Origin of the sequence: Flavobacterium adhaerens (assembly GCF_040045115.1) — a bacterium.
GTDB classification, from domain to species: Bacteria; Bacteroidota; Bacteroidia; order Flavobacteriales; family Flavobacteriaceae; genus Flavobacterium; species Flavobacterium adhaerens.
Genome location: NZ_JBDLZX010000010.1, coordinates 57672 through 115342 on the forward strand (window position 1 = coordinate 57672; position 57671 = coordinate 115342).

Annotated in this window: 39 protein-coding genes (2 of these 39 cut by a window edge); 11 read left to right on the top strand and 28 right to left on the bottom strand. The window is 32.2% G+C overall.

Going from position 1 to position 57671, the window contains the following annotated elements:
* From ABEB18_RS13925 to ABEB18_RS13945, 5 genes are all read right to left on the bottom strand, one after another.
* Positions 1-29, bottom strand: the beginning of a protein-coding gene (locus tag ABEB18_RS13925) for an acyltransferase family protein (RefSeq protein ID WP_348799919.1). Its footprint begins 973 nt before the window's first position; only the first 29 of its 1002 coding nucleotides appear in the window; the start codon lies at positions 27-29; its stop codon lies beyond the left edge, outside the window.
* A gap of 51 nt (positions 30-80) precedes the next feature.
* Positions 81-1205 carry a GDP-mannose 4,6-dehydratase gene (gmd, locus tag ABEB18_RS13930; protein ID WP_348799920.1) on the bottom strand — a complete coding sequence of 375 codons (1125 nt, stop codon included), beginning with the start codon at positions 1203-1205 and terminating at the stop codon, positions 81-83.
* A 94-nt stretch (positions 1206-1299) separates the two neighbouring features.
* Positions 1300-2268, bottom strand: coding sequence for a GDP-L-fucose synthase family protein (locus ABEB18_RS13935; RefSeq protein WP_438861449.1), 969 nt, complete (start codon positions 2266-2268; stop codon positions 1300-1302).
* 59 nt (positions 2269-2327) lie between these two features.
* A complete protein-coding gene (locus ABEB18_RS13940) occupies positions 2328-3329 on the bottom strand; it encodes a mannose-1-phosphate guanylyltransferase (RefSeq protein ID WP_348799921.1) in 1002 nt (333 codons plus the stop codon).
* Complete coding sequence (locus ABEB18_RS13945; RefSeq protein WP_348799922.1) at positions 3329-3754, bottom strand: adenylyltransferase/cytidyltransferase family protein; 426 nt, start codon at positions 3752-3754, stop codon at positions 3329-3331. The genes ABEB18_RS13940 and ABEB18_RS13945 overlap by 1 nt, the downstream gene beginning before the upstream one ends.
* Positions 3755-4303: 549 nt before the next feature.
* Here ABEB18_RS13945 and ABEB18_RS13950 point away from each other — a divergent pair.
* Complete coding sequence (locus ABEB18_RS13950; RefSeq protein ID WP_348799923.1) at positions 4304-4771, top strand: UpxY family transcription antiterminator; 468 nt, start codon at positions 4304-4306, stop codon at positions 4769-4771.
* 70 nt (positions 4772-4841) lie between these two features.
* Here ABEB18_RS13950 and ABEB18_RS13955 read toward each other — a convergent pair whose 3' ends face one another.
* The 5 genes from ABEB18_RS13955 to ABEB18_RS13975 form a co-directional block, all read right to left on the bottom strand.
* Positions 4842-5042, bottom strand: a complete 201-nt coding sequence (locus ABEB18_RS13955) for a helix-turn-helix transcriptional regulator (protein WP_348799924.1) — start codon at positions 5040-5042, stop codon at positions 4842-4844.
* Positions 5043-5097: 55 nt separating this feature from the next.
* Positions 5098-5328: a helix-turn-helix domain-containing protein gene (locus ABEB18_RS13960; protein ID WP_348799973.1), complete on the bottom strand. Its 231-nt coding sequence runs from the start codon at positions 5326-5328 to the stop codon at positions 5098-5100.
* Between the two features lie 483 nt (positions 5329-5811).
* A complete protein-coding gene (locus tag ABEB18_RS13965) occupies positions 5812-7986 on the bottom strand; it encodes a hypothetical protein (RefSeq protein ID WP_348799925.1) in 2175 nt (724 codons plus the stop codon).
* Positions 7983-8717, bottom strand: a complete 735-nt coding sequence (locus ABEB18_RS13970; RefSeq protein WP_348799926.1) for a DUF8740 domain-containing protein — start codon at positions 8715-8717, stop codon at positions 7983-7985. Before ABEB18_RS13970 ends, ABEB18_RS13965 begins: the two co-directional genes overlap by 4 nt.
* A gap of 7 nt (positions 8718-8724) precedes the next feature.
* The gene (locus ABEB18_RS13975) at positions 8725-9195 is read right to left on the bottom strand and encodes a T9SS type A sorting domain-containing protein (protein ID WP_348799927.1); all 471 of its coding nucleotides are present in this window, start codon (positions 9193-9195) and stop codon (positions 8725-8727) included.
* An 826-nt stretch (positions 9196-10021) separates the two neighbouring features.
* Here ABEB18_RS13975 and ABEB18_RS13980 point away from each other — a divergent pair.
* The 4 genes from ABEB18_RS13980 (at position 10022) to ABEB18_RS13995 (ending at position 22609) form a co-directional block, all read left to right on the top strand.
* Positions 10022-15331: an amino acid adenylation domain-containing protein gene (locus tag ABEB18_RS13980; RefSeq protein ID WP_348799928.1), complete on the top strand. Its 5310-nt coding sequence runs from the start codon at positions 10022-10024 to the stop codon at positions 15329-15331.
* A gap of 79 nt (positions 15332-15410) precedes the next feature.
* Entirely contained in the window at positions 15411-19376 is a 3966-nt protein-coding gene (locus ABEB18_RS13985; protein ID WP_348799929.1) for a non-ribosomal peptide synthetase, read from the top strand.
* Positions 19363-20148, top strand: coding sequence for a 4'-phosphopantetheinyl transferase family protein (locus ABEB18_RS13990; RefSeq protein WP_348799930.1), 786 nt, complete (start codon positions 19363-19365; stop codon positions 20146-20148). The genes ABEB18_RS13985 and ABEB18_RS13990 overlap by 14 nt, the downstream gene beginning before the upstream one ends.
* Before the next feature lie 91 nt (positions 20149-20239).
* Positions 20240-22609, top strand: a complete 2370-nt coding sequence (locus ABEB18_RS13995) for a GAF domain-containing protein (RefSeq protein ID WP_348799931.1) — start codon at positions 20240-20242, stop codon at positions 22607-22609.
* On the opposite strand, the gene ABEB18_RS14000 is transcribed toward ABEB18_RS13995, so the two are convergent.
* Positions 22606-23790, bottom strand: a complete 1185-nt coding sequence (locus ABEB18_RS14000) for a Pycsar system effector family protein (protein WP_348799932.1) — start codon at positions 23788-23790, stop codon at positions 22606-22608. The genes ABEB18_RS13995 and ABEB18_RS14000 overlap by 4 nt on opposite strands.
* Before the next feature lie 27 nt (positions 23791-23817).
* Between ABEB18_RS14000 and ABEB18_RS14005 the strand changes: the two genes are divergently transcribed.
* Positions 23818-27552 (top strand): metallophosphoesterase, encoded by a 3735-nt coding sequence (locus ABEB18_RS14005; RefSeq protein ID WP_348799933.1) that lies wholly within the window; start codon positions 23818-23820, stop codon positions 27550-27552.
* A gap of 2 nt (positions 27553-27554) precedes the next feature.
* Here ABEB18_RS14005 and ABEB18_RS14010 read toward each other — a convergent pair whose 3' ends face one another.
* The 6 genes from ABEB18_RS14010 to ABEB18_RS14035 all read right to left on the bottom strand — a co-directional run bounded on the left by ABEB18_RS14010 (position 27555) and on the right by ABEB18_RS14035 (position 33205).
* A complete protein-coding gene (locus ABEB18_RS14010; RefSeq protein WP_348799934.1) occupies positions 27555-28424 on the bottom strand; it encodes an SdiA-regulated domain-containing protein in 870 nt (289 codons plus the stop codon).
* 61 nt (positions 28425-28485) lie between these two features.
* Positions 28486-29064, bottom strand: a complete 579-nt coding sequence (locus ABEB18_RS14015; RefSeq protein WP_348799935.1) for an NAD(P)H-dependent oxidoreductase — start codon at positions 29062-29064, stop codon at positions 28486-28488.
* A 59-nt stretch (positions 29065-29123) separates the two neighbouring features.
* Positions 29124-29702 carry a Crp/Fnr family transcriptional regulator gene (locus ABEB18_RS14020; RefSeq protein WP_348799936.1) on the bottom strand — a complete coding sequence of 193 codons (579 nt, stop codon included), beginning with the start codon at positions 29700-29702 and terminating at the stop codon, positions 29124-29126.
* Positions 29703-29714: 12 nt separating this feature from the next.
* Complete coding sequence (locus ABEB18_RS14025) at positions 29715-30605, bottom strand: Ppx/GppA phosphatase family protein (RefSeq protein WP_348799937.1); 891 nt, start codon at positions 30603-30605, stop codon at positions 29715-29717.
* 32 nt (positions 30606-30637) lie between these two features.
* Complete coding sequence (ppk1, locus tag ABEB18_RS14030; RefSeq protein ID WP_348799938.1) at positions 30638-32713, bottom strand: polyphosphate kinase 1; 2076 nt, start codon at positions 32711-32713, stop codon at positions 30638-30640.
* Between the two features lie 6 nt (positions 32714-32719).
* Complete coding sequence (locus ABEB18_RS14035) at positions 32720-33205, bottom strand: SixA phosphatase family protein (RefSeq protein WP_348799939.1); 486 nt, start codon at positions 33203-33205, stop codon at positions 32720-32722.
* Positions 33206-33931: 726 nt separating this feature from the next.
* Here ABEB18_RS14035 and ABEB18_RS14040 point away from each other — a divergent pair.
* The 5 genes from ABEB18_RS14040 (at position 33932) to ABEB18_RS14060 (ending at position 44598) form a co-directional block, all read left to right on the top strand.
* Positions 33932-34474 carry a hypothetical protein gene (locus tag ABEB18_RS14040; protein WP_348799940.1) on the top strand — a complete coding sequence of 181 codons (543 nt, stop codon included), beginning with the start codon at positions 33932-33934 and terminating at the stop codon, positions 34472-34474.
* Positions 34475-34514: 40 nt separating this feature from the next.
* Positions 34515-40505 carry a CLIPPER-2 domain-containing protein gene (locus ABEB18_RS14045; protein ID WP_348799941.1) on the top strand — a complete coding sequence of 1997 codons (5991 nt, stop codon included), beginning with the start codon at positions 34515-34517 and terminating at the stop codon, positions 40503-40505.
* 128 nt (positions 40506-40633) lie between these two features.
* The gene (locus ABEB18_RS14050) at positions 40634-41545 is read left to right on the top strand and encodes a PorP/SprF family type IX secretion system membrane protein (RefSeq protein WP_348799942.1); all 912 of its coding nucleotides are present in this window, start codon (positions 40634-40636) and stop codon (positions 41543-41545) included.
* 65 nt (positions 41546-41610) lie between these two features.
* A complete protein-coding gene (locus ABEB18_RS14055; protein ID WP_348799943.1) occupies positions 41611-42594 on the top strand; it encodes a tetratricopeptide repeat protein in 984 nt (327 codons plus the stop codon).
* 57 nt (positions 42595-42651) lie between these two features.
* On the top strand, positions 42652-44598 hold the full coding sequence (locus ABEB18_RS14060; protein ID WP_348799944.1) for an OmpA family protein: 1947 nt from the start codon (positions 42652-42654) through the stop codon (positions 44596-44598).
* A 65-nt stretch (positions 44599-44663) separates the two neighbouring features.
* Here ABEB18_RS14060 and ABEB18_RS14065 read toward each other — a convergent pair whose 3' ends face one another.
* The 11 genes from ABEB18_RS14065 to nagB all read right to left on the bottom strand — a co-directional run.
* Positions 44664-45164: a CAP domain-containing protein gene (locus ABEB18_RS14065; RefSeq protein ID WP_348799945.1), complete on the bottom strand. Its 501-nt coding sequence runs from the start codon at positions 45162-45164 to the stop codon at positions 44664-44666.
* Positions 45165-45315: 151 nt separating this feature from the next.
* Complete coding sequence (pdxH, locus tag ABEB18_RS14070) at positions 45316-45960, bottom strand: pyridoxamine 5'-phosphate oxidase (protein ID WP_348799946.1); 645 nt, start codon at positions 45958-45960, stop codon at positions 45316-45318.
* Positions 45961-45982: 22 nt separating this feature from the next.
* Positions 45983-46888: a ribonuclease Z gene (locus ABEB18_RS14075; RefSeq protein WP_348799947.1), complete on the bottom strand. Its 906-nt coding sequence runs from the start codon at positions 46886-46888 to the stop codon at positions 45983-45985.
* Positions 46889-46993: 105 nt separating this feature from the next.
* Positions 46994-47326 (bottom strand): ribonuclease Z, encoded by a 333-nt coding sequence (locus ABEB18_RS14080; protein ID WP_348799948.1) that lies wholly within the window; start codon positions 47324-47326, stop codon positions 46994-46996.
* Between the two features lie 8 nt (positions 47327-47334).
* Positions 47335-48261, bottom strand: a complete 927-nt coding sequence (locus ABEB18_RS14085; RefSeq protein WP_348799949.1) for an aspartate carbamoyltransferase catalytic subunit — start codon at positions 48259-48261, stop codon at positions 47335-47337.
* A gap of 130 nt (positions 48262-48391) precedes the next feature.
* Entirely contained in the window at positions 48392-48931 is a 540-nt protein-coding gene (gene pyrR, locus ABEB18_RS14090; protein ID WP_348799950.1) for a bifunctional pyr operon transcriptional regulator/uracil phosphoribosyltransferase PyrR, read from the bottom strand.
* Between the two features lie 137 nt (positions 48932-49068).
* Entirely contained in the window at positions 49069-50256 is a 1188-nt protein-coding gene (locus ABEB18_RS14095; RefSeq protein WP_348799951.1) for a DUF418 domain-containing protein, read from the bottom strand.
* Between the two features lie 188 nt (positions 50257-50444).
* Positions 50445-52064 carry an ABC-F family ATP-binding cassette domain-containing protein gene (locus ABEB18_RS14100; protein WP_348799952.1) on the bottom strand — a complete coding sequence of 540 codons (1620 nt, stop codon included), beginning with the start codon at positions 52062-52064 and terminating at the stop codon, positions 50445-50447.
* Between the two features lie 190 nt (positions 52065-52254).
* Positions 52255-53343: a glycoside hydrolase family 18 protein gene (locus tag ABEB18_RS14105; RefSeq protein WP_348799953.1), complete on the bottom strand. Its 1089-nt coding sequence runs from the start codon at positions 53341-53343 to the stop codon at positions 52255-52257.
* Between the two features lie 301 nt (positions 53344-53644).
* Positions 53645-55717, bottom strand: a complete 2073-nt coding sequence (locus ABEB18_RS14110) for a beta-N-acetylhexosaminidase (RefSeq protein WP_348799954.1) — start codon at positions 55715-55717, stop codon at positions 53645-53647.
* Between the two features lie 114 nt (positions 55718-55831).
* On the bottom strand, positions 55832-57671 hold the 3' portion of the coding sequence (gene nagB, locus ABEB18_RS14115; RefSeq protein WP_348799955.1) for a glucosamine-6-phosphate deaminase. Its footprint extends 98 nt past the window's final position; 1840 of the gene's 1938 nt are visible here — the last part of the coding sequence; the start codon falls outside the window, past its right edge; its stop codon occupies positions 55832-55834.

Here is a 57671-nt window from a genome sequence, read left to right on the forward strand (position 1 = left end):
ATAAAACGAACAAAACCGGGTTTAATCATAAGTTAGTTTTTTTTCTTTAGATATATTCTGTACTAAATTTACTGGATCACTTATTCAAAATAATTTAGAATCGTGAATCCGCATTCTTTTAAAAGTTGTTCTTTGCGCATCAGCTTTAAATCTGATTCCATCATTTCCTGAACTAGTTCTGATAATTCATATTTACATTCCCAACCTAATTTAGTTTTTGCTTTTGTAGGATCTCCAATTAATAAATCAACTTCTGTTGGCCTAAAATAATTTGGATCTACTGCCAATACTTCTTTTCCAATTGGTATTTGATAATCTGGATTACTGCATGATGCGACGAAGCCTTTTTCTTCAATACCAATACCTTTAAACTCTAATTCTATACCTACTTCAGCAAAACTCATTCGAACAAATTCGCGAACTGGAGTTGTTTTTCCAGTAGCAATAACCCAATCTTCTGGTTCCTCGGCTTGCAAAATCATCCACATCATTCGTACATAATCTTTTGCATGTCCCCAATCACGTTGCGCATCAAGGTTTCCTAAAAATAATTTTTCCTGTAATCCCAAAGCTATCCTTGAAGTTGCTCTAGTGATTTTACGAGTGACAAAAGTTTCACCCCGAATAGGTGACTCATGATTAAACAAAATTCCGTTACAAGCATACATTCCATAAGCCTCTCTGTAATTTACGGTAATCCAATAAGCATACATCTTGGCAACAGCATAAGGTGATCTTGGATAGAAAGGCGTTTTTTCGGACTGTGGTACTTCTTGAACTTTACCGTACAACTCAGAAGTTGAAGCTTGATAAATTCGTGTCTTTTTTTCTAACCCCAACAAACGAACTGCATCCAAAAGTCTTAAAGTTCCCAATGCATCAACATTTCCAGTATATTCTGGTGTTTCAAACGAAACAGCCACATGACTCATAGCAGCCAAATTATAAATTTCGTCAGGCTGAATTTCCTGTATTAAACGGGTTAAGTTTGTACTATCGGACATATCCCCATAGTGCAGTATAAAATTTCTATCTTCTATATAAGGATCTTGATACAAATGATCAATTCTATCAGTATTAAATAAGGATGTACGCCTTTTTAATCCGTGTACTATATAGCCCTTTTCTAATAAAAATTCACTCAAATAGGCTCCGTCTTGTCCAGTTACTCCAGTAATGAACGCTACTTTTTTTGATGGATTCATAATCTAACTTTTTAAGCACAAAGGCATTGTATTGCAATGTTGCAAAGTTTATAAAACGTTAACTGTAAAGTTTTTTCTTGTTGAGATTTCTAGTTTAAAAGATTGATTTTTGGTAATCTTTCTCTTTTAAATTTTCGACATTTTGTAGAAACCAATTGTATGTTTGTTGTATCCCTTGTTCTAAAGATACTTTATGTTTCCAACCTATATTATGCATTTTAGAAACATCCATTAATTTTCGTGGTGTCCCATCTGGCTTACTTTTATCCCAAATAATTTCACCCAAATGACCAACCCTTTTTTGAATCGCTAGTGCTAAGTCTTTTATTGTCAAATCTTCGCCTGTACCAACATTATATAAATGTTCCGGCAATTTATTTTCGAGTGCAAAAACAACTGCTTCGGCTAAATCATCTACAAATAAAAATTCTCGCATTGGGTTTCCTGATCCCCATAATACAACTGGAGCGTGATTGTTATTTTTGGCTTCATGAAATTTACGAATCATTGCTGGCAAAACATGTGAACTATGCAAATCAAAATTATCATTAAAACCATATAAATTTGTTGGCATTAGACTCACAAAATCTTTTTGATATTGTTTGCGGATTGCTTCACATAATTTTACCCCAGTAATTTTGGCCAAAGCATACCATTCATTTGTTGGCTCCAATGCTGCTGTCAATAAATATTCTTCTTTTAATGGTTGAGGAGCAAATTTTGGATATATACAAGAGCTACCCAAAAATATAAACTTCTTTACTCCATGATTATGAGCTTCATTGATAAGGTTATTTTGAATTTGCATATTTTCCATCAAAAATTGAAAAGGAAAATCATTGTTTGCCAAAATTCCACCGACTTTTGCAGCAGCGTCTATAATAACATCTGGTTTTACATTTTGAATAAAATCTCGAACCGCATTTTGGTCTCTTAAATCTAATTCCTTACTAGAAACACCAATAAGATTATTGTAGTCTTTTTGCAACAAAGCTCTCCAAACAGCACTCCCAACCATACCTTGGTGTCCAGCAATATATATTTTAGATTTATTATCAATCATTGTTGGTGAAATTTATTAATAGACAATCATATTCATTTCTAAGTTTGCCTCAATTTATATTATAATAATGGAGAAGCTATAGATTCTAAATCTTGATAAACTTTTTTTACTTCTTGAGAATTTTCTTTTTGCAAAACCATCAAAGCGTCTGAAGTGTAAATTAAAATGCAATTTTTAACTCCAATAAAAGTGGTATGCAATAATGTTCCGATAACGATATTATTATTAGAATCTATTGGGTGTCCTTTTTGAACCAAGTAATCGTAAACCGACTCAAAAGAACCCAAATCTGACCATTCAAAATCACTAGCTACAACCTTGATCGCATTGCTCCTTTCCATTACAGCATAATCTATACTTATAGAAGGAATTTTAAGCGATAGTTCGTAATCCAAAAAACCATTAGAATTGTTTTCCCAGGCTGTTCTAGAAGCCCAATACACTTCTGGTTCAAAACTTTCTAGCTCTGATAGAAACTTTCCTGCTCTAAAACAAAAAAGGCCACTATTCCAAAAATTATTACCGCTTTCGAGATACATAGTTGCTGTTTTCAAATCTGGCTTTTCATGAAACGCAATAACATTTTCATGTTCAAATTCAATATAACCATAACCTGTTTCAGGTTTTGTTGGTTTTATTCCAAAAGTCACTAAAAAATCATTTTTTGCTAATTCTATAGCCTTTCTTAAAGCGATGTCATAGGACATTTCGCCTTCTATGATATGATCCGAAGGAGTAATCAATAAAATATCATCTGGCTTTGAAGCAAAAGCTGCAAATGCAATTGCCGCAGCAGTATTTCTTGGAACGGCTTCTACGATATGAGTAAAAGACATATTGAATTTAGACATAATGCTATTACTCATTTCATAATTATCAATATTTCCAACGACTATGGTTTTATCTGAAATGTTTTTATTTCTCGCAACAGTCTTTTCAAAAAGGGTTTGTCCTTCAAAAAGCTCAAGGTATTGTTTTGGCTGACTTTTCCTAGAAAGTGGCCATAATCTGCTACCAATTCCGCCAGACAATATTATATGAGTAATAGCACTAGTATTCATTATATAACTTTTAAAAGTTCTTTTTGATACACTTCTTGACGTAAACCTGTACTTGAAAAGCGATGGTCTCTTGTATTAAAATACAACTCTATTCCTTTTTTTTCGCAATAAGATCTTCCCGTAAAATCTTTTTCTTTATACTCTTCGCCTACTATACGAATATCGATAGTAAATGATTGCAAAATATCTTCCAAATCTTGTTCGGTTGCATAAGGTACTATTTCATCAACAAACTTGCACGCTTTTAACTGTATATAACGTTCTACAACAGTCTGAGTTGGTTTATTTTTTGTAGGACGATCCAAAGTTGGATCAGTTTGTAAACCAACAATTAAATAATCACAATGTAATTTTGCTTCTTCCAGCATTTTTACGTGACCTGCATGCAACAAATCGAAAGCACTAAATGTAATTCCAGTTTTCATCTTCTTAATGTTTTAAAATTAAAAAATTAGGTTTTTGAATACAAAATGATTTGAGAGAATATTTCAACCATTTTACTGGGGTTTTAAGATGCTTTTTTCAAATTTAAAAAAGGGTTCCCCGTGAATAGTTACAGATTAACTACTCAAAAAACAAAATAAAAATGGTTAAAAAACTTAAATAAATTACCGTTTTTGAAGACCATTTGAAGACTAAATTCTTGTCATTCATATATGACAAAATATTCAAATCAAATATTAGTTTTTCTCTAACAATAATTTAGGATAAAATTACCATATAACTCCTCAAAACAACCTCATTTTCGTCGCTAAATGTCCTAAATCAGGAAAACTTGTTATTAAAAATGTTAATATTATCAGAATATGAGAATTAAATTTACATCCTACAATAAAGATGAAGGTTTAAACCTTCAACCTATTTATTAATCTCTAAACACTATTATATAGATATTGATTTGAGGTTATTATATAAAAGAGCTTACCTATTATTTAAATGAACTTATTAAGGGACAATTAATAAATCTAAGAATTATGAAATGGTATGTAGTGTACACCAAACCTAAATGGGAAAAAAGAGCAGCTGAACAACTAACACGATTTAATATTAACTGTTACTGTCCAGTAATAACGAAAATCCAACAACGATCAGATAGAAAGATAAAGGTTGAAGTCCCATTATTTAATCACTATATATTTGTACGAATAGCCGAAAAAGATAGAAGTAAAGTATTCAATTCTCCTGGAGTTGTAAGATATTTATTTTGGCTAGGAAAACACGCTGTTGTAAAAGATCACGAAATTGAAACTATAAAAGAATGGCTTGAAAGTGGAGATACTGCTTCTGAAATATCAGTTATGCAATATCAAATTGGAGATAAAATACATTTAAATTCTGGTCCATTTTGCGAACAAAATGCTGTAATCAAAGATATCACAAAAACACATTATGTTTTAATTTTAGAATCTTTGGGGTATGTCTTAAAAGTAAAACATAAATAAAAAAACAATAAGAGCTTACAAAAAGTTAAATACTTTTTTGAGCTCTTTTATTCGATAGAAAAGTAAAATCTTAACTCAACTGGAAGATTTGACTTTCTTTTACGCCTAAAATCCTAACTAATTGATCTAACTTTGACAATTTAAGATCAACTTTTCCTTTTTCAATATTTTCATATTTTTTTACGCTAATCTCCATTTGGATAGCAACATACTCTGGTGTATGATTATTTCGCAATCGATACTCTTTTATCCGTAGATGATAATTTTCCATAATCTAATTTCTTTAATTATTAAACTATACTATTTTTAAAAAACGATTCTAAATTTTATTTGGTTTCATTAAAAAATATTGAAACATCAAATTTAAATATGAACTCAATTGAGACTTCTAATACTTTTGAAATTTCAATTAACTTTGAAACTGTTAAATCAACATCTCCTCTTTCTATTTTGCCATAACCACTGGCACTCATTTTCAATTCTGCTGCAACATATTCCCTTGTCATATTCTTTAATTCCCTAATTTTCCTAATATTTTTATACACTACATACTTCATCACTAAAGAAAATATATAAATTTTTAATTTTTTAACATATAAGACTCTATTATTGTTACCATATATTTTGAAGCACAATCTACTTTTGTAAAATTTTGAAAAAAAAACAGATTTTATATAAAAAACATAAACTATTAACAAGTATTTATGTTAAATACACACTTATCACTAAGCCCTTATTTTAATTTTAAGCTAAAGTATATAATGTTTCTACTTTAAAATAATAAATCTGTTCAACGTATTTTAAAATCCGATAAAATACAATAAATTAGATTTTAGGGGGTAAAATTACTTTTTTCATGTGGTAAATCTGCAACTTATAAAGAGTTTAATCCTACAATCACTCAATAGATACTCTTTAAATTAATTCTTTTGAGGATCTTTAAAAAGAAAAAAAACACTTAGAATTAAAATATTATAAAATAAAAAGACTCAGATTACAATTTATAATCTGAGTCTTTTTTGAGATCTATTTATTTTATATTATTGAGTTACCAATAACTGAGGATATGGATCTGATGGAGCATCAATGATTACGGTTGGTACATTTTCTTTAACGCTTACCATTATTTTATTAATAGATGAGTCTCCTAACAATGCATTATTGACAAATATTCCGTAAGTAGCGCCAAAATTCCTTACAATACTTCCTTTAATTGTTGAATTCAATACATAATTATACATTCCATGATGAACCGTTGGAGAATACAATCTAATATCATCAGAAAAAGTACATCCCTCTATTATACTACCTACCCCTCTTATTATTGCATCTGTCGATTTATTGTTGTAAAATCTACAACTATAAATTCCTAAAGCAGCATCTCGCATAATATTAGGTCCTTTATGGTTGGTAAAATCACTATTGGCAATGATGGGGTAATTTTGACCGGATATATCAAAAGCCAGATCGTTACCATCAAATTTACAATCTACCCATGCATCTAAATTATCAGCTCGTGTGGCTCTCATAGATACTGCCGTACCACAATTAATAAATTGATTTTTATAAAACATAGTTTTATCAACAAAACTTGAAGTATCGCTATCATTTGCCCACGGGTAAAGAGGGTCTTGAAAAAAGCCAATTGTGCAATCTACAAAACCTAAATTTTCAAGAAAGTTATTATCAAAACCCACCATTTGCTTTAGATGCATTCCATACTTTTGGTTTCTAAACACCACAAACTTAATGTTTTGAAACGCCATATGATGTTTCCCGTAATCTTGAGAAGAATATATACCTGTATTTCCTCCCTGAAGCGTCATATTTGCAAATATAAAATTTGAATCTTGTCCACCTACAAGTGATATCAATGGAAAATCATCTGTCATACCAACGATAACGGTTTTACCAGTACCTTGTCCGACAATTCCATGTTTAGAATCTACAGGTAGTTTTAAGGTTGATTTTATATAAAAAATACCCTCAGGTAATTCGGCTATACTATTTTTATCAATTAAACCTTGAATATAAGCCGTTTGATCTTCAATTTGATTTAATCTTATTTTTTCTTCTCTAACAGTTTTCCAGTTTGCCCCTAACGGATCTGGCAATGTCTCCCAATTTGGTTTTTCCCACGGAGTATATTTTGTCCCCTTTACACTTTTTACGATAGTATTAATATCGTTTGTATTGGTCATTTTTCCATTTTGTTCAACACCATTAAACGAAATAGCATTCGATTGATCTAGATTTCCTAAAAGATCGAATCCAGTAACGGTTCCGGACTTTCTGGTGTACTTTCCTAAACCGTTCATTAAAAACATATTTGTATTTACTGACACTACGTCTTTGGATGTTCTAAGAAACTTATTTAAAAAGAAAACATCATTGGCTTCTATATCATAAGATGGTGTTGGATCAGAATCATAACTTCCTCCACCAAAATCAGTAATCTTTACATTTCCCATATTGGTTGCCGAAAACATGGCTTTAGTTCCTTCGCCCATAAGATTCCATCCTTCAGCATCCAACCCTACAAATGTTGCAGATTGTAAACCCGAAAGTTCGGTTGTGTCGCCATGAGGTGTCAAAAAATTGGTATGCAAATGGACATTTCCATAACTTGGTGTTGTACTATTCCCCTTCATAACCAGAAGATTAGACCAAGTACCAGATTGATTTTTTATAATTTTATTGTTTCTAAAATAGCCAGACTGACTACAATCAAACTGGATACGCCCACTAAAGTTAATAAAAGTACAGTTTTCAAGCATTATGTTGGTACCTTGCATAATCGCCCATTTAATTGATTTAAAAGTACAATTTGATATAACTCCCCCCGATTCAAATTTTATAACTTGATCTTGAGGAAATAAATCTTGCAAGTAAACACCACTACTCCCAGCCGCAATTGTTATGCCTGAAACTTTAGTTAATGATGGATGTCCGTATAGTTTTTGACCTGTTTTCATTACTATACTAACTCCTGAATAATCTCCTTTTTCTAGTCTAACAATCTTATGTTCATCTAATGCCTTCTGCAAAGTCCCCTTTTGAGTAATTGGCAATAGATAAGCTTTATCAAAATAATCAATTTCTTCTAGCTGATTGCTTACACCTGAAGATTTTACAGGTGCTTCATCTAGTGCATATTGATAATTTTGAGAAAAAATTGTGGTTGAAAAAAGTAAAAAACAAACTAAATATTTCATTGTCCTGATATAATGTACGAATTCGTACCAGTTTTTCTAAGAAATCCAAATCTGACATTTCCGGTAGCACTAGTAAACTTTGCAGTAGCGCCTGCAACATAATTAATGCTAACCCCAGAACCAGCTTGAATTGTTAATACTGCACCATTATGAGCTTCAAGGTTGATTGTTTCTCCTACTGACATACTTCCGAAGTCAGACGTTAAGGTCAAAGTTGCTGTTCCTGTACATTCAATAGTATTATTTACATCTGTAGAGGCAATATTTCTAGAGGCAGTAAATGAAATTACGGAAGCTATCGTTGCAGTTGTTCCTCCTAATACTTTTTCGGCTGTTTTGGCGAATAATGCGTATGGAACACTCAAAAGCTGTGTTGTTCCCATAATATTATAACTAGCTCCACCATTTACATCGACTTGTGTTTCTATAAAATATGGCCCCTTGTCCCAAGAAATTTTACTAAAATCACCAACAATAACGGATCCTGTACCAATTTCTAGTGTAACCAAACCATTACTATTTGTTGTAACCGAATGAGTTTCTTGATAAACATTACTTCCCGTTGTGGTACTCTGATGAATAATAATGTTAAGACTTATCCCCTTATTTACTACCAAACTATTATCACTGGCACGAATAATTGCCTGATAGCTCATTTTTTCAGGTGATTGTGCAAATAGTTTAACTGTAACTGTAGCAAATAACAATAAAAGAGTAGATGCAAATTTCATTATCTTTTTATTTTTTAATGATTTTAAATGATTTTAATACTTTATTATCAGTATAAACTAATAGCACATAAATTGAAGGAGAAAGGCTGCTTAAATTTACTTGAGTATCAACCTGACTAATTTTATTTTGTTTCAAAAGCCTACCTTGGATATCATAAAGCTTATACGAACGTTGATCACTCCCAAATTCTTGATCTTTCATACTTATATGCACTAAATCAACTGTTGGATTTGGAAAAATTAACACATCAGCAATAGACTCCTCTACATCTGGAGTCCCTAAATTTTCCTCAGCAAATAGTTGCTGTATCCCTTGAGCTACAGTATAATCTGATTCTTGTTCAATATAAGTGTAAATAACTTGTCCTATTGAATAAGCAACTGTTCCTGAACTTCCGACTGCATTGTTCCCTGATGTAATTATAGTTTCCATTAAATTATTCTCAACTGTTCCACCATTTTGACTAATCCCCTTCATAGAGAACAATAACATCGTAATAATAAGTAGGTTAATTTTTTTTAGATTCCGGTATTTCACAATTTCTTTTTATTATTCTTCCCTATTTTTTTTTGTGGTGCAAAACTATTTATTTTAATAGAAGAAACAATCAAATTTAAGATAAGATTCACATTTTCAGTATTTTAACAATTATTTACTTATTATAAAAAGGCTGTTTTATGATTTTAAGGCTTAAAAATTATTATTGATAAAATAGCACACCCAACATCAATTTACAAAGAAGATGATTTTTCTTTTTTTTTTACACTCCAAACTGCTCACTAACTCAATGAATAACGGATGTTTAGACTAAAAATTATAACAATATATTCTTTTTATCTAATCCTTAATTAACCCATAAAAAATACTTTATTTTTATAATTATTATAGCTTCAAAACACACATCTTTCACATAATTAACATTTACTAGACTGATTTAAAGATACTTAAAGCCAAAAACAACTCCCTAAGTCTTAATTTTTCTAAAATAAAATGCATTTTATCGACAATTTGAGCCGTTAAATTTAAAAAATGTTATTCATCGAGAATAATAGCCTTACACGGGAAATATGCCAATTTGTTAATTATTTTTCTTTGTTTTGATTAAATTATTAAATAATCAGCAGTAAAAACTGTTTTATTAAAATAAAAAAAATAATTAATAACAGAACAGTTATAAGCTTTGGAATTACAAATCATTTCTTGAAGTTATTGTGCTCAAATGATTCTACAAAAACCAACAAATCAATAAAATAATCCAAAAGAATAATCTGTCTTATTCAACTCTAATTTTATAACTATTAAAATGAAAAGAGAAAACTACAATAATAATGATAATGATGATAGTTGGAAAAAAATGGTGTATCCTCAAAACACTATACCTGAACTTTTTATAAAAAAAGCATTAGAATCCCCTTCAGCAACAGCTCTTGAATTTGGAAACAATTCAATCACATACGATGAGTTATCCAAAAAGACCAATCAATTGGCTAATTATTTTTCTTCTATCGGTATAAGTTCTGGGCAAATTATCGCTGTTTCGCTAGATCGAAATCCAGATTTGATTGCCTCACTTTTTGCAATTTTACAATGTGGAGCAGCTTATTTACCACTAGATCCAAAATTTCCGAATGAACGTTTACAGTTTATGCTCGAAGATTCGGAAGCCAGTTTTTTATTGACCACAAGATCGCTATCGGAATCATTACCAAATAACGCTAACAAAATTCTAATAGAAGACACATTAGAAGAGCTAACAAAATTCTCAGAATTAGCACTTCAAAACAGCATAAATCATACAGCAACTGCCTATATGATGTACACATCTGGTTCTACCGGAAAACCAAAAGGAGTTACCGTTACCCACAAAAACTTGGTGAATTTTCTTTTTAGTATGGCGATCGAGCCTGGTATAAAAAAGGAAGATAAATTATTATCTATTACCACAATTTCTTTTGATATCGCTGTTTTAGAATTGTTTTTACCTCTTCTAAATGGAGCCACAGTAGTTTTTGCAGATTATGAAACTACCCGAGACGGTCAACTCTTACATACTCTTTTACAAGAGAAAGAAATTACGATATTACAAGCTACTCCAACGACATGGCAATTATTATTAGATTCTGGTTGGAAAACACCACTACCCATAAAAGCATTATGTGGTGGAGAAGCAATGCCACTAAACCTTGCCCGACAATTAACCGCAAGATGTGAATCTTTATGGAATATGTATGGTCCTACCGAAACCACAGTATGGTCGTCTGTCAAAAAAATTCATTCAGATGATGAATTAATAACAATAGGAAAAGCTATTGCCAATACACAAATTTATTTATTAGGCGAAAAAGGACAAGTTGTTGAAGAAGGCTCAATTGGAGAAATTGTAATTGGAGGAGATGGAGTTGCAGAAGGTTACTGGAAAAGACCCGAACTAACGGCCGAAAAATTCATTAAAAATTCATTTCAACCGGATTCTAACACTACTGTTTACCGTACAGGTGATTTAGGGAAACTTTTGCCAAATGGCGATTTTTTATGCTTAGGTCGTATAGATCATCAAGTAAAAATTAGAGGTCACCGTATTGAATTAGGAGAAATTGAAGCCACTCTAAACACTATTTCGAACATAAAACAATCTGCAGTAATAGTGAGCAATTTATTTGGTAATGAGGACAAAATTATTGCCTACTTAAAATCTGATAAAGAACGATTAGATGAAAAAATACTTCATGAGTTACTTGCTAGAGTATTACCTGAAATTTTATTACCCTATAAATACATTTGGGTAGAAGAATTTCCGATCACTCCAAACGGAAAAATTGATAAAAAAAACTTACCTGTTCCAGAATATGTAAGACCCGATTCATTACCTGTTTTCAAAAAACCCAATACGCAATTAGAAAAAGAAATTGCTAACATTTGGAGCGAAGAATTGAAAATAGAAAGTATTGGTATAGATGATGATTTCTTTGATTTGGGAGGTAGCTCACTACTGGCACAAAAAGTTACTTCAGAAATTCGAGAACAATTATCCAAAGACATACCCGTTTCAAAAATTTATATCAATCCAACCATCAGAGAACTCGCAAACGCTTTAGAAAAAGATTCAAACTCAACTGATGAAATATTTACTTTCAAAGAAGATTTCAAAGAAAAAACAACCGTTTCAAAAGACATTGCAATTATTGGAATGGCTGGAAGATTTCCAGGTGCTGACTCTATTGAAGAATTATGGAAAGTTCTTAGAGATGGAAAAGAAACTATTAGTCTTTTTACAAAAGATGAACTAGATAAAAGTTTACCAGAAAATTTACGCAATGACCCTCTTTATATAGGTGCTAGAGGAATATTACCATCTGCAAAAACATTTGATGCAGCCTTCTTTGGATTGAACCCACAACTAGCCGCCGCCATGGATCCTCAAATCCGAATATTTTTAGAAATTTCATGGGAAGCTTTAGAACAATCAGGACATTTACCTAAACATTATAAAGGAAGCATTGGTGTATATTCTGGTAGCGAAATCAATTCATACTACGAAAACAATATCTTTTCAAACAAAGAACTTAAAAGTTCTATAGGAGATTTGCAAATTTATACTGTAAATGGAAAAGATTTTATTGCTCCAAGAACTTCTTATCATTTAAATTTAAAAGGTCCCTCAGTAAGTGTACATTCTGCTTGTTCAACATCATTATTGGCAGTTGCCGAAGCTGTGAAAGCAATAAGAACTGGCATGTGCGATATTGCACTCGCTGGTGGTTCTAGCGTAACAGCGCCAATAAATAGTGGTCATTTATATGATGATGGTTTTATAAAAAGTCCAGATGGCTCTACAAGATCATTTGACGCTTCTGGAAAAGGTACCGTATTTAGTGATGGTGCTGGAGTGGTACTACTAAAAAAATTGGAAGAAGCCGAAAAAAATAACGATATTATATACGGTATAATTAAAGGTGTAGGTGTAAACAATGATGGTGGAGACAAAGGTAGTTTTATGGCACCAAGCCCAAAAGGTCAAGCAGGCGCAATCATCAATGCTTTTAATGATGCCCAAGTTTCGCCATCAACAATTAGTTATATGGAAGCACATGGTACGGCTACTCCAATTGGTGATCCTATAGAAATTGAAGGACTTAAAATTGCGTATGGCAAACAAGAAAAAAATAATTTTTGTGCTCTTGGATCTATAAAAAGTAACATGGGTCATACTACTGCTGCTGCTGGTGTTGCAGGTTTAATCAAAACCCTGTTAGCTATGCGACATAAAAAAATCCCCCCGATGGTTAACTTCAATAAGCCAAATCCAAATATTGATTTTGACAACAGCCCTTTTTATATCAACAACAAGTTAATTGATTGGAATACAAACGGTATCCGAAGAGCTGGTGTGAGTTCTTTTGGTATTGGTAGTACAAATGTTCATGCTATAGTCGAAGAATATTTACCAAAATCTACGCAATCTTCATCCGGACGTCCTCTTGAACTCTTAATGTGGTCTGCAAAAAACCAAAACAGTTTACAGGGTTACGAAAATGCTTTGGGCAATTTTATCGATAAATCAAAAAATACTCCTTTGGCAGATATCGCTTATTCATTGCATAAAACAAGAGATGAATTTAATCATCGAAGTTTTTTGATAGCGAGTTCTACAAATAATGCTTCAGAAAAATTACTTTCTGCAACAACAAAGAGTGCTAAAACATCTATATTAAAAAGTCTTCCAAACGAATTGGGATTCCTATTTCCAGGACAAGGAGCACAGTATCTTCAAATGGGTAAAACACTTTATGAAAATGAAAAAGTGTACCGTGAATCTGTAGATAAATGTGCCGAATTACTAATGGATGATTTAAAATTAGATATTCGTGATGTAATTTATCCAAAGGAAAATTCGTTTGAAGCTGAAGAAGATTTAAAAAACACTCGATTAACACAACCTTCGCTATTTGTAACCGAATATGCATTAGCCCAATTGTGGTTAAGCTGGGGAGTTAAGCCAACTTTTCTCTGTGGCCATAGTATTGGCGAATTTACAGCGGCTCATTTATCAGGAATTTTTAGTCTAAAAGATGCCTTACACATTGTAGCTGTTAGAGGCAAACTTATTAGTGAGTTACCAAGTGGTTCTATGTTAATAGTTCGTGTACCTATAGCACAATTAAATGAACTACTCCCTGCTAATCTTTCGGTCGCTGCAATAAACTCTAACCAATTTTGTGTAGTATCAGGTACAAAAGATGATATTCAAAGTTTCAATCAAGAACTTGACAGCAAAGATATTCCAAATAAATTGCTCAATACCAGTCATGCATTTCATTCCTATATGATGGATCCAATTGCGGATACTTTTAAAGATGAAATCGAAAAAGTAAAACTGAATATTCCACGATTACCAATTATTTCGACAGTAACTGGAACTTGGCTTACCGATACTGATGCTACAAACCCAACCTATTGGGTAAATCATCTGAAAAACACCGTTCTATTTGCAGATGCAATGGATACAGCTTTTGAATTAGATGACTTTATATTATTAGAAGTTGGTCCTGGTACAACACTAACAACATTGGCTCGTCAGCAAGCTGCTGGGAAAATTATACCAGCCTATCCAAGCTTAACGTTTCCAAAAGACGAAGAAGAAAATGAATACAATACAATTTTAAATACTTTAGGCGATTTATGGTTAAAAGGTATAAATCTAGATTGGGACTGCTTTTACAAACATCAACAAAGACAAAAAATCGAATTGCCAAGTTATGTTTTTGATCGCAAACATTGTTGGATAGATCCTATTGCATCAATTAACACAGTAGTAGCCCCAAAAAATAATGTTATTCAAGAAACGCCACAGGTAAATTTAAATACGGAAACTGAACCAATCCAAACCAATAGTACTAAAAAAGATGCCGTACTTTCTAAAATTTCAGAAATTATTCTAAAAGCATCAGGAATATCGGTTGATTCAGATGCGATATCAAATACATTTTTAGAATTAGGACTCGACTCACTATCGCTAACACAATTATCAGGAAGGCTTAAAAATGAATTTGAACTACCAATTACTTTTAGACAATTGAATGAAGGGTATTCTACTCCATTGCTATTAGCTGAGTATGTTGAGTTAAACCTCCCTGAAAATCACGTTCTAAATTCTCAAAATGACACACAAAAAACAAATATCGAACCAATCCAACCGAATGGTTTTACAAATCCAATTGCAACAACTACCGATCAAAATCAGATTTCGTTAGAACAAATTGTTCAACAAATTGAGGCTTTGAGTCAAAAAATTGATCAAATTCAGCACCAACAAAATCTATTGACTGAAGGAAAAATTGTAAATACAAAATCGGAACAATTGGAATTCGCTTTAGAAAATATACTAGAAACCAATGATTCTAACAGAATTACAACTTCTGACGTCATAATTAACGAAACTAAAACGGATAACCAACAACTTGCAGAATCTTTTATTTCAGAAAAGAAATATACCATTATGGCCAATGAGCCTCCTGTACAAGGCAGTAAATTAGGACGTGATGAAGATGGAAACCCGGCTTGGTTTATAGAAAATTCTAATCAGGATGGAAAATTCATGAAAATCAAATTGTGAGAACAAAATAAAATTAGCTAAAAAATTCGTGAATTGTTGGTTTACAAAAATGTACAATCGTGTTTAAAATAATATAGATATGAAAAATCACCCTCAAATGCAAACCGAAGTGGAAAATGACATTCCGCACAATCCATTTTCACCAGAAATTGAACGTGTTATCCTCACTACAAGTTCACAACAAGAAATATGGTCAGATTGTATTTTTGGAGGTAGCGATGCCAACAAAGCCTATAATCTATCTGTATCTATTAAATTCAAGGGAAACCTGATTGTTGATACATTCGAACTAGCTGTAAAAACTCTTGTACAACGCCATGAAGGATTAAGAGCTACTTTTAGTCCAGACGGCCGATTCATGTGTATTTACAATCAATTTGATTTTGGAATTTCATATAATAATTTTTCGAACCTATCGAGCAATGACAGAGAGCATTATACTGCTGCTTTAATACGGGAAGAAGTAAATGAACTTTTTGATATTGTAAATGGCCCTCTATTTAGAGTCAACATATTAAAAGTGGACCATCTAGAATATATTGTGACGTTAACGATTCACCATATTATTGGGGATGGACTAAGCATTGATGTGATATTAGAAGAACTAGGAACACTATACTCGGCTTATCATCAAAATACTAAACCATTACTTCCAACACCTGAACTATTTAGTGAATATGCTGAAAAAATAAACACATTAGCAGATAGTAACGATTATAAAACTTTAGAAAATTTTTGGATTGACATCTATAAAGAATCTGTTCCCAAAATTGATTTACCACTTGATTTTGAACGTCCTTCTTTAAGAACTTATAATAGTGACCGATTAGATTTCCCTCTGGATGATGCAATTGTAACCGAATTAAAAAATATTGGAGTAACTACGGGATCAAGTTTAGTTACAACTTTACTTGCAGCATTTGAGATATTTTTATACAAAACTACAGGACAAAATGATTTGGTAGTAGGATTTCCTTCTTCTGGGAATTCTCTTTATGGTATGCGTCAATTAATTGGTGATTGTGTTAACCTGCTCCCCTTGCGCAGTAAAATTGATCCGGAAATTAGTTTTAAAGAATACTTGAAACTGAGAAATACCCAGTTGTTTGATGCATATGAACATCAACAAGTTAGTTTTGGACATTTGTTAAAGAACTTCGCAATTGCAAGGGATCCTTCTAGAATTCCATTGGTACCTGTTATACTAACTGTAGATTTGGCAAGAACAATAGAAAATGAATTTTCATACACAGGACTTACCCATGAATTCAATGCTAATCCTAGAGCATTTGGAACATTTGAAATTCAGCTTCATATTTTTAGAGCCAAAAGCGGCCCTGAATTTCAATGGTCATATAATACAACTTTATTCAAACCCGAAACTATACAACTCATGATGACTTCTTTTGAAGACATCATCAATAAAATAATATCCGATTCAGATAGTCCAATACTAAACCTCATTGGAAGCAATTATTTAGAAGACTATACTGCTCTAAATAGCACTTCTATGGCTTACCCAGATGTAACACTAACTGATTTGTTTAAAAAACAAGTTGAGGCTACACCTGATAAAATAGCTTTAGAATTTCATGATACCAAAACAACATATCAAGATGTTTCTACAAAAGTCAATCAATTAGCACACTATTTAAAAGCACAAGGTATTCAATCTGGCGACTTTATAGCTGTTTCCTATTCACGTAGTCCTGAATTACTTTATACATTACTGGCCATTATGCAATGTGGTGCAGCATATCTACCATTGGATCCCGAATATCCAAAAGAAAGATTAGAATTTATGCTAGTTGATTCTGGAGCCAAAATTTTATTAACCAGCAAAAAATCGAATGGCACATTACCATCATGGCCACAAACCCTGTTTATTGAAGATGCCATGATTTTATTAAATCAATATCCAACAGTACCATTATCATCAGCTGTAAATCCAAGCAACAATGCTTATATCCTTTACACATCAGGATCTACTGGTAACCCAAAAGGAGTTCCTATTACTCACAAAAGCCTCGTTAATTTTCTATGGAGTATGGCAAAAGAGCCAGGCATAGATCAAAATGATAGATTACTTTCAATAACAACAATTTCCTTTGATATTGCTGGTTTAGAATTATACTTACCGCTTATTAAAGGAGCAACATTAATAATAGCTGATCACGAAACTGCAAGAGATGGAAGACTTTTACTCGATTTACTAAAAAATAAAAATATTAATTTTTTACAAGCAACTCCAACAACCTGGTCAATGTTATTGGATTCTGGTTGGACACAAAAACTACCAATCAAAGCTTTGTGCGGTGGCGAAGCTATGCCTGTTGATCTAGCCAAAGAACTTTTAGACAAATGTGATACTCTATGGAATGTTTACGGGCCTACCGAAACTACAATTTGGTCATCGATAAAACAAATACAAAACAATACTCAACTAATAACAATCGGAAAACCAATTGGAAATACACAAATCTATTTACTCAATGAACTGGGTCAACTTGTAGCTCCAGGAAACATTGGCGAAATAGCTATTGGAGGAGATGGAGTTGCAAATGGATATTGGAAACGTCCCGAACTGACATCTGAAAAATTTATTCAAAATAAATTCTCAATTAATACAAATGATATTCTCTATCGCACAGGTGATTTAGGTAAATTGCTCCCAAACAACGAAATAGAATGTTTAGGACGTGTAGATCAACAAGTTAAAATAAGAGGACATCGTATAGAACCAGGTGAGATTGAACAAGCATTAATTTTGCTTGATGGAATAAAATATGCTATTGTATTGGCAGACCAAAATTTCCTTATAGCTCACATTGTTCCTGATACAACTATACAAAACATTGAAAATCAAAAAAACTTATGGAGGGAAACTTTATCATTGCAATTACCCCCACACTTAGTACCGCATACTTTTAATATAATCGATAAAATACCAACTACGCTCAACGGCAAAATCGATCGTAAAGCACTATCTCAGTACAAAACAAATATTGAGCAAAAATATACAAGCCCAAGAACCAAAGAAGAAAAACTAGTAGCAGCTATTTGGAAAGAAAGTTTAAAAATAGAAAGCATAGATATATTTAGTGATTTTTTTGAAATGGGTGGGCATTCTATTATGGCTGTAAAAGTTATGACCGACATAGAAAAACAAACTGGTAAACGAATTCCGCTTTCTTCTTTATTTAAATATTCGACTATCGAAAAATTTTCAAAACTAATCAGCACCAATAAAGAAATTAACTCTGACTGCTTAGTTCCATTAAAATCAAACGGTAACAAAACCCCTTTGTTCATTATTCATGGAGCAGGTCTCAATGTCTTAAATTTTGTAAACTTGAGTAAATATTTTGATGATGACCAGCCTATTTATGGTATTCAAGGTACAGCGAAAGAATACGGCAATTGGTACAAATCTATAGAAGAAATGGCTGCTCATTATGTAGAAGCAATCATAAAACTACTTCCAAATGGACCTTATGCATTGGCTGGTTTCTCATTTGGTGGCATAGTTGTCTTTGAAATGACAAAACAATTAAAAGAATTAGGAAAAGAAGTAAGTCTTACCGCTTTACTAGATACTTCTGTTGACTCTTCTTATTATTATCAAACTCACCTACAAAAGAAACTAATAAGATCTAAAGACATGTTGTTGAGTTGGAAAACTTTTAAAATGAGAATTAATGAAAAAAAATATATCTTAAACAGATTCTTAAAAAACAACAATAATGTAACTGAACCTGAAGAATTAGCACTTAAACAAATTATTGAAACTGATGGAATGGTTAAAAAAATAATCGATCGATATCAACTTAGACCTCAAAATTTCAAAATCGATTTATTTCGCTCAAAAGACGACCTTAATCATAAACTAGACCCAACCTATTTAGGCTGGAAAAAAGCTGCATTAGAAGGAATAGCCATACACAATATCCCCGGCAATCATTATGACATTGTTGCTCCTCCTAATGACATCATATTAGCTGGAATGCTACAAGAAATTTTAGATGTAAGACATGCAAATAACTAATCTGTCCATTTCATTTTCTAAGGTAAAATCGGCAAAATTGATCCCTTCTAAAGAGTATTCATTAACCACAGAAGACGTAATTATTTACACGATTTATTTGCCCAACTTTATCAATATAAAAAACTATTTGTCAAACTATCTTAATGCTAAAGAGATAAAAAAAGCGCAACAATTTTATAAAGAAAAAGACAAAAATAAGTTTATTATTTACAGATCTATTTTAAAATTTATTCTAGCATCCCATACCAAGTTGGATGTAAGAGCCATTGATTTTGATTATCATTATAACAAAAAGCCTTTTTTAGCTTCTCATCCATTTTTACATTTTAATATTTCACATTCTGAGGACTTTGCTGCAATTGCAATATCCAACAAAAAAGTAGGCTTAGATATAGAATTTATGCATGAACATTTCAACTTCACCAACGTACTGGAAGATGTTTTTGTAGATAACGAAATTTCGGCCATTCAAGAAGCCAACAATAAAAAACATGCTTTTTACACTTCTTGGACACGCAAAGAAGCTTTTGTAAAAGCGTTGGGAAAAGGTATTGACGAAGATTTTAAATTCATTCCTTGCTTAGATGGTCATCATACTCTAAATAATACCATATCTAACAAAAACGAAATTTGGCAATTGTATAGTTTTGAACTCGCTGATAATTACCTCGGTGCTATTGCTTTTGAAGGTTTATCTAAAATTTCAAAAACTTTAAAATTATATAGTATTCCGAATACAATTCAAGAATTGGTTTCTATGCTAAAAAAATGAGCTAATAGATAGTCTATAAAAAAGCATCATCAGAATTGTACTATTTTACCAAAAACAATTTGTATTTTTACTGTTGCTAATTTTTATAATTATGAGCAACACTACTTTTACAAAAAGTCCTTTTAAAACACTCATATCTTTTCATAAATTAATAGAAAATCTTGAGGAAATTGCTAAATCCGATGTAGATTATCGTTCAAATTATGCTAAAGCATTACTGAAAGAAGTTGAACTTTTTCCAGATTTTAGAAACGGAATCGAAGATTTACATTTTATAAACAAACACGAAGAACTTATTCGCAATTTACTTGCTGATCTTTTTCCAACTGCACTAACACATAATGAGATCAAAGCTGTAAGTATCCCGTTTCAGAATATCACATTTAATTATTCGGAAAGATTCAAAAAAATTCTCAAAAATGCAGGTATGCCGTTCGATAAAGCCATACGTGATTTTGAAGAAGATGAATTTTATGTTTTAAATTGTATCTTGATTTTGAATGCGCACTATGGTCAAAAATTAGATTTTAACAGACCTTTATTCTACGATATTCCAGATGAAAATGGAATAATTTATCATTATCGAATACTTTACAATGCTGACTTCATCGAAATTATCCCAACTGAAAATGCTCCAAAAATAAGTCAAAAAGATATTGATTATTTGATGGATAATTATGATAATATCGATTTGTGGAAAGAAAAATTCCCTCAGGAAAGCTGGATTTTGAAGGGATTCGGAATTGTGAGCCTTGTTGATGTAACTAGAGAAACTTCTGTATCTGATTTAAAAAGCAACCTTTTGAGAGCCTCTACAAGTGAAACTAAATTAAATATTAGTTTTGAATCTATTTTTAAATCCATTTTCAAAATACCTGATTTAAGAATTAGTTTTATCATTTACAATCACGAAGAAGACAAATTTGTCACTCCACCTGAAAATGATGTCACTTCAAAAAGTTTTCTCTTGAACGGGTTAAATGAAATGGAATGTCAAAATTCGATTTATGAAAATTGCTTTAAAAGCATTATAGATCAAAAGACAAACTTCATTATTTCGGATATTGATGAATTTATAAAAAACTCAAAAAACGAAAAGCTTGGCTATCATTTGCAACAGCAAAATATAAAAAGTTGCATTTTTGGACCAGTTATAAACAATGATGTCATTCTTGGTGTTATCGAATTGGTTTCATCAAAACCAAAAGTTTTAAACAGCATCAATGCTATCAATTTAGATTTGGTTTTACCGTTTCTAATCGATACAATGGAACGTTTTAAACATGAAAAGCAAAACCAAATAGAAGCTATAATTCAACGAGAATATACAGCAATTCATTCGAGTGTATATTGGAAATTTAAACGTGAAGCCCAAAAATATCTTCAAAATTTTTCACCTAACAAAGACTTTATTTTCAAAGAAATCATTTTCAAAGAAGTCTTCCCTTTGTATGGACAAATTGATATAAAAGGATCGTCTGAACATCGTAATCAAACGGTAAGAGAAGATTTAAAAAATCAACTCAAAACATTAATTGATCTCTTTGAAAGTCAGAAATCGAATGAAAGTTTTATTTTATTGGAACAAAGAATATTCGAATTACAATCTTTTCAAAACGAACTCGATTTGGCATTAAAAGCCGATACTGAACAACAAATTCAAACGTATATTGAAACTGAAATTCATCCTATTCTAAAAAATATGATTTTGGATAGTAAAAATGATACCCGAAAACAAAAGTATTTTGAGAGTTTGGATGAAAAATCAGGAATGTTTTACCATTCCAGAAAAAAATTTGACAATACCATGTCGATCATCAACAAAAAATTGGCGCTCCTTTTAGATAAAAAACAAATAGAAGCGCAAATGATATATCCTCATTACTACGAACGATTCAAAACTGATGGTGTAGAACACAATCTTTATATAGGATCATCGATAGCGCCAACAAAACCATTCGAAACTTTGTATCTGAACAATCTTAGATTATGGCAATTGCAAACTATGTGTGAAATGGAGATTGAACACCACCAACTCAAAGCTACATTGCCTTATGAATTGGATGTTACATCGCTAATTTTGGCTTTTAGTTCTCCTATTTCTATCCGTTTTAGAATGGACGAAAAACGATTTGATGTTGATGGAACTTATAATGCCCGATATGAAGTTGTCAAAAAACGTATTGATAAAGCATTGATAAAAGGAACAAAAGAAAGAATCACCCAAAAAGAAAAAATCACGATTGTATATTCGCACAATTCAGAACAAAACGAATATTTGAAATACATCAAATACTTACAATACAAAAAAATATTAGAACCAAGTATAGAACAATTTGAGGTCGAAGAACTTCAGGGCGTTTTTGGTTTAAGAGCCATCCGAGTAAAAGTAAACAACAATAATCTTACTAATACTTTTTCGGATTATACTTATCAGGATTTGTTAAATGAACAAAATTAGAGGCTAATGGTTTTGAAAGCAACTATAAAAGCAATCACTGATAATACAATTCCGATCATAAAAATATTATAAGCAATTCGCAATAAACGATATTTCTTTTCTAAAACGATTCCTAAAAAATACAAATCTTTAATCAAAGAATTGTACAGATATTCGCGATCTTTCATAACTTCGTTCATCGCCCATTGGTAATCATCGAAAGACATTTTATAAAAATTCCCAAAAAACAATAAATTAGCTTTTCGATCATCAATATCTTGTTTTGTAAATGTCCCTTTGGTTACTTTGGGCCTTGTAGAAAGAATGGCAAAAATAATAGTAACTACACTAGACATTAGCATTACAAATGTTGGATACACCAAATGTACATTCTTTGGACTATCTAATTTTGGAATCAATGTCGAAAGAGCAATCGAAATAATGATTGCATTTACCGAGAGTAAAATATTGGCTTTACTATCAGCAATCCCGCTCAATCGTGTATGATTGCTAAGTGTTGTTCTAAACAAAGTATCAATTCCTCGATCTGGTTTATCTTCTTTGTTTTTCTTTTTTTCTATTTCCTCTATTTCTTTCACTTTTTTCAGTTCTTGTTTATTGATTTTTTTTTGAATCATTGCAATGTTTTTCTCTTTTAATGATTGCCATTTTCTCTGAGCATAATCCGTATAAAATTGATGTTTATTCATCAAAAAATTGAGGTTCTCTTTTCCCCATTCTAAATCATCAAAAGAAAGATTCATAGTGTTATGTAACTCAAAACGCAACAATTCGCAAGTCGAACTGTATTCTAAACTAGTAATATGCACCAAATCAGCATCTTTTATAATTCTTTCCAATTGGTTTTGAGGAAGATAAAATTTAGAAGTTGCCAAAATAAGTTTAGAAACTTCTGAAATAAATTCATCCGATTGATTTTTATCTTTTAAAAAAGCTGTCGCAATTTTTACACTTTCATTTTCATGATTTTCGGCTCCATTAATATAACCTACATCATGAAACCATGCAGCTATCAAAAGTTTCTCTTTTGCAGTTTCATCGACGTTTTCTTTAGTACAAAGTTTTTTTACCGCAGCAACCACATGAAGAGTATGGTTTAAATTGTGATACGAATATAAATTAGAAAGTTTATCTTTGAGTAAATTACTAACCAATTCTTCTGATTGTTGTACTAGATTCATAAATGAATATTTTAATCCCCCTAAATTATGAAATTGTTTTTGGATAATCCTTTTATTATTTCAATTAAAAATTATTCTCTCGTACTATCGATACTAATAATTCTAAATTCATGTGCGACACACCATCAACAATATGGGAAAAATGTGTCGGAACCATTAACACAAAACGCAAACGATACAACCCAGATTGATCACACTTTTTATTTAATAGGTGATGCCGGAAATGCTGATGAAAACAAAGCTAAAGAAACGCTTTCCCTTCTTCGAAACAGATTAGACCAAGCCAATAAAAACAGTACACTTTTGTTTCTTGGAGACAATATTTATCCCAAAGGATTTCCAAATTCTGATGATCTTGAAAAACAAGATTTAGCCAAAACAAAACTGACTAATCAATTAGAATTATCAAAAAATTTCAAAGGAAAAACGATTTTCATTCCTGGTAATCATGATTGGTATAGCGGTATAAAAGGATTAGAAAGGCAAGCTAAATTTGTAACAAACTATCTAAATGACAAAAAAGCATTCTTACCTCAAAAAAACTGCGGTATAGACGACTTGAAAATTGACAAAAACACCCTTCTTATTACAATTGATAGCCAATGGTTTCTTGAAGATTGGGACAACAATCCAACCATCAATGACGATTGTACCATCAAAACACACGAAGAATTTTATGACGAACTGTCTAGTTTATTGAATAAAAATCAGAACAAAACCATACTTCTAGCTATACACCATCCTATTTTGACAAATGGTTCACATGGCGGTCAATTTGCAATTGAGAAAGAATTGTACCCATTGGAACAAAATATTCCATTACCCGTTATTGGTTCATTTATAAATTTAATCCGAAAAACATCTGGCGTTAGTCCACAAGATATTCAAAACAAAGTCTATAATAATTTTGCTAAAAGAATTAAAGCTCTGTTGCAAAGCCAAACCAACGTAATAGTTGTATCGGGTCACGATCATAATTTACAATACATCAACAAGGATAATATTCATCAAATTATAAGTGGTGCGGGTTCAAAATCCGAAGCTGCAAAAGCAATAAATCCAAATGATTTCTCTTATGGAGGAAATGGCTATGCTACTTTACAAGTTTTTAAAAACGGACAAACAAAAGTCAATTTTTTCGGAAATGAAAACCATCAAGAAAAATTACTTTTTGAACAAACAGTACTAAAAGCAAGAGATACCGTCCTAGAATTTAATTTACCTAATCTATTTCCTTCCTCCATCACTACTTCAATTTATACCAAGAAAATGACTCAAAAGAGTTTTATACATAAATTTCTTTTTGGCCAACATTATCGCAATTATTACAGTACACTTATTGAAGCAAAAGTAGCAACATTAGACACCCTTTTTGGTGGGGTAAAACCTGTTCGGGAAGGTGGCGGACATCAATCCAATTCATTGCGATTGACAGATGTAAACGGAAAAGAATATGCAATGCGTGGCCTAAAAAAAAGCACCTCTCGATTTTTACAATCTGTGGCTTTCAAAGATCAATTTGTTTCAAACCAATTTGAAGATACTTATGCAGAAGGTTTTTTGTATGATTTTTACACAACTTCACATCCCTATACGCCACTTGCCGTTGGGAATTTAGCAGACAAAATTGGTGTCGCACATACCGATCCGGTAATGTATTATATTCCGAAAGAAAAAGAATTAGGAAAATTCAATTCAAACTTTGGCAATGAACTCTATTTGATTGAAGAACAATTATCAGGAAATCTAGAAAACATAAGCCGTTTAGGAAATCCGACAAATATCATTAGCACAGACGATGTAATGAAAAATATGCGTAAAGATGAAAAATACAGCATTAATGAACCTGAATACATCAAAGCGAGGTTATTTGATATGCTCATAGGAGATTGGGACAGACATAGTGATCAATGGCGTTGGAGCGGAATTAAAACAAACGAGAAAGTTATTTACAATCCAATTCCTAGAGATCGAGACCAAGCTTTTACCAAGTATGACGGCCCATTGATGTATATCATTATGACAAGTCCCTCACTTCGCCACATGCAAACTTTTAAAAAAGACATAAGAAATGTAAAATGGCTTAATCGTGAACCTTATCCGCAAGATATTACATTTCTAAAAACTGCTAATGAAAAGGAGTGGATTGCTCAAGCACAATACATTCAGGAACATCTTACGGATAAAGACATCGATAATGCTTTTTATAATTTACCAAAAGAAATTCAAGATGAAACTATAACTGGTATTAAACAAAATTTAAAAGATAGAAAGAACAAGCTTCAAGACTATGCAAAAGAATACTATAAGATATTGCAAAGAACTGTTCTGGTAGTAGGAACCGATAAAAAGGACAAGTTTGTCATTAACCAAAAATCAAAACACAATTCTGAAATTTCTATTTATAGATTAAAAAACAATGGTGAAGAATTAGTTTACAGCAAAAATTTTGATGCCAAGAAAACCAAAAATATTTGGATATATGGATTGGATGACGATGATCTATTTGAAGTAAAAGGAAAAGCCAAATCAGGTATTAAAATCCTATTGATTGGTGGACAAAACAATGACACCTATACAGTAGAAAACGGCAAAAAAATTAAAATCTATGATTTTAAATCTAAACCCAATACGTATAATTTGGACTCGAAAACCAGAACCGTTCTAACAGACAATTACGAAACTAATTTATACAATTATGAAAAAGTAAAATACAATGCATTTTCTATAACACCTTGGGGTGGCTACAATCCTGATGATGGTGTAAAACTAGGAGCAATTGCAAAATATGTAGTGAACAACTTTAATCAACATCCGTTTACTCAAAAACACAATCTGACAGCCAATTATTATTTTGCAACGAGTGGATACGATTTAAGTTACAATGGCGTTTTTCCGCAACGATTAGGGAAATGGAATTTTGAAATAGCCTCTAGATTTACAAGTCCCAACTTTACTATAAATTATTTTGGATATGGAAATGAAACCGTAAATACCGATGAGATTAACGGAATGAATTACAACCGAGTTCGATTACGCACATTAAATGTTTCTCCTTCTATCAAAAGAAAAGGCAGATATGGTAGCGAATTCAATTTTATTACAATCTTCGAAAAAATTAGAGTCGAAGAAACCTCAGGGCGCTATATCAACATTCCTGGTGCTGTCAATCCTGATGTTTTCAACAATCAACAATTTGTTGGAGGGGCAATCAAATATAGTTTTGAAAATTATGATGAACCCTCGCTTCCAACAATGGGATTCGGTTTCGCAGTGGGTGGAAGCTGGAAAATGAATATTGATGACCACAAAGCTAACTTTCCAACATTTGAAACCAAACTAAATTTTAACCATAAAATTGATTCTGAAGGAAAATTGGTTTTGGCCACCGTATTAAAATCGAAAATAGTTTTCAATAATAATTTCGAATTTTATCAAGGTGCAGCATTAGGCGGTGACTATGATTTAAGAGGTTTTAGAAACGAACGATTTCTGGGGAAATCATCTTATTTTCAAAGTACTGATATACGCTGGAACATTGGAAAAATCCGAAAAAGTCTCGTACCAATGACTTTTGGAGTCTTGGGCGGTTACGATTATGGACGCGTTTGGATAGATCATGAAGATTCAAACAAATGGCATCAATCTGTTGGCGGTGGCATCTGGATAAATGGACTCAATGTGATTACTGGAAGAGTTACGTACTTTAAAAGTGGCGATGACAAAGCGAGAATTGCTTTTGGCTTAGGTTACGGATTTTAATATTATTTGAATTTATCCAACGATACTTCATAGACTTTCCCTCCTACTTTATTCGTTTTTTCATCGGCGATAAATAAGGTTGTATTGTCCTTAAAACAAATGGCTTCCTTTTGAGAAAAATGATTTAAATGCAATTCTTTTTGTGTGCCTTTTAAAAAATTATCTCCTTGAAAACCTTCTAACAAAAAGATTTTATCGTGAGTTAAAAGAACAATTTTGGAAGCATCTGGACTTATAGAAGCACTAGTAATTGCACAATGATTATAGTTGTCACAGGTTTTAAATTTCCCAAGCAATGTGGCTTGTTGAGTTCCTGCCTTGTTTGGAATTTTGTAAACCAAAGCAGTTCCATCAAAACCTTTGCTCCTATTTTTGGTAAAAAGATAAAAATTACCATTGTACTCAATAAAACCTTCTACATCAAACAACAATTCTGATTTCTTTGGAGGAAAATCTTTTTGTTCTGGATACGAAAAAGAAACTTTATAAATGGGTGTAGCTTCTTCGCTATTCAACGATTTTTGATCTATTTTATAAATACACAGATCATTTCGTGTATTATCGTTATTACCAAAATCGCCAATGTATAAATTACCCTCGCTATCTTTGGTTATATCTTCCCAATCAATGTTAGGAGTATCAGTAATAGATATTTTCTTCAGAATACCACCATCATTCGAACTTAAACCGTATATTTTATTGGCATTACCGCTATCCTCAATCGCCCAAAAGAGTTTGTCTTTTTCGGAATAGGTAATTCCAGAAACCTCTTTAAGTTTTTTAGGCAAATTGTACAATTCTGTAAGTGTCTCCGAAGTATTTTGACAAGCTAATAAAACAAAAGCAGCTGCAAACAATGTGTAATTTTTCATAACTTCCAAGTTTAAAATCAAAAATAAGATTTTAAAAAACAAAAAACTAGGTAATCAAACTTTACTTTAATTGTTTCCCCATTTGATGTATCTTCTTCAGCCAATTTATACGTTGTTCTTCATCAGAACTTTTAATAATTCCAACATAAGTAACTCTTACAGGTTTTATACCGCAAAATTGCAGAACTCCTTTTTTTAGTTGATTCACACTTGGTCGTCCATAAACCAATCTATAATACCAGCTTGGTTGATCGAGTGTCGTGATAATATGAGCTGATTTTCCTTTTAGCAATTTATCCCACCAAACCGAATTTTCTCGGTATCGAAAAGCCATTCCAGGCAAAAACAAACGATCTATAAATCCTTTTGTAATTGCGGGTAAACCAGCCCACCAAACTGGATGTATCCAAACTAAATGATTGGCTTTTTCAATTTTTTCCCAAGCTTCAACCAAATCGGGTTCTAAAGCCATTCTTTTTTGATAGCCATGTGCCAAATTGGGATTAAAGTTTAATTCGGAAATAGTAATTGTATCAACATTTGCATTAGCTTCTAAAGCTCCTTTTCTGTAGGATTCTGCTATTGCAAAACTGAAACTCGAAGAATTAGGATGCCCGTTTATAATCAAGATATTTTTCATTTAAAAGATTTTTAAACAAAAATAGAACTTGTAAAACATTCAAAAACAAGACAAATGTCCTAAAATAGAACTTCTTGTCGGATACGACTTAAATGTCTAGTAGAAATTCCTAAGTAAGATGCTAAATACACCAACGGAATATGTTGAATGTATTTTTGCTTATTTACAAATAATGCTTCATATCTTTCAGTTGGAGTGTTTTTTTGTAACGATGCAATACGATTATGTAAATTTACAACTTCATTTTCGGCAATTTTTCTACCAATATCAGCCCATCTAAAACTTGAATTATACAATTCTTCAACAGCATACTTATCGATTACTTCAAGCTCAGAATCGGTAATAGTTTGAATATTTTCATCTGTTGGTTTTTGTGTAATAAAACTCGAGAATGCCGTCATGAATTCATTCTCAAATGTAAAGCAATTGGTGACCTGTTCTTCTTTGGAATCAATAAAAAAAGAACGCAAAATACCCGATTTTACAAATACAATTTCGTTACAAACTTGATTTTCTTTAATCAAAAAATCTCCTTTTTTAAGCTTTCTATGAGAAATTAAATTATTCAAGTATATAGATTCCTCAGGACTTAACTGAAAGGCCTGCTGAAAAAAATCAACCATTTTCGACTGAATCATTAATTCCGAAAATTAAATTTTACCGTAATACATTGCTTTTACAATTCCATCGGAAAGTCCAATTTTGGGAACATAAATTTGTCTTGCACCACTCCACTTCATTGCATTAAGATAAATACGAGTAGCTGGTACAATTACGTCAGCTCTATCAGGATTTAAACCCAATTGAGAAATTCTTTGCTCATAAGTTAGCGAATTTAAATACGAATATTGAGCATTCATATAAATAAATGACAAAGGTTTCTCCTGAATTTTGCCTGACATTTTAAATAATTTATTGATGTTACCCCCTGATCCAATCAAAGTTACCTCATCATAATCGGCGGTATTGGTTTTAATCCATTTTTCGATTTCCTCCCAGACTACGTCACAAACCATTTCATTTAACAATCGAACCGTTCCAGCTTTGAAAGATCTAGAAATTACCATTTTACCATTAGAGAACAATGTAAACTCTGTACTACCACCCCCAACATCTACAAACAGATAGGTTTCGTCTGTTTTTAATAAATGATGCAAATCTGTTGATGCAATGATAGCAGCTTCTTTTTTACCGTCAATAATATCTATTTTGATGTCCGCTTTCTTCTTTATCAAAGCCACAACTTCTTTGGCATTATATGCTTCGCGCATAGCCGATGTTGCAAATGCCATATAGCGTTCTACTTTATGAACTTTCATTAATAGATTAAATGCTTTCATAGCATCTACCATTCTATCGATATTTTCGGGAGAAATTTCTCCAACAGTAAAGGCATCTTGCCCTAAACGAATAGGAACACGAACTAATGAACTTTTATTAAATTGAGGGGTTTTATCGTCTTCTTCTACAATATTGGTAATTAACAAACGCATGGCATTTGATCCAATATCAATAGCAGCATATTTTTTTATTTTAATCATATTCTCACCTATGCTATTGCAACTATTTTACTTTAACATTCTTTTGTTTCTTCAACTAATTCTACTTTTCGCTGATAGTATTTATACGTTTCTAATTGTGCTCTAAAAATTGGATTATCATTTCTCACTTTATATTTATTATCCAATTTATACGAATGGTATCTTACTTTTACATTCCCTTTCCAAGCAATATCAAAGTTGTCCATCAATTCATTTTTTATATCTTGGTCGTATATCGGGCAAGTTACTTCGACTCTGGCATCAATATTTCGAGTCATGATATCGGCAGATGAAATAAATACTTCTGTAAGACCAGCATTTCCAAAAATATAAACCCTAGAGTGTTCCAAATAATTATCAACAATACTTATAGCTTCGATATTTTCGCTCATTCCTTTTATCCCAGGGATTAGAGAACAAATTCCTCTTACTTGTAATTGAATTTTGACTCCTGCTCTACTGGCTTCATATAATTTATCAATCATGGGAAGATCAGACAAACTATTCATTTTTAACTTCATATAAGTCTTTCTACCAGCATTTGCATGACTGATTTCTCTATCAATTAATTTCACAAAACGATTCCTTGTATATTGAGGAGAAACTATTAAATGTTTGTATCGTTGTACTTTGTAATTAGTGTCAAAAAAATCAAATATTTTAGAAATGTCTTTCAATATCTGAGGATGACAGGTAAAAAGTGTCACATCTGTATATATATTGGCAGTTGACTCATTAAAATTACCTGTTGAAATAAAACCATATCGTTTTATTTTACCTTTCTCTAATCTTTCAATGTAACAAACTTTACTGTGAACTTTCAATCCTTTTATTCCAAAAATCAGTTCGATTCCTTCGGTTTGCATTTGCTCTGCATAGGAAATATTCGAAGCCTCATCAAAACGAGCTTGTAACTCGATTTGAACAGTCACTTTTTTTCCGTTTTTGGCGGCGTTTATTAACGAACTGATTATTTGAGAATTCTTGGCTAATCGATATAATGTAATTTTGATTGCTGTCACTTTAGGATCTAAAGCAGCCTCTCTCAAAAATTTGATTAAATACGAAAAAGATTGATATGGAGCATTCAATAAATAATCTTTCTCAGAAATTTTATGTAAAATACTTCCTTCTAGACTCAATCCTGGAATAGGAAGTGGATCATTTTTTTTATACAATAAATCGTATCGTCCTAGATTTGGAAAACTCATATAATCTCTCCTATTGTGATATCTTCCTCCAGGAATAATACTATCTGTAGAGTCAATATGCATTTTGTCTAGAAAAAAGTTAAGCGTATCACTCTCTATTTCTTGATCGTAGATAAAACGTACGGGTTCACCAATTCTTCTATCCTTGACACTTGAAGATATTTTTTGAAGCAAACTTTTACTCAAATCGCTATCAATATCCAACTGAGCATCACGAGTAATTTTTATCATATGAGCAGAAATACTCTCGTAATTGAAAATATTAAAAATACTACCCAAATTCATCCTAATCACATCATCGATTAAAATAACATATTGCTTTTCATTAATAGGAGGCAAAACTACAAAGCGATTAACCATTTTTGGAATCTCAATAATAGCATAACGCACTTCTTGATTTTTTTTCATGACCATTTTGACTGCCAAGTATCCTAATGAATCTTTCAATACGGGAAATTCGGCCAAATCATTAAGAATGATAGTTACCAATTCGGGGCTTAATTTTTTTATAAAGAACTCTTTTAAAAAGGCTTCTTGCTCTTTATTAATATTATCTCCGTGTGTTATATAAATATTTTCGTTTCCTAATTGCTTTTCGATATTATTTAAAATACGTAAGCTTTCAGATTGTAACTGAATGACAATATCTGTAATATCTTTAATTAGTTGCTGAACCGAAATTCCGCCGAAATATTTTTCGCCCGAAATCCCACTCAAACTTAATCGTCTGATAGCAGCAAATCTTACTCTAAAAAATTCGTCTAAATTATTTGAAAAAATTCCTAAAAACCTTAATCTATCTAATAACGGAACTGTATCATCAGCTGCCTCTTGTAGTACTCTAGAATTAAAAGCCAACCAGCTTTTTTCTCTATCAATATATTTTTGATCAAACACTTTTGTTTATTTTAAATCTCTTGGAAATAATATTTTTTTTGTTTTACCCTTGCTAATTGATTCCCAACTTTCAGTATCGAATTCGATATGGACAAATCCTGATGTAGGCACATTATCTATGTAAACATCACCAAATTTATTAACAAAATTTGTAATAGCCTCGTTATGTCCAAATATAATTATGTTATCATAACCATTACTATATAATTTGATAACGCTCTCTAATTTTCTTTCATCAAATGTGTATAGCTCGTCTTTATAAACGATACTCTCTAATGGGAAATTAATATTTTGTGCAAAAATCAAGGCTGTTTCTTTGGCTCTTTCAGCAGTACTACTCCAAAAACTAAATGTTTTAGGCAAAAACTTACCAATATGGGTAGATACTAAATGTGCATTTTGTATTCCCTGAGTAGTTAAGGGTCTATCTTTATCATGTAATGGTGCTTCCCAACTAGACTTTGCGTGCCGAATTAAAATTAGATTTTTCATACATTAAGTCGATTGTTTATTAATAAATAATCTAAATGAAACGTTTAATAAATACCTATAATTTGTATTAAAAAATTATTCCCAAACAAATCATTCAACTCATTAGTGAGTTACAATTTACAAAAAAATATCTAAAACATTTGCTCGAGATTCATTTTTGAAATTACGGTAATACTTTTATTCAAACGTCAGATTGAGCATTTTCTTAAATTTTTTTTACAAATACCTCATTTTTACAGTTTCAACTCAAAACAATTAACAGTTTTTGATTATTAATTTCAAATAACAAAGAGCTAAATATACAAACAATCTAAAGCTAATTCTTACATTCAAAACTCTTTAACGAATATTTAGGTTATTCAAAGAAAAACATATTGTTATTTGAACTTTGTTTCTAAATTTGATTCAAAGTTGTCAAAATAACTTTCAGATTTTTTTCAACTTATCTAGAAATAAATACATTTTTTTTTTATTAATTATCAGATTACTAATAAAAAACAATTAAAGTTTTGATTTAACCCCAAATTCTGAATCAAAATAGAATTATAAAAATCTACTCCACTTGATGATTAGTTAATCATCAACACTATTTCGAATTTAGTTTATTGTGATAACGCAATCAATACATTTTTTAATTATGTATTGATTTAGAATATCAGATTCTAGAAAATAATTCTAAAGCAGTTATTTGTCTATCAATGACTGTTAATTTTTAAAATTATTAATATGAAAATTAAAATAATGCTCCCAAAAAGCTACTATAGATTTTTTTCTTATTTGACATTTAAAAAAACAAAAGTAACAGCCATCCTTATTGTTTTGTATCTCTTACTGCCAACTCAAGATACTTTTAGCCAATCGACCAATTGTCAAGCCAAAATTATTGTCGAAGAAAACGGAAATGTTGATAGTGTTTCAGAAAATGGTGTTTTATACAAAATGCTATTGACCAATACTGGAACTACAACTGACAACTATAAATTATCAGTAGTAAATGTTAATTCTACTTCAAAAAATCCAGATGAAAGTAGTACACAAGACAATGTTGCCCTGAAAACAATTTTTCTCAATCAACAAAAAAATGAAATTACTGAGATTATCATAAACGCAGGAGAAACTTTTTCATTTTACTCCATGCTTACCATACCAACAGGAACCCCTTTTTCAAAATGGTCTAATAATCAAATAATTGCCACTTCGTCAAATTGTCCTACCTATAAGACTGATACCGTACTTCATACATACGTTTTAAACCCAGATAGCAATTAATTTACTGAGTAGTATTCTTCGCAATTTAAATTTTTGGTATATGAAAAAAACTATACTTCAATTTATAAACAACATCCAAATAAACAAAAGAGGCTATACTATAATAGCACTTTTATTGCTAGGCAGTTATTCATTTGCACAAACCATTACTCCAGTAAAAACGGTAACAAGTGACGGTTGTGGACTTATAAAAGTTGATCTAGAAATTGTTGGAACAGAAGCCAAAAGCAATGCTGATGTAGTGCTGGTTATCGATGTATCAAAAAGCATGAATAATATTATTGCAGGAGATGCTTACAAACCAATATATTATGCCAAAAAAGCGGCTAAATCATTTATAGATGCTGCAAAAACAAACCCAAACAATCGAATTGCGATTGTATCATATACTACAACAGCAAAGTTAGAAATTGGTTTAACGTATTTAGACAATTCTGGTGTTGATGCTCTGAAAAATAAGATAGATGCATTAACTGCAAAAGATTACACTAATATTCAAGACGGAATTGCAAAAGCCGATGAAGAACTTAACCAAAATGGAAGAACTGATTGCAAAACCAGTAAGAGCATCGTTTTATTAACAGATGGCGCTACAAATAGATCGGGAGATACAAATAGTTTAGCAAGTTGTGCCAATAATCCAAGTACCATAAATACAAATTGTATTACTCAAGCTATTGCCACAGCAACGATTGCCAAAAACAATTCACATCAAATATTTACAATTGGTCTATTAGGAGGATTGAATAATACCGTAAAAAGTATTGCTCAAGCTACTTTACAAAATATTCAAAGTATTGGTAATTCTTATGCTTTTGAAACCAACACTTCGGCTGATTTAACCTCAATATATACTCAAATTGCAAACCAACTGAAATGGGTAGCCAAAGATTTTACGGTAACCGAATCGATACCTGCTGGTTACACAATTAGCACCATAACTTCAACTAGCGGTACTCTTGCAAACCCAAGTCTTCCTGCAAGTGGCCCAACAGTAATTACTTGGACAAATGCCTTTTTAGCCTCTACTCCTATTTCACTACGCTATACTTTAATCCCTGACGAAACAAATTGTGGTATTCAAAAAGTAAGTGCAACAAAATACAGTTATATCAACTCTAATTGTGCGCCAATAAACGATCAAACTATCACAACCGATGATTATCTTATCACTTGCAAACCAGTCATAACAGGAAATTGCACTGTGTGTTCTGGTAATTCAGCTATTGTTTACTCAGTACCAAATACAACAGGAAGTACCTACACTTGGAATGTAATTGGCGGTACAATAACCAGTGGTCAAAATACAAATTCTATAGAAGTAGCTTGGGAAACTGAAGGAACAGGAAAAGTTGAAGTAACTCAAACAAGTGCAACATGTTCTACCGTTTCGTCACAAAATGTTACTATTAATGCCTTACCAACACTTACTTTTTGCAAAGGATTTACCAAAACCTGTATTGATAATCGTAATGGCGGAAATATAGGTGAAAATGCCGAAACAGGTTTTACTTACTCCTGGACATCTACACCAGCAGGATTTACATCTACCGAAGCCAACCCTACAGTAAACCCATCCGAAACCACTACTTATACAGTAACTAAAACTAATACATCAACTGGGTGTTTTGCTAGCAAAGACGTAACTGTAACAGTAAACAATTTATCAGTAACTGCAAATCCTGGAAATCCTTTTACCAAAACGTGTATTGACAAACAAAATGGTGGCTGCATTGGCGAAATAGCCGATACAGAATATACGTATTCATGGACTTCTCTCCCAATTGGATTTACATCTACCGAAGCTAATCCAACTGTAAACCCATCAGAAACTACAACTTTTACTGTAATCAAAACCAATAATACAACAGGATGTTTCGACACTAAAAGTGTTGTAGTAACCGTAAATAATACTGCTCCTAAATTAGAAATAGCAAACCCGCTTCCCGTTTGTTCTCCTACTACCATAGATATTACGGCTCCAAATATTCAAACCACTAATGACGGATCCTCAACCAAATATTATTCTTCATTAGAATTAGCCAATACGGGTGGTATATCCGATATAGCTACTCCAACAGCTATAAGCAATAGCGGAACTTATTTTATCCGAAGTGAATTTGATAATGGCTGTTTTGTTGTAAAAGCTGTTGAAGTGACTATAAATTCATGTTCTCTTGCTTTGGTAAAAAAATCCGAACTTCAAAACACAGGAAGTTGTACAAAAGTAGGCGATAAAATAATTTACACTTTTACTGTTACAAATCCTGGCACTACAACTATAAACGAATTAACCCTAACAGATACACTGCTAGAGAATATAAATCCAATTGTCCCAATTGTGTTTACAAGTGGAGATGATAATAACGACCTAAACTTAGATCCATCAGAAACTTGGATTTACAAAGCTGAATTTCCCGTAAATCAATCGGATATTGATACTGGAGAAATTATAAATCAAGCCGTTATAAATGGAAAAGTTTTAAACTCGATTCCTTTAAGTAGTCTTTCGGGTACTGATTGTACAAATCAAAATCCAACCATTACACAATTATGCCAAAATTCCAAAATTGAAATTACAAAAGACGGAACTTATGTGGATACCAATGGTGATGGAATAACAAACATTGGAGATATAGTAACCTATGCATTCATCATTAAGAATACAGGAAATACAACTTTAAGCAATGTATTCATTACCGATAATAATGCAACAATCACAGGCAACACAATTGCTACATTAAATGTTGGAGCGACAGATTCTACAACATTTACAGGAACACATAGTATCACTCAGGAAGACATCAATACGGGTTATGTGTACAATTTAGCTATTGTAACAGGTAACGACCCAAAAGGAAATCCCGTAACTGATACCTCGACTGATCCAACTCCTTGTACAAACTGCCCTCCTAAAACAGATTGTCCTGATTGTACAATTGTAATTTTGAATCCCTCTCCCAGATTAGAAATAACAAAAACTACTTCAAACAAAACATTTAGTAAGGTTGGAGATATTATTAATTATTTGATAATTGTAAAAAATACTGGAAATCAAACATTGTATCAAATTACCGTAAAAGACCCTCTAACAGGATTGGAAACAATTATTGCTTTATTAGATCCAAATGCAACAGCAGAGTTCACACAAACTTATACCATCACCCAAGAAGATTTAAACAAAGGATCGGTACTAAATATTGCCACAGCTAACGGGTTTACTCCCAACAAAACTCCTATTGGTGATGATGATGATGAAATCACTAACGAAGTAACAAACCCTATTGATGCTGTAGATGATAATGCTGGTACACTTGCTGGAGTAAACCAAATCACTCCAAATATAATTAATGTATTTACCAATGATACTTTGAATGGCATAGCTGTAAATCCTAATGATGTCATTTTAACAACAATAACTCCAAATCCTTATTTGCAATTGAACCCAAATGGATCCATAGATCTATTGCCAAATGCTCCAGTAGGAGTACAAACATTAACCTACCAGATTTGTGAAAAATTAAACAACACCAATTGCGATACTGCAATCGTAACTGTAACAATCGAAAGTCCAAGGATGACAATAACGGGAGAGTCAATTTGCATCAATGATGTTCCGTATCTGAATTATTCTGCTATTGCAACTAATTTTACCCCTGCAAGCGGATTAACATTGACTTGGTTTGACAGTAACAATAACCTTATTGCTACTATGCCTAATTTACCCTTATCAGGAAAAGTATTATGGCCAGGAGCAATCATTGATGAAAATGGAAATGGACTAGATTGGCCTGGTTGGATATTTGCAAATGGAAAATGGGCGGAAGCAGCAGATGGTTTAGAAGGACTTAGACCAACTGCTACAGTACGTTTTTCATTAAATCCTGAACAGTCAATAACGGTCAATTATCCACCATCTGATCCTTATTGTACATCAAGACCAAAATTCAAAATTGATGCAGTCGATGATGTCTCTAAACCAATTGATGCCATTAATGGTGCTACAAATGTCCTTAACGTATTCAATAATGATTGGCTAAACGGATCAGCTGTTAACCCAGCTGATGTGACTCTAACACTAATCACACCTGATGTGGCTGGATTTATGACCATGAATCCCGATGGTTCTATAGATCTTAAAAATCAAACTCCTGAAGGAATCTATACTTTGCAATATCAAATTTGCGAAAATGCTGATAATGGAAATTGCGATATCGCAACTGTAATAGTTCCAGTTATTTGCAACAATGCGACAAAAGTTTCCGGAGTAGTTTATAACGCAGGTAATAATGCTCTACTTGCAAATGTTCCACTCACTTTAACACCAATAACAATTGTCAATGGTCAAAATCATATAACAGGACCGCCGTTAATGCGTGTTACCAATTCTGAAGGATATTACAACTTTAAAGGAATTCCAAGCGGAAACTATGTTCTACAAGTTCAAGATGCCAACTTAAATAGTGCTCATGAATTATTCAATACATCCTCAAGTTTTTTAATTGTTAATCTTGAGGTTTGTAACCATTTGATACGAAACTTTGGTTATGACAAAACAGATTTACCAGTACTTGGAAATTTTGTTTGGTACGATTTAAACAAAAATGGTTTACAAGATGAATGGTATGATGCTAATAATGATGGCCTTGTTACACAGAACATTCCAGATTCTAATGGTACAATTGATTATAGCAAATGGGAATGGATAGATTTTAATAATGACGGAAGCTATCTGGGCAAAATTAATGAAGGTGAATTAAACGCTGCTGGATTTGGAAATGGTACCACTAATGTTCCTAATTTATTTATCACGGGACCAAATGACTATTTTGTTAGAAACACAATTGGACTTTTAGGCTATTGGCGAGTGAGACCTCCATTTAATGCTTGGGGACAGTACAATGTAGAATTAAAAATGGAATCAAACTTAGAAGCGAGTGCAGATGCTATTTCTAAAACAGGACTAGTAAAAATTTTGCCTAACTTTTCAAATATTACCACCAAAAACACAACTGCAAACAAAACAACAGCACAAACTGATACTAATTCGGAAACCAGTACAATTTGTGGAATTAGCAGTCAAAATCCACAATCGGCTCAATTAAGTGCAGAAAACCGAATCAATTTGGATCTTGATTTTGGAGTAGTTTGTCAAGAATTTGGTGCTATCGATGATGTTTACACAAATCTTAATTGCTCTACTACTGGCATCATAGGAAATGTACTTGAAAACGACCTCCTAAATGGTGATTATGTTGCAGCTGACTTGATTCGTTTTACCATTACCTCTGGAAACAATTCTAATATTACCATTGACGAATTAGGGAACATAACTATAACAGGCGGATTAGCCTCTGGTACTTATGTTTATACTTATAGCTTATGTGATAAAATCAACCCGAACAATTGCGTAACTGCTACAATAACAATAACCTCTGTTGAAATACAAAACATCAGCATAACCGAAACCGCTTGCAATGCAGATTCGACACCTATTGATCTAATGAAATTCTTACCGGAAAACATTAATCCAAACGGAACATGGATAGACATCAACAATTCTGGTGGTCTTATAGGAAATGTTCTAAACACTCTTAACATCCCAGTTAACAGCTATAATTATGAATATAAAATTTCCGAAAGTTGTCCTATCAATATAGCGGTATCAATGAACATTAATGAAGATTGTAAAGTTCTTCCTTGCGCAAGCATAATCGTACACAATGCCGTATCTGCAAACGAAGATGGTAAAAATGATTATTTCCAAATTGAAAATCTGGAAAACAATGAATGTTACAAAAATTTTAAAGTCGAAATTTTTAATAGATGGGGAATATTAGTTTTTGAAAGAGAAAATTACGACAATGGTCCAAATGCATTTAGAGGCCAATCCGAAGGCAGAACAACTATAAACAAAAATGAGGGGTTACCTACTGGAACGTACTTTTACATATTAAGCTACGAATCTATTGATGATGTTGGAAACATACAAACTATCAAAAAAAATGGATACTTATATCTAGCCAAATAAATGATATAAATGTGCAAAAGTACTTCTTCTTACGGCTCATGACGAATCATTTTAAAAACAATTAAGAAGCAAACCTCAAAACTAAGCTATCCAATAGATAGCCAATTTTAACCAACAAACAGAATCCTATGAAAACAATAATATTTTCAATTCTTATGTTTTTCACAACCCTAATAAGTATAGCACAACAAGATGCTCAATACACACAGTATATGTACAATACTATAAATGTCAATCCTGCATACGCTGGTTCAAGAGGAGCCTTAAGTATTTTTGCTTTACATCGAAATCAATGGGTAGGATTAGAAGGAGCCCCAACTACCAATACCATATCTATAAATACCCCTTTCAACAATACAAACTTAGGAGCTGGTTTTTCAATAGTAAATGATGAAATTGGCCCATCTACTTCTAATTCAATTTCAGCAGACATATCCTACACCATTCCAGTATCCGAATCCTTCAGACTTTCTTTTGGACTCAAAGGAACTTTAAACATTTTCAATATAGACATCAACAAACTAAATATTGGAGATCAGACCGATCCTATCTTTCAAAATTTCGAAAATGATCTTTCGCCCAATATTGGTGCAGGACTTTATTTGCACTCAGACAAAGCTTATCTTGGTTTATCTGTTCCAAATTTTATCGAAACTGATGCTTATAACGATAATGAAGTTGCTATTTATAAAGAGAAAATCAATTACTATTTAATAGGAGGTTATGTATTTGACATTTCCCCTTCTACAAAATTCAAACCAGCCTTTATGACCAAACTTGTAGAAGGAACCCCTTTACAAGTTGATGTTTCTGCAAATTTTTTATTCATTGATAAGTTAACTGTTGGTCTATCTTATAGATGGAGTGCCGCATTTACTGGAATGGTTGGTTTTCAAGTATCGGATGCTTTTTATTTGGGGTATTCATACGATTTTGAAACTACTGCCTTAGACAATTACAACTCAGGTTCACATGAATTATACTTACGTTTCGAATTATTCAAGAAAAACAACAAAATGATAACACCTAGATTTTTCTAGAGTTTTACAAAAATTAGCTTGACCAAAATGTTCGATTTCTATTGTAACATTTCAAAACTAAAATCATGATAAAAAAGGTACACATATTAACAGCTTTCTTATTTATACCAGTAATAAAGTGTTGGTCACAACAGTATTCATTAACCCTAAATGAAAAAATGGCACATCCTCAAAAAGCTGTTTCTGTAAACCCAAAAGAAAATATTCCGATTAAAAATAAAATAAAACATTATCATGTAGAAGAAACAGTTACACTGAAATTTGGCAGTCACAAAAGAATCTATGATGTGAGTAGCTATAACTTGATTGAGACCTATGATTTAGGACCAAACGGAAAAAGAACCATTACACCTGTTTATACCGATAACAATGAGGTCGAGAATTCTGTAATAGCTAGTTATAATTTGGAATCCAATAGAAAAAGTACAACTACACCAATTTATGACAGTAAAAATGAGGCTCAAAACCAAGCAATCGCAAGAAACGAACAGCAAATAGAATATCCTGAATTTGCTTCAACAAATAGTTACAATTTAAATTCTAAAACTCCAAAACCAACAAATTTATATGCCGCTAAAAAGACAGTTTCCAATTCCACAACTGAAATTCGAAATCGAAAAGAGTCTCAAAAAGAAAAGAATTCTAATAAAGAAGTAGCACCAAAGCCTGTAGAGCAAATTATCGTAGCAAAACAAATTGTTCCAACAAGTGAACTAAAAACGAGTACAAACGAAACCAAAATTGCAATCTCAGATACGCCAAAGAACAAAGACATGTACAAACATTATATCGATGTTGTAAAAATCTACGAAAGAGTTGTCGAAAAAGGATATGGCACAGTATCTATGCTGAAAAAAATGGGAAATATCTATTTTTTTAATGACGATTATGACAAGGCCAAAGATTGCTATGAAAAACTATTCAATCTAACCAAAGATTTAGAACCAGAATATTACTATCGTTATTCGATAGTATTAAAATCAAAAGGTGAAATCCAAAAATCTAATGAATATCTAAAAAAATACAACCAATTATCACAAGTAGATTAATCATTAGTTTTTACAAAATTATCAAATCAAAGTTATTGGGTTTAAAAAAATAATATCATGAAAAAAATTACAATAATTAGTCTAACAATATTTTATATTTTTTCATTAAATGTTTATTCACAAAAAGCAAAATTAGCTCGAGCCGATAAACGATATGACAATTATGCCTATATAGATGCAATAAAAACCTACGAAAAAGTAACCCAAAAAGGATACGAAACCCCTCAAATTTATGAGAAAATTGCAAATGCCTACTATTTCAATTCCGAGTTAGACAAAGCCTGCACTTGGTATGATAAATTGTTTGCTACCAAAAAAGATATCGAACATGAATATTATTATCGTTATGCGTATTGCTTAAAATCGGTAGGACAAAACGAGAAAGCAAATGAAATGCTCAAAATTTACAATGAAAAAACAAACAATCAAGGAAAAGGTACTCATTATAGCAAGGAAGTCAATTTTTTGGACGAAATAAAAGCTAATTCTGGAAGATATAAAATCAAAGATGCTGGAATAAATTCTAAATATTCAGACTACGGAAGTTCATTTTACAATCACAAATTAGTTTTTACTTCTTCACGAGACACTGGAAGTTTAGGCCAAAGAAGACATAGCTGGACCGATCAATATTTTACAAACCTATACGAATCAAATCTTAATGGAGATTCGTTAACAGCACAAAAACCAGAAAAATTTTCTCGAAAAGTACGATCAAAATTTCATGAATCGAGTCCAGTTTTTTCTAAGGATGGCAAAACAATGTACTTTACCAGAAATAATTACTTAGAAGGCAAAAAAGGGAAAGATGAAAACCGAGTTACTTTAATCAAAATTTACAAAGCCACTTTTGAAAATGAAGATTGGACTAATATTGTCGAAGTATCTTTTAATAGTAATACTTACAGTACTGCACATCCAGCATTAAGTCCAGATGAAAAAACATTGTATTTTGTATCCAATATGCCTGGCACTTTAGGAGAATCCGATATTTTTAAAGTGCGCATCAACGATGATGGAACCTATAGTACTCCCGAAAATTTAGGAAACACGATCAATACTCCAGGCAAAGAAACATTTCCGTTTGTTACTAATGAAGATGAAATCTACTTTGCATCAGATACTCACCCAGGTCTTGGAGGTTTAGACATTTTTGTTGCCAAAATTCATCCAGACGGAACCTTTGGTGAAGTGAAAAACGTTGGTGCTGATGTAAACTCACCAAAAGATGATTTTGCTTATTTAATTAATACTATAAACCGAATTGGTTTCTTTTCTTCAAATAGAGATGGCGGCAAAGGATACGACGATATTTATCAATTTCTGGAAACCAAAAGACTAATTGAAAAATGCAAACCAATACTAACAGGAACAGTAACCGAATTTGACACAAGACAGATTCTTTCGAATACAGAAGTTACTCTTTATGACAATCAACATAATATCATAAAAACCATCGAAACTGATGGTAACGGAAACTATTCGTTTGATATAATTAACAATACCACTTATAGCGTAAGAACGAATCGTCCAGAATACTATCCTGAAGAGAAAACAATCTACATTAACAATTCAGATTGTACGACTCAAGTGGATTTAGCCATCAAAAAAGACAAGTGCAAAGTTGCTGTTGGAGACGATTTAGGCAAATGTTTTGACATTAAATGGATTTATTTCGACTTAAACAAATCAAACATTCGATATGAAGCTGAATTGGATTTGGCTAAAATTTTGGTTGTTATGAATGATTATCCAACTTTAAAAATAGATATTCGTTCGCATACCGACAGCCGTGCTTCTCACAAATACAATAAAGCACTTTCCGAAAGAAGAGCACAATCAACAAGAGATTGGCTAATTTCTAATGGTGTAAGTCCTGACAGACTTTCGGCTAAAGGATATGGAGAAACGCAACTAACAAACCAATGCGCAGATGGAGTAAAATGCACCGAAGATGAACACCAACAAAACAGACGTAGCGAATTTATAATTACAGCATTATGATTACTAAAATACAAAAGCTACTAAATCGTAGCTTTTTTTGTGAAACTTAGGTTTTGTTTGTGGCATTAAATTTTGACAAAAATATTAGTGTAATATTTTTTATTGGTAACTGGATTTTCTCTGACAGCAATACCAAAATGAGTAAAATCGCCTTCCATATTTTTTTTATGTCCGTCACTTTTTAACCAAGCATCAAAAACACCCTGTGCGCTATTATAATTGTAAGCGATATTTTCGCTTACATTTTTGGCACCCAATGTCTGAATTATACTAGAAGATCTTGCTTCAAAATTATTATGATTTACAACATTATTCTCAATCATATACTCGTCATGATCCTCAGAAATATAGGAAACATGATCGATAGTTTCCAAAGCATTTAATCCTATACTCAAGCGATGGGAATTTATCAAAGACATTGTTTCTAATTCTAATGAACTATAATTAAAAGTTGAAACAATTGGTGTATTATTGGTAGTAACAGCATCCGAATCTTCAACTGTACACGAAACTATAAACAATATAAATGCCCCAAAAAGAGCGCAACGAAAATTTTTTAAACTCATGACTTTTGTTAACCAAAGTAGATTTTAGGGCAAACCACTTCTTAATTAAACCTTTAGTAAATTTTTACAAAGCAAGTCATAATTCTTTGAAATACAAAAATAATCCGTTGAAATACAGTAAAATACAAAAATATAATAGTAATTTCTTACATTATGGAGCTAATCTTGAAATTACCCAAGAATAGTCATCTTCAAGTTTATACCGAATACGATCATGCAAACGATTGGGTCTTCCTTGCCAAAATTCGACTTCTAAAGGGGTTACCAAAAAACCACCCCAATGTTCAGGACGACAAATTTCTTTTCCTTCAAAATTCTTTTCTAATTGTTTTAAATGTTGTTCTAAATAATCACGAGAAGGAATTTCTTCACTCTGGTTAGAAACTATTGCTCCTAATTTGCTTCCGTTTGGTCTGGATTCAAAGTAGCCATCTGATATATTTTCAGAAGTTTTTATTGCAACTCCTTTAATAATTACTTGACGCTCTAAAGCTTCCCAAAAAAACGAAAGACAAACATTAGGATTATTGGCTATTGCCCTACCCTTTTCTGAGTTATAATTGGTAAAAAATATAAAACCTTCCTCATTAAACTTTTTTAGCAAAACAACTCGTGATTTTGGAAAACCATCTAAGCCAATTGTAGATACTGTCATTGCATTGACCTCGCCACTTCCTTCAAAAGCTTCTACCTCATGAAACCATTTATTGAAAAGATTAATTGGATCTTCTGGAATTGAAGATTCTAACAATTCACTCTTTTCATAAGATCGTCTATAATTACTTAAATCACTCATTACTAAAACTTTTTAAAAAAAATTAAAATTCAAAATTTTTACCATCATCCGCCAGTAAAACCTCTTTAAAAATGGTTTCAGCTTCCTTTTTAAAAAGTTCTATACTTTCGTAACGTGTAGAATAATGTCCTAAAATTAATTGTCCCGCATCGGCCTTCAACGCAATGCGTGCGGCTTCTTTTGCGGTAGAATGCATTGTTTTTTCGGCTAAACTTTCTTCGGCTTCCAAAAATGTAGATTCGTGATACAAAACCGAAACCTTTTTTATAATTGGAATTATATCTTCATTGTATTTGGTATCCGAACAAAAGGCATAACTTTTTGTCGGATCTGGATCGAAAGTTAGTTTATCATTTGAAATAATTCGTCCATCATCAAGAACAATATCTTTACCATTTTTAATATTCTGATAATAACAGGTCTCTATTTCATAATTTTGAATGGCATTCATATCAAGTTTACGTTCTCCTATTTTTTCCTGAAACAAAAAACCATTTGTATAAACACGATGCTTTAGCGGAATCGTTTTGACAATCACTTTTTCATCCTCAAAAATAATCTCGCTTTCTTTAGATTCTAATTCATGAAAAATCAATTGATAATTTGTCCAAGAATTGGATAATTTCAGTTGCAAATTGATTATTTCTTTTGCTCCCTTAGGTCCATAAACATGTAAATCGGTAGTTCGGCCTAAAAGTGCAAAAGTTGAGATCAAGCCGACCAAACCAAAAAAATGATCACCGTGTAAATGTGAAATAAAAACATGATTGATTTTTGAGAATTTCAATTTGTTTTTACGCAATTGTACTTGAGTTCCTTCTCCACAATCAATTAAAAAAAGTCTATTTTTAATTTCTAAAACTTGCGAAGTCGGATTGGTTAAAGTACGAGGAGTAGCGGCATAGCAACCAAGAATAGTAAGTTTCAATTTTTGTTTTTATTTAAAATTTAGGATTGTTTAAAGTTGTTCAAAAAGTTTAAAGTTCTTGTCATAATATCTTTAAAACTTAAACTTTAAACAATTTTAAAACATTTAAAAGCCTAAATCTCTTTCAATTTCATCCATTTCAATCAAATCATGTGCTTCTAATTGAGTAGGAACCACAACTATAGACTGTGGAATTTTGTTGAAATCTATATTCTCTACAACAAGAACAAAAGATTTTTTTGCTTTTTTATGAGTTTTGGCCAAATCCGAAAAAATCTTAATAGATTTTACATCAACTGTTGTATCGTGAGAAATATCCAAAACAATATTATAATCTTTATAGCCATTATATTGGCTATTCACTTTCTCTAAAAAGGATACTACATCACCTTCAGTATCTTTAATTACAATTGTATGTCCTTTTGTGGTAACTTTCATATATTATATTATTGAATTTTTGATGCTAAAAGATAAATTACTGCCATCCTGATAGCAACACCATTTTCAACTTGATTTAAAATAACCGATTGTTGCGAATCGGCTACATCACTTGTAATTTCGACTCCTCGGTTTATAGGTCCTGGATGCATAATTACAATTTCTTTGTTTAGAGAATCTAACAAATTTTTATCTACGCCATATTGTTGAGCATACTCTCTAGTTGAAGGAAAAAAATTCACATCCATTCTCTCGTTTTGAACTCTCAACATATTAGCCACATCGCACCATTCTAGAGCTTTACGCAAATTAGGCTCTACTTTTACACCAAGTGATTCTATATATCTTGGAATAAGAGTTTTGGGGCCGCAAACTTTAACCTCTGCACCTTGCATTTGCAAAGCATATATGTTAGAAAGAGCAACTCTTGAATGTAAAATATCACCAACTATCACCACTTTTTTGCCGGCAACATCTCCTAATTTTTCACGAATCGAGTAACTATCAAGTAAAGCCTGTGTAGGATGTTCGTGTGCACCATCTCCAGCATTTACAATACTCGCTTTTACATTTTGAGATAAAAAATATGCGGCACCCGGGTTCGAATGTCGCATTACTACCATATCCACTTTCATTGAAAGGATATTATTTACAGTATCTATTAATGTTTCTCCTTTTTTAACAGAAGATTGTGCTGCAGAAAAACTTATAACATCAGCCGATAAACGTTTTTGGGCTAGCTCGAAAGATAATTTGGTACGGGTACTGTTTTCAAAAAATATATTGGCAATTGTAATATCCCGAAGCGATGGTACTTTCTTTATTGGGCGATTAATTACTTCTTTAAAATGATCCGCTGTTTCAAAAATCAGATTAATATCATTCTCGTTGATGTATTTAATACCTAATAAATGATTTACACTTAATTCGCTCATTGTTTATTGTTTATTTATTCGTTAAATCGCTTATTCGATTTTTATGATGTTTTACTATGTATATGTTTAACTGTTATGTATTTTTTGTTTAAACGGTTAAAAAAACATCTAACCGATTACACTTTTACATCTAATTGGTTACTAAATAAACGCCATCTTCGCCATCTTGCTCGGCCCAACAAACTTTTACTTTTTCGCCATTAATAGCATCTACTTGGCGACCTCTATAATCTGGTTGTATTGGCAAATCTCTACTAAAACGACGGTCAATCAGAGTCATTAGTTCGATACCCGACGGTCTGCCGAAAGATTGAACTGCTGTTAAAGCCGCACGAATACTACGACCTGTATATAACACATCATCTATAAAAATTACTTTTTTATCTTCTACCAGAAAATCAATTTGGGTTTTATTGGCTTCCAAAGGTTTGTTGGTTCTTCGAAAATCGTCACGAAAGAAAGTAATATCCAAATATCCCAACTCAACATTGGGAATATGATACTCTTTTTCTAACAATATTTTTATTCGTTCTGCCAAAAAAGTACCTCTAGGTTGAATTCCGATCAAAACAGTATTCGAAAAATCAAGATGTTTTTCAATTAATTGACAAGCCAAACGGTTTAAAATAATATTGACTTCTTTTGAATTGAGTAACACTTTTTGATCCATACATGACAATTATTTGATTTTTTTTAATCATAGCCTTACAAATGTTTTAAAAAGAAATATTTTCAAAACTGCTATAAATTTGGTCAAGCAAATATACAAATTCCCATTTAGGATTTATTCATAAAGAGTCCATAAAATTATTCTTTTCTAAAAGTTATCCATGTTGCTTTATGCCAAATATATTCTAACGGCCCATGCTTGTGTTTTCGAGACCACCATGTACAAAATGACAATTGCAACACAAACAAAACAATCCCAATTAGTAAACAATATGTAGCTCCGGTATAAGTTACAAGTCCTAATCCATAATGGTAATACACCAAAGCCCCCAAAATAGATTGCATGATATAACAACTCAAACTCATTTTACCTAAAGGAACCAATGTTGCGAATATATTTTTAAATCTTTCTTTTTGATACAACAGGACAAATCCCGAAACCAGTATAAGCATAAAAGAAACATTTGACCAAGAAGTCAGAATCAGTGAAAGTGGATGTGAAACAGCTTTTCTTTCAATTAAATTAGGTAAAAAGTTTTTCAGGTTAAACAAAAGAACGAAAAGAAGAAATGCAAATTGCAAGGTTTTCTTCCAAAACAAATTACTTTTTTCCGAAACCATAAAAAGTTGTTTTCTCCCTGCTAACATCCCAAACATAAACAAAGCAGGAGCCTGAAAAAAACGGCCATTTTCCCAACACCAGGCTAGAGATGCAATCCTACCAATAGTAAGATTTCCGATTGCATAATCTATAAAAGAATTACTTTTTAAATACGTTCCCATGGCTTTAAAATAACTACTAGATAAATTAGGCGCAGGGACATAGTCTGGGTGAGATAAAGCATAAAAAAACTTACCCCATTCTATAGGTTGTGCTAACAAAATAATTGCCAACCAAAAAACTTTTTTATCACTCCAATTACAAACTGGAATTAAAGTAAGTCCTAACAGAGCGTAAAGCACTAAAATATCGCCTTCAAAAAAAATGGTATTTATGAGTCCAAAACACAAAAGCAAAACCAAACGCCACAAAAAACGAAGTCTAAAGTCCTTCCCTTTTTTTGCTTGATTGTCATTTTGAATAAAAAAACTTAAACCAAAAAGCAAAGCAAAAATTGCGTAGGATTTTCCGCCAAAGAAAAAAAACAAGGTTTCCCAAATTATTTTATCGAGAACTTTCATCCATTCCGGTAAAGCTTCCGGAAAATTATAATAATCAAAATGCTCAATATTGTGCAATAACATGATAGACATAATTGCAAAACCTCTCAAGGCATCTACAACTTCTATTCTCGGGATTTTAAAACTCAAAGTGTTGTTTGACATAGATTTACAAAATTATTTTTCCAAAAATATCGTAATTTCCATTTAAAAACCAAAAATATTAATCAGAAAACACCATAAAATACTATACAATAACACATCAACTATTGTGGTAATAGTAAAATTGAATCCCATTTAAACAAAAAAAGCCCGATAAAATCGAGCTTCCTTAATTATTAAAATTTCTTAATTTATAGATTGTACATTTTCTTTCTTTGTTCCTGAATTTTTTCATCATCAAGATATTCATCAAATGTCATGTAACGGTCGATTACTCCATTTGGAGTAAGCTCTACAATTCGGTTACCAACCGTTTGGGCAAACTCGTGGTCATGTGTGGTAAAAATTACCGATCCTTTATAGTTTTTTAATGAATTATTGAAAGCCGTAATCGACTCCAAATCCAAGTGATTTGTTGGTTCGTCTAACATCAAAACATTAGCACGCTCCATCATCATTCTAGACAACATACAACGCACTTTTTCTCCTCCTGATAAAACTCTAGCTGTTTTTAAAGCTTCTTCACCAGAAAAAATCATTTTACCAAGAAACCCTCTAATGTAAACTTCATCACGTTCTTCTTCTGTTTTTGCCCATTGGCGTAACCAATCTACCAAAGTCAAATCATTTTCAAAATACGAATGATTTTCTGCTGGCAAATAAGCTTGATTCGTTGTGATTCCCCAATCAAAACTTCCCGAATCTGCTTTTTGTTCACCATTTAATATTTGATAAAAAGCTGTTGTAGCACGAGAATCTTTAGAGAAAAGAACAATCTTATCGCCTTTAGCCATATTCAAATCTACATCTTTAAACAATACTTCCCCATCTACTGAAGCAGAAAGATTTTCAACATTCAGAATCTGATCTCCAGCCTCACGATCTTGATCGAAAATAATCGCTGGGTAACGACGACTAGAAGGTTTGATTTCGGCAATATTCAGTTTTGAAATCATTTTTTTACGAGAAGTCGCTTGTTTTGATTTCGCCACGTTTGCACTAAAACGACGAATAAACTCTTCTAATTCTTGTTTCTTTTCTTCGGCTTTTTTGTTTTGTTGCGCACGTTGTTTTGCAGCTAACTGGCTCGATTCGTACCAAAAAGTATAGTTCCCTGAATAGTGATTGATTTTTCCGAAATCAATATCCGAAATATGAGTACATACAGCATCCAAGAAGTGACGGTCGTGAGACACGACGATAACAGTGTTTTCGTAGTTTGCCAAGAAGTTTTCTAACCAAGCGATTGTTTCAAAATCCAAGTCGTTGGTAGGCTCATCCATAATCAGCAAATCAGGATTCCCAAAAAGAGCTTGTGCCAAAAGCACACGAACTTTCATTTTCCCTTCCATATCACTCATTAAAGTATAATGATCTGCTTCTGTAATACCTAAGTTAGACAACATGGCTGCAGCATCCGAATCGGCATTCCATCCATTCATTTCTTCAAACTGAACCTGCAACTCTCCAATCCTGTCAGCATTGGCATCATTATAATCTAAATAAAGAGCATCCATTTCTGTTTTAACAGCATATAAAACTTTGTTTCCCATCAAAACAGTTTCCAAAACCGTGTGTTCATCAAACATATTGTGGTTTTGGTTTAAAACCGACATACGTTTTCCTGGTTCTAAATGAATGTGTCCCGAAGTTGGATCGATATCTCCTGAAATCACTTTAAGGAAAGTTGATTTCCCAGCACCGTTGGCTCCAATTACGCCATAAATATTTCCGTGAGTAAACGTAGTATTTACTTCGTCAAACAAAACTCTTTTACCAAACTGAACTGATAAATTATTTACTGTTAACATGAATGTCTTTTGTTTAAAATTTTGTGCAAAAGTACAAAAAAATAATGTTTTTTTATTCTAAAAAAAGAGGCTGTCACAAAATTAAAATCAAGTTGTTGAGAATTGCATAAATGAAAAATTTATCCGATAGGTACTCCAATAGAAAAGAGGCTGAGACAGCCTCTTTATACAAATAATTTTAAGTTTAATCTTATTTCAGTTTTTTCACACTGTCAATTACATCAACCAAACCGTTATGTGATTTGTCTAGTGTAAGTTCCCAAAACATGATTCCGCCCAATTTATTTTGGATAACATAATTTGTTTTCTCTCTTACAGAAACTTTATCGTCGCCAGTGGCAAAAAGTTTTTCATTTGCATTATACCAATAAGCAGCTTTGGCTTTTTCGTCCCAAAAATAATCCCAACCTTTATCTTTGGTGAAAGTAGATTCGTAATTGATAAAGTTGACACCATCAATATGAATCCCTGCTTGATACAAACCGTGATTAATAGAAGCAACGTCTTTCCAAACTCGAGTGTAAAAAGCTGCTCCAATGACAATTTTTTGGGATGGAATTCCTAATTTCAATAAAAATTCTACAGCTCGGTTTGTTGATTCTTCTTTGTCATTAGTACTAAAAATTGGCGTATGATGTCCGGTAACTTTAGAATATCCGTTAACCAAATCATAACTCATGATATTTACTCGATCTACAATTGGCATTATTTTTTTCCATTCTACAGATTCATCAAGATATTTTTGAAAGCCTCCTGCGGCAAAACTTAGTTCGTGTTTTTTTCCTAATTCTTTACGCAAAGCAAAAACAAGAGCGGTAAAATTTGTTTTATCGGCAGGTTGAAACAAATGTCCTGGCATACCCTCTATAGTTGGATATTCCCAATCCAAATCGATACCATCACATTTAAAATAATCATTTACTTCTTTTACCGACTTAGCAAAAACATTTCTACCCTCATCAGTAGAAAACACACTAGAACAAGGTTCACATCCTCCCCATCCTCCTAAAGACAACATGATTTTTAGTTTCGGATTCTTGCTCTTGAGGGATACTAGTTTTTTTATTGCCAAAGAATCTTTAGTGCTATCCACACTCAGTTTTCCTTCTTTCAAATGACAAAAACTAAAAATGATGTGGGTCAACTTTGTAACATCATACGACTCTATCAGTTTTTCATCGCCCATATAATAAGCGATAACCGAGAAATTATTTTTGCTCTGACTTGTTGCTAAAACAGGTACTAACAGTAATAAAAAATACAATTTAAAATTTTTCATTTTTTTATTTTAAACATTAATAATACGGTACAAATTTTAATAATCGAAAATCATTTCAAATTATTTACCTTAAAGTAAAAATATCCTTTGACTAATCTCCAGTCAAGCAGAAGAAAAGTGGACCAATAATCGCTAGCTGACAAAGTACTAATTAAAAAAAACTGGTAATCATTAAAATAATTACCAGTCTTAAAACTATTGTTTAAAAAAACAATACTAATTCAAAATAAAGAAATCTTAGAAAAATACAAATAACCAAACTCAATCTTAATAACTATATCTTTAATTTTTGAATTTTAATTTAGGCTTGAACCAATTTTTTCAAGCTATTATATACAGCCAACTCCACATCGGCATAATCTTTAGATTTACATTTCTCAAGTAAATCATTTAAAACTTTTATATCTACATTTTGTTTCTTTTCTATCTTTAACAAAAGCTGTTGTGATAAATCATTTAAACTTTTAGATAAAGGCAAAACAGGATAAATAAGTGGTGCGTTGCTACTCAAAACATTTAGATCAGCATTCATCTTAATCCATTTATTTAAATAAGAAGTAACAAGCAATTGGTTTTCTGTAGAGTTATTAGAAACATAACTATTTACAGCTTTTTCAAAACTTAACGCATCTGATGCGTCTGGCGTACAAACATCAGCAAATAGTGTTAGAGGTGAATACATTTGATATTCTGTTCCTCCTTTATTTCTAGAGTATCCTTTTAGTGGTTCACAAATATTTGACATGTCTAACAAAGCTTCACTTTTTTGATTATTGCTAATATTTCTCAACAATGCTTCTTTGCTCTTTATGTGTTGTAATCCTAATTCTTCTAATCTAAAAGATATCACCTCTAATCTTTTACGCAAACTATTAATATCTGTAACACTTTCATTAGACCACAAACGCTCTGCAATAGCAGCAGTTCTTGGCCAAACTCTAGAATCAAAAGTTGCAGATGATACTAATTCGGTCCACATTGTAGCTTCGCCCCCTAGAATTCGTGCTCTTTCTACATCTGTCAGTTGAACCGATTTAGGCATTGGATCTACACTATAATGGTCTTCAACTTTATACATCAAATCAATGTAATAACCATTAGACAAAACCGTTTTATAACCTTTTGTAACAGCATCTACCAAAGATTGCCCCGCTACTACTCCTTCATTTACTCCTCGCCACGAATGAACCACAGCATCTTTTGATAAATCTTTGGTTAAAATTTCTTCCCAACCCATTAGTTCTTTACCATGTTTTTTGAGCATTGGCACTAATTGCATAGTGAAATACGTTTGCAATTCATGATTGGTTGCCAGTTTGTGTTTCTTTTTGAATTCCTGAATTTTAGGATTAGAATCCCAATCTTTTCCTTCGTTTTCATCACCCCCAATGTGAAAAAACTTACCTGGAAAAAGTGGGCAAACTTCATCAAAAATACTGCTTAATATTTCGTAAGTCTTAGGATTAGAAGGATCTAATGTTGGTGTAAAAATCCCTGCATTTCTTTCTATCCCATAGGTTTGAATTTGTTTGAATTGCTGTCCTTTTTCGCCAGAACCCACATTCAGGTTTACAACTTTGCTACCAATTTCTGGATAAGCTGTCAGAATAGCCGAAGCGTGTCCTGGAACATCAATTTCTGGTACAACCATAATTCCTCTATCAGCAGCATATTTTACAATACTTTTGATTTCTTCCTGAGTATAATACAAACCGTCTGAAGCCAAATCAATTAACTTCTTATTTTTTTTCATTTCAATTCTCCACCCTTGATCATCCACAAGATGCCAGTGAAAAACGTTCATCTTAACAGCTGCCATACCGTCAAGATTACGCTTTATCACATCAACTGGCATAAAATGTCTGGACCCATCAATCATCAAACCTCTCCAAGTAAATCTTGGAAAATCTGAAACTTTTGCATTAGGAAAATAAAATGAATTAGTATTGTTTTGCAATAATTGCAATAAAGTTTCAAGGGCGTGCAGTGCGCCAACATCTGTAGTTGCATTAATAGTAATCTTATCTGCAGTTATATCAAGTAGATAGCTTTCATCTTCATACAACTCAATTTTTGCATTTCTAGTACAGTTTATTTGCAAAACTGCATCTGGAGCTTCATTAATCCCCGTTATAAAACCTTGGTTAAAAAACATTCCTGTTCTTCCATCTAATCTTCTTAAAAAGCTTGTTGCTCCAGTAAAAATTCGACCATTTGGTGCACCCGTGATATTAACTTTAAAGTCTTTTGTTAAAGCAAAAGAACCATTATTTAGAGTAATATTTTGTGGCCAAGGCATCAAATTTAATTGCTCTTTTGTAACCTGAGCCGTTGAAATAATCGAAGCAAAAAGAAAAATCAGAATATATTTCATTTTATAAAAGAATAGATAAGTTGAAAAAAAAAAAGAGTTAGTGCTGAATTCTTAAAGTTGAATTACAAAGAGTTAGAATTCAGCACCGTATTAACACAAAAAACTATGATTTTTTTAGTACTCAAAACGTTTAAAAGCTTCAATAGCTTCATATTCGGCCAAGCCTAAAGCATCATATAGTTTGGCTGTATTTTTATTTCTATCTTCGGCTCTAACCCAGAATTCTCTTGAATCGTTGCCTTGAAACATCACTCTATCTTTTTGAGACTGATGGTATAAAATAGCTTGTCTTTTTAGTAATACTTCATCGGGACTCAATGGAACTGCCATGTCAATTTCGTGAATATCCCATTCGTGCCAAGCTCCTCTGTACAACCATAACCAACAATCATTCATATAAGGTTTTGGTTTTAGTATTTTCATTGCTGCAAAAATGGCATTTAAACATACCTCGTGCGTACCGTGAGGATCAGCAAGGTCTCCTGCTGCAAAAACTTGGTGCGGTTTTATTCTTTCAATAATCTCTTTTACGATAGAAATATCTTCTGGACCAAGAGGATTTTTTTGAACCATCCCTGTCTCATAAAAAGGCAAATCCAAAAAGTGAATATTTTCGTCCTTAAGACCAATATACCTTACTGCAGCATACGATTCGCGTCTTCGAATTAAACCTTTCAATTTTCGGACTTGCAAAGTATCGCTTTGACCGATTGATTTGGTTTTGATATCATTTATTACCGATTGAAAATTAATTCCCGAATTATCCTTATCGGCAAAATCATTACATACCTCCGCAAATTTTAATGCTTCATCATCGGTAACAGCAATATTCCCAGAGGTTTGATACACAACATGTACATCGTGTCCTTGTTTAATTAATTTTGCAAATGTTCCTCCCATAGAAATCACATCATCATCAGGATGCGGGCTAAACAAAATCACTCGTTTCTTAGCTGGATTTGCTCTTTCTGGTCGGAACGAATCGTCTGTATTGGGTTTTCCTCCAGGCCATCCTGTGATAGTATGTTGTAAAACATTGAACATATTAATATTCAAATCATAAGACGAACTTCCGGCTGCCAATAAATCGGACATTCCGTTGTTGTTATAATCTCTATCAGTCAATTTTAAGATTGATTGATTTGTGTGTTGGCATAGCCAGACAATTGCTTTGCTTTTTAATTCGGGGGTCCAAATACATTCGCCAACCAACCAAGGAGTTTCTAATCGTGTTAGTTCAGATGCTGCTCCTTCATCTAAAACAAAAGTGGTATTGTTATGATTTTGTAAAAATGTAGCTGGAATTTCTGAACTGATATCCCCTTGAATAGTACGCTTGATGATTGAAGCTTTATTACGTCCCCAAGCCAATAATACAATTCTTTTGGAGCGAAGGATCGTAGAAACTCCCATTGTAATAGCTTTTTTGGGAACATTCCCTATTCCATTGAAATCTCCAGATGCATCAACTTTTGTAATATGATCCAAAGTAATAATTCTTGTTCCAGAGTTGATGTGCGAACCTGGCTCATTAAAACCAACATGACCCGTACGACCAATACCTAATAATTGAAAATCTAAACCACCAGCGTTTTTGATGTTCATTTCATAATCTACACAAAACTGATTCAAATCTTCCAGAGCAACAGTTCCGTCTGGTATATGAACATTTTCTGGTCTAATATCAACATGATTAAACAAGTGCTGATGCATAAAGTAATGGTAACTTTGGTTGCTTTCCTTTGGCATCGGATAATATTCATCCAGATTAAAGGTAATAACGTTGTCAAAACTTAACCCTTCTTCTTTGTGCATACGTACCAATTCTTGATACACTTTGATCGGAGATGAACCTGTGGCAAGTCCTAATACGCACTTTTTGTTTTTTTCTTGCTTAGAACGAATTAAATCTGCAATTTCTTGAGCGACTATAATTGAAGCATCCGCAGCATTT

Bases quoted from the DNA above. Each gene is read 5' to 3' on its own strand.
- ABEB18_RS14005 (WP_348799933.1), top strand. From the start codon at position 23,818: ATGAAATTGTTTTTGGATAATCCTTTTATTATTTCAATTAAAAATTAT.
- ABEB18_RS14055 (WP_348799943.1), top strand. From the start codon at position 41,611: ATGATAAAAAAGGTACACATATTAACAGCTTTCTTATTTATACCAGTA.
- ABEB18_RS13990 (WP_348799930.1), top strand. From the start codon at position 19,363: ATGCAAATAACTAATCTGTCCATTTCATTTTCTAAGGTAAAATCGGCA.
- ABEB18_RS14050 (WP_348799942.1), top strand. From the start codon at position 40,634: ATGAAAACAATAATATTTTCAATTCTTATGTTTTTCACAACCCTAATA.
- ABEB18_RS14100 (WP_348799952.1), bottom strand. From the start codon at position 52,064: ATGTTAACAGTAAATAATTTATCAGTTCAGTTTGGTAAAAGAGTTTTG.
- ABEB18_RS13975 (WP_348799927.1), bottom strand. From the start codon at position 9,195: ATGAAGGGGATTAGTCAAAATGGTGGAACAGTTGAGAATAATTTAATG.
- ABEB18_RS13940 (WP_348799921.1), bottom strand. From the start codon at position 3,329: ATGAATACTAGTGCTATTACTCATATAATATTGTCTGGCGGAATTGGT.
- ABEB18_RS14000 (WP_348799932.1), bottom strand. From the start codon at position 23,790: ATGAATCTAGTACAACAATCAGAAGAATTGGTTAGTAATTTACTCAAA.
- ABEB18_RS14080 (WP_348799948.1), bottom strand. From the start codon at position 47,326: ATGAAAGTTACCACAAAAGGACATACAATTGTAATTAAAGATACTGAA.
- ABEB18_RS13985 (WP_348799929.1), top strand. From the start codon at position 15,411: ATGAAAAATCACCCTCAAATGCAAACCGAAGTGGAAAATGACATTCCG.
- ABEB18_RS14110 (WP_348799954.1), bottom strand. From the start codon at position 55,717: ATGAAATATATTCTGATTTTTCTTTTTGCTTCGATTATTTCAACGGCT.
- ABEB18_RS14065 (WP_348799945.1), bottom strand. From the start codon at position 45,164: ATGAGTTTAAAAAATTTTCGTTGCGCTCTTTTTGGGGCATTTATATTG.
- ABEB18_RS14010 (WP_348799934.1), bottom strand. From the start codon at position 28,424: ATGAAAAATTACACATTGTTTGCAGCTGCTTTTGTTTTATTAGCTTGT.
- ABEB18_RS14105 (WP_348799953.1), bottom strand. From the start codon at position 53,343: ATGAAAAATTTTAAATTGTATTTTTTATTACTGTTAGTACCTGTTTTA.
- ABEB18_RS14020 (WP_348799936.1), bottom strand. From the start codon at position 29,702: ATGATTCAGTCGAAAATGGTTGATTTTTTTCAGCAGGCCTTTCAGTTA.
- ABEB18_RS13945 (WP_348799922.1), bottom strand. From the start codon at position 3,754: ATGAAAACTGGAATTACATTTAGTGCTTTCGATTTGTTGCATGCAGGT.
- ABEB18_RS14015 (WP_348799935.1), bottom strand. From the start codon at position 29,064: ATGAAAAATATCTTGATTATAAACGGGCATCCTAATTCTTCGAGTTTC.
- ABEB18_RS13950 (WP_348799923.1), top strand. From the start codon at position 4,304: ATGAAATGGTATGTAGTGTACACCAAACCTAAATGGGAAAAAAGAGCA.
- ABEB18_RS13980 (WP_348799928.1), top strand. From the start codon at position 10,022: ATGAAAAGAGAAAACTACAATAATAATGATAATGATGATAGTTGGAAA.
- ABEB18_RS14095 (WP_348799951.1), bottom strand. From the start codon at position 50,256: ATGTCAAACAACACTTTGAGTTTTAAAATCCCGAGAATAGAAGTTGTA.
- ABEB18_RS14040 (WP_348799940.1), top strand. From the start codon at position 33,932: ATGAAAATTAAAATAATGCTCCCAAAAAGCTACTATAGATTTTTTTCT.
- pdxH (WP_348799946.1), bottom strand. From the start codon at position 45,960: ATGAGTGATTTAAGTAATTATAGACGATCTTATGAAAAGAGTGAATTG.
- ABEB18_RS14035 (WP_348799939.1), bottom strand. From the start codon at position 33,205: ATGAAAAATCTAATTTTAATTCGGCACGCAAAGTCTAGTTGGGAAGCA.
- ABEB18_RS13960 (WP_348799973.1), bottom strand. From the start codon at position 5,328: ATGAAGTATGTAGTGTATAAAAATATTAGGAAAATTAGGGAATTAAAG.
- ABEB18_RS13995 (WP_348799931.1), top strand. From the start codon at position 20,240: ATGAGCAACACTACTTTTACAAAAAGTCCTTTTAAAACACTCATATCT.
- pyrR (WP_348799950.1), bottom strand. From the start codon at position 48,931: ATGGATCAAAAAGTGTTACTCAATTCAAAAGAAGTCAATATTATTTTA.
- ABEB18_RS13955 (WP_348799924.1), bottom strand. From the start codon at position 5,042: ATGGAAAATTATCATCTACGGATAAAAGAGTATCGATTGCGAAATAAT.
- gmd (WP_348799920.1), bottom strand. From the start codon at position 1,205: ATGAATCCATCAAAAAAAGTAGCGTTCATTACTGGAGTAACTGGACAA.
- ABEB18_RS14045 (WP_348799941.1), top strand. From the start codon at position 34,515: ATGAAAAAAACTATACTTCAATTTATAAACAACATCCAAATAAACAAA.
- ABEB18_RS14025 (WP_348799937.1), bottom strand. From the start codon at position 30,605: ATGATTAAAATAAAAAAATATGCTGCTATTGATATTGGATCAAATGCC.
- ABEB18_RS13965 (WP_348799925.1), bottom strand. From the start codon at position 7,986: ATGAAATATTTAGTTTGTTTTTTACTTTTTTCAACCACAATTTTTTCT.
- ABEB18_RS14085 (WP_348799949.1), bottom strand. From the start codon at position 48,261: ATGAGCGAATTAAGTGTAAATCATTTATTAGGTATTAAATACATCAAC.
- ABEB18_RS14060 (WP_348799944.1), top strand. From the start codon at position 42,652: ATGAAAAAAATTACAATAATTAGTCTAACAATATTTTATATTTTTTCA.
- ABEB18_RS13970 (WP_348799926.1), bottom strand. From the start codon at position 8,717: ATGAAATTTGCATCTACTCTTTTATTGTTATTTGCTACAGTTACAGTT.
- ABEB18_RS13935 (WP_438861449.1), bottom strand. From the start codon at position 2,268: ATGATTGATAATAAATCTAAAATATATATTGCTGGACACCAAGGTATG.